General features: G+C 38.1%; 62 protein-coding genes and 5 pseudogenes (2 of these 67 running past the window's edge). 15 read left to right on the top strand and 52 right to left on the bottom strand.

Annotated elements, in window-relative coordinates; all coding sequences use genetic code 11:
* The 6 genes from ACIQXQ_RS11445 to ACIQXQ_RS11420 all read right to left on the bottom strand — a co-directional run.
* Positions 1-1,313, bottom strand: the 5' portion of a protein-coding gene (locus ACIQXQ_RS11445) for a hypothetical protein (RefSeq protein ID WP_402957497.1). It extends 601 nt beyond the left edge of the window; only the first 1,313 of its 1,914 coding nucleotides appear in the window; its start codon is at positions 1,311-1,313; the stop codon falls past the left edge of the window.
* Between the two features lie 46 nt (positions 1,314-1,359).
* Positions 1,360-1,863 (bottom strand): hypothetical protein, encoded by a 504-nt coding sequence (locus ACIQXQ_RS11440; protein WP_402957495.1) that lies wholly within the window; start codon positions 1,861-1,863, stop codon positions 1,360-1,362.
* 77 nt (positions 1,864-1,940) lie between these two features.
* Positions 1,941-2,168, bottom strand: coding sequence for a hypothetical protein (locus tag ACIQXQ_RS11435; protein WP_402957493.1), 228 nt, complete (start codon positions 2,166-2,168; stop codon positions 1,941-1,943).
* 312 nt (positions 2,169-2,480) lie between these two features.
* Entirely contained in the window at positions 2,481-4,895 is a 2,415-nt protein-coding gene (locus ACIQXQ_RS11430; RefSeq protein ID WP_402957491.1) for a DEAD/DEAH box helicase family protein, read from the bottom strand.
* A gap of 57 nt (positions 4,896-4,952) precedes the next feature.
* A complete protein-coding gene (locus ACIQXQ_RS11425; RefSeq protein ID WP_402957489.1) occupies positions 4,953-6,638 on the bottom strand; it encodes a DUF262 domain-containing protein in 1,686 nt (561 codons plus the stop codon).
* A 65-nt stretch (positions 6,639-6,703) separates the two neighbouring features.
* Positions 6,704-7,030: a phosphoribosyl-ATP pyrophosphohydrolase gene (locus ACIQXQ_RS11420; protein ID WP_402957487.1), complete on the bottom strand. Its 327-nt coding sequence runs from the start codon at positions 7,028-7,030 to the stop codon at positions 6,704-6,706.
* A gap of 875 nt (positions 7,031-7,905) precedes the next feature.
* Here ACIQXQ_RS11420 and ACIQXQ_RS11415 point away from each other — a divergent pair.
* From ACIQXQ_RS11415 to ACIQXQ_RS11385, 7 genes are all read left to right on the top strand, one after another.
* Positions 7,906-9,093 (top strand): DNA cytosine methyltransferase, encoded by a 1,188-nt coding sequence (locus ACIQXQ_RS11415; RefSeq protein ID WP_402957485.1) that lies wholly within the window; start codon positions 7,906-7,908, stop codon positions 9,091-9,093.
* A gap of 20 nt (positions 9,094-9,113) precedes the next feature.
* A complete protein-coding gene (locus ACIQXQ_RS11410; protein ID WP_402957483.1) occupies positions 9,114-10,049 on the top strand; it encodes an HNH endonuclease in 936 nt (311 codons plus the stop codon).
* Between the two features lie 744 nt (positions 10,050-10,793).
* Positions 10,794-11,342: a hypothetical protein gene (locus ACIQXQ_RS11405; RefSeq protein ID WP_402957481.1), complete on the top strand. Its 549-nt coding sequence runs from the start codon at positions 10,794-10,796 to the stop codon at positions 11,340-11,342.
* A complete protein-coding gene (locus ACIQXQ_RS11400; protein WP_402957479.1) occupies positions 11,339-12,925 on the top strand; it encodes an AlwI family type II restriction endonuclease in 1,587 nt (528 codons plus the stop codon). Before ACIQXQ_RS11405 ends, ACIQXQ_RS11400 begins: the two co-directional genes overlap by 4 nt.
* An 802-nt stretch (positions 12,926-13,727) precedes the next feature.
* A complete protein-coding gene (locus tag ACIQXQ_RS11395; RefSeq protein WP_402957478.1) occupies positions 13,728-13,961 on the top strand; it encodes a hypothetical protein in 234 nt (77 codons plus the stop codon).
* Between the two features lie 21 nt (positions 13,962-13,982).
* On the top strand, positions 13,983-16,295 hold the full coding sequence (locus ACIQXQ_RS11390; protein WP_402957476.1) for a hypothetical protein: 2,313 nt from the start codon (positions 13,983-13,985) through the stop codon (positions 16,293-16,295).
* 12 nt (positions 16,296-16,307) lie between these two features.
* On the top strand, positions 16,308-17,108 hold the full coding sequence (locus tag ACIQXQ_RS11385; RefSeq protein WP_402957474.1) for a hypothetical protein: 801 nt from the start codon (positions 16,308-16,310) through the stop codon (positions 17,106-17,108).
* A gap of 643 nt (positions 17,109-17,751) precedes the next feature.
* On the opposite strand, the pseudogene ACIQXQ_RS11380 reads toward ACIQXQ_RS11385, so the two are convergent.
* A pseudogene (locus tag ACIQXQ_RS11380) lies at positions 17,752-18,311 on the bottom strand (competence protein ComK).
* A 383-nt stretch (positions 18,312-18,694) separates the two neighbouring features.
* Here ACIQXQ_RS11380 and ACIQXQ_RS11375 point away from each other — a divergent pair.
* The 3 genes from ACIQXQ_RS11375 to ACIQXQ_RS11365 are packed head-to-tail and all read left to right on the top strand — an operon-like array spanning position 18,695 to position 20,713.
* Positions 18,695-19,069 carry a GntR family transcriptional regulator gene (locus ACIQXQ_RS11375; protein WP_402957472.1) on the top strand — a complete coding sequence of 125 codons (375 nt, stop codon included), beginning with the start codon at positions 18,695-18,697 and terminating at the stop codon, positions 19,067-19,069.
* On the top strand, positions 19,066-19,944 hold the full coding sequence (locus tag ACIQXQ_RS11370; RefSeq protein WP_402957470.1) for an ATP-binding cassette domain-containing protein: 879 nt from the start codon (positions 19,066-19,068) through the stop codon (positions 19,942-19,944). The genes ACIQXQ_RS11375 and ACIQXQ_RS11370 overlap by 4 nt, the downstream gene beginning before the upstream one ends.
* A 1-nt stretch (position 19,945) precedes the next feature.
* Positions 19,946-20,713 (top strand): hypothetical protein, encoded by a 768-nt coding sequence (locus ACIQXQ_RS11365; protein ID WP_402957468.1) that lies wholly within the window; start codon positions 19,946-19,948, stop codon positions 20,711-20,713.
* A gap of 93 nt (positions 20,714-20,806) precedes the next feature.
* Here ACIQXQ_RS11365 and ACIQXQ_RS11360 read toward each other — a convergent pair whose 3' ends face one another.
* The 3 genes from ACIQXQ_RS11360 to ACIQXQ_RS11350 all read right to left on the bottom strand — a co-directional run bounded on the left by ACIQXQ_RS11360 (position 20,807) and on the right by ACIQXQ_RS11350 (position 22,453).
* Complete coding sequence (locus ACIQXQ_RS11360; RefSeq protein WP_402957465.1) at positions 20,807-21,280, bottom strand: SMI1/KNR4 family protein; 474 nt, start codon at positions 21,278-21,280, stop codon at positions 20,807-20,809.
* A gap of 148 nt (positions 21,281-21,428) precedes the next feature.
* Positions 21,429-22,016: a hypothetical protein gene (locus tag ACIQXQ_RS11355; protein ID WP_402957463.1), complete on the bottom strand. Its 588-nt coding sequence runs from the start codon at positions 22,014-22,016 to the stop codon at positions 21,429-21,431.
* A gap of 23 nt (positions 22,017-22,039) precedes the next feature.
* Positions 22,040-22,453, bottom strand: coding sequence for a cytidine deaminase (locus ACIQXQ_RS11350; protein WP_402957461.1), 414 nt, complete (start codon positions 22,451-22,453; stop codon positions 22,040-22,042).
* Between the two features lie 207 nt (positions 22,454-22,660).
* On the opposite strand from ACIQXQ_RS11350, the gene ACIQXQ_RS11345 reads away from it, so the two are divergent.
* A complete protein-coding gene (locus tag ACIQXQ_RS11345; RefSeq protein WP_402957459.1) occupies positions 22,661-23,206 on the top strand; it encodes a GNAT family N-acetyltransferase in 546 nt (181 codons plus the stop codon).
* Positions 23,207-23,434: 228 nt separating this feature from the next.
* Here the strand turns inward: ACIQXQ_RS11345 and ACIQXQ_RS11340 are convergent, their stop codons facing one another.
* From ACIQXQ_RS11340 to ACIQXQ_RS11295, 10 genes are all read right to left on the bottom strand, one after another.
* Positions 23,435-23,647 carry a helix-turn-helix domain-containing protein gene (locus ACIQXQ_RS11340; protein WP_402957457.1) on the bottom strand — a complete coding sequence of 71 codons (213 nt, stop codon included), beginning with the start codon at positions 23,645-23,647 and terminating at the stop codon, positions 23,435-23,437.
* Positions 23,648-23,660: 13 nt separating this feature from the next.
* Positions 23,661-24,203 carry a DUF2975 domain-containing protein gene (locus ACIQXQ_RS11335; protein WP_402957455.1) on the bottom strand — a complete coding sequence of 181 codons (543 nt, stop codon included), beginning with the start codon at positions 24,201-24,203 and terminating at the stop codon, positions 23,661-23,663.
* A 152-nt stretch (positions 24,204-24,355) separates the two neighbouring features.
* Entirely contained in the window at positions 24,356-25,939 is a 1,584-nt protein-coding gene (locus tag ACIQXQ_RS11330; protein ID WP_402957453.1) for an amidohydrolase, read from the bottom strand.
* Positions 25,940-25,970: 31 nt separating this feature from the next.
* Entirely contained in the window at positions 25,971-26,120 is a 150-nt protein-coding gene (locus ACIQXQ_RS11325) for a hypothetical protein (protein WP_402957450.1), read from the bottom strand.
* Between the two features lie 53 nt (positions 26,121-26,173).
* Complete coding sequence (locus tag ACIQXQ_RS11320) at positions 26,174-27,289, bottom strand: muconate cycloisomerase family protein (protein WP_402957447.1); 1,116 nt, start codon at positions 27,287-27,289, stop codon at positions 26,174-26,176.
* Positions 27,290-27,310: 21 nt separating this feature from the next.
* Complete coding sequence (locus ACIQXQ_RS11315; RefSeq protein ID WP_402957445.1) at positions 27,311-27,952, bottom strand: 3-oxoacid CoA-transferase subunit B; 642 nt, start codon at positions 27,950-27,952, stop codon at positions 27,311-27,313.
* On the bottom strand, positions 27,949-28,635 hold the full coding sequence (locus tag ACIQXQ_RS11310; RefSeq protein WP_402957443.1) for a CoA transferase subunit A: 687 nt from the start codon (positions 28,633-28,635) through the stop codon (positions 27,949-27,951). The genes ACIQXQ_RS11315 and ACIQXQ_RS11310 overlap by 4 nt, the downstream gene beginning before the upstream one ends.
* Complete coding sequence (locus tag ACIQXQ_RS11305) at positions 28,632-29,363, bottom strand: carboxymuconolactone decarboxylase family protein (RefSeq protein WP_402957441.1); 732 nt, start codon at positions 29,361-29,363, stop codon at positions 28,632-28,634. The genes ACIQXQ_RS11310 and ACIQXQ_RS11305 overlap by 4 nt, the downstream gene beginning before the upstream one ends.
* 76 nt (positions 29,364-29,439) lie before the next feature.
* The gene (locus tag ACIQXQ_RS11300) at positions 29,440-30,303 is read right to left on the bottom strand and encodes an alpha/beta fold hydrolase (RefSeq protein WP_402957439.1); all 864 of its coding nucleotides are present in this window, start codon (positions 30,301-30,303) and stop codon (positions 29,440-29,442) included.
* 110 nt (positions 30,304-30,413) lie between these two features.
* On the bottom strand, positions 30,414-31,184 hold the full coding sequence (locus tag ACIQXQ_RS11295) for a dioxygenase family protein (protein WP_402873304.1): 771 nt from the start codon (positions 31,182-31,184) through the stop codon (positions 30,414-30,416).
* Between the two features lie 185 nt (positions 31,185-31,369).
* Between ACIQXQ_RS11295 and ACIQXQ_RS11290 the strand changes: the two genes are divergently transcribed.
* Complete coding sequence (locus ACIQXQ_RS11290; protein WP_402957437.1) at positions 31,370-32,170, top strand: IclR family transcriptional regulator domain-containing protein; 801 nt, start codon at positions 31,370-31,372, stop codon at positions 32,168-32,170.
* A gap of 147 nt (positions 32,171-32,317) precedes the next feature.
* Here ACIQXQ_RS11290 and ACIQXQ_RS11285 read toward each other — a convergent pair whose 3' ends face one another.
* Positions 32,318-33,076 carry a uracil-DNA glycosylase family protein gene (locus ACIQXQ_RS11285; protein WP_402957435.1) on the bottom strand — a complete coding sequence of 253 codons (759 nt, stop codon included), beginning with the start codon at positions 33,074-33,076 and terminating at the stop codon, positions 32,318-32,320.
* Between the two features lie 52 nt (positions 33,077-33,128).
* Positions 33,129-33,875, bottom strand: coding sequence for a hypothetical protein (locus ACIQXQ_RS11280; protein ID WP_402873297.1), 747 nt, complete (start codon positions 33,873-33,875; stop codon positions 33,129-33,131).
* A 283-nt stretch (positions 33,876-34,158) separates the two neighbouring features.
* Between ACIQXQ_RS11280 and ACIQXQ_RS11275 the strand changes: the two genes are divergently transcribed.
* Entirely contained in the window at positions 34,159-34,332 is a 174-nt protein-coding gene (locus tag ACIQXQ_RS11275) for a hypothetical protein (protein ID WP_402873295.1), read from the top strand.
* Positions 34,333-34,463: 131 nt separating this feature from the next.
* Here the strand turns inward: ACIQXQ_RS11275 and ACIQXQ_RS11270 are convergent, their stop codons facing one another.
* The 5 genes from ACIQXQ_RS11270 to ACIQXQ_RS11250 all read right to left on the bottom strand — a co-directional run bounded on the left by ACIQXQ_RS11270 (position 34,464) and on the right by ACIQXQ_RS11250 (position 40,371).
* Positions 34,464-35,381, bottom strand: coding sequence for a class I SAM-dependent methyltransferase (locus tag ACIQXQ_RS11270; RefSeq protein WP_402873292.1), 918 nt, complete (start codon positions 35,379-35,381; stop codon positions 34,464-34,466).
* 171 nt (positions 35,382-35,552) lie between these two features.
* Positions 35,553-37,004 carry a carbon starvation CstA family protein gene (locus ACIQXQ_RS11265; RefSeq protein ID WP_402873289.1) on the bottom strand — a complete coding sequence of 484 codons (1,452 nt, stop codon included), beginning with the start codon at positions 37,002-37,004 and terminating at the stop codon, positions 35,553-35,555.
* 206 nt (positions 37,005-37,210) lie between these two features.
* On the bottom strand, positions 37,211-37,942 hold the full coding sequence (locus tag ACIQXQ_RS11260; RefSeq protein WP_402957432.1) for a LytR/AlgR family response regulator transcription factor: 732 nt from the start codon (positions 37,940-37,942) through the stop codon (positions 37,211-37,213).
* 21 nt (positions 37,943-37,963) lie between these two features.
* Entirely contained in the window at positions 37,964-39,691 is a 1,728-nt protein-coding gene (locus ACIQXQ_RS11255; protein ID WP_402957683.1) for a LytS/YhcK type 5TM receptor domain-containing protein, read from the bottom strand.
* A 182-nt stretch (positions 39,692-39,873) separates the two neighbouring features.
* Positions 39,874-40,371 carry a hypothetical protein gene (locus ACIQXQ_RS11250; RefSeq protein ID WP_402957430.1) on the bottom strand — a complete coding sequence of 166 codons (498 nt, stop codon included), beginning with the start codon at positions 40,369-40,371 and terminating at the stop codon, positions 39,874-39,876.
* Between the two features lie 643 nt (positions 40,372-41,014).
* Here ACIQXQ_RS11250 and ACIQXQ_RS11245 point away from each other — a divergent pair.
* Positions 41,015-41,314: a hypothetical protein gene (locus tag ACIQXQ_RS11245; RefSeq protein WP_483878327.1), complete on the top strand. Its 300-nt coding sequence runs from the start codon at positions 41,015-41,017 to the stop codon at positions 41,312-41,314.
* Between the two features lie 170 nt (positions 41,315-41,484).
* Positions 41,485-41,679: pseudogene (gsiB, locus tag ACIQXQ_RS11240) on the top strand (glucose starvation-inducible protein GsiB); the annotation flags it as partial.
* A gap of 142 nt (positions 41,680-41,821) precedes the next feature.
* Here the strand turns inward: gsiB and ACIQXQ_RS11235 are convergent.
* From ACIQXQ_RS11235 to ACIQXQ_RS11115, 25 genes and pseudogenes are all read right to left on the bottom strand, one after another.
* On the bottom strand, positions 41,822-42,154 hold the full coding sequence (locus ACIQXQ_RS11235) for a DUF5658 family protein (protein WP_402957428.1): 333 nt from the start codon (positions 42,152-42,154) through the stop codon (positions 41,822-41,824).
* 133 nt (positions 42,155-42,287) lie between these two features.
* Positions 42,288-42,629, bottom strand: a complete 342-nt coding sequence (locus tag ACIQXQ_RS11230; RefSeq protein ID WP_402957426.1) for a hypothetical protein — start codon at positions 42,627-42,629, stop codon at positions 42,288-42,290.
* Between the two features lie 198 nt (positions 42,630-42,827).
* Positions 42,828-43,382 carry a hypothetical protein gene (locus ACIQXQ_RS11225; protein WP_402957424.1) on the bottom strand — a complete coding sequence of 185 codons (555 nt, stop codon included), beginning with the start codon at positions 43,380-43,382 and terminating at the stop codon, positions 42,828-42,830.
* Between the two features lie 687 nt (positions 43,383-44,069).
* On the bottom strand, positions 44,070-44,504 hold the full coding sequence (locus tag ACIQXQ_RS11220) for a hypothetical protein (RefSeq protein WP_402957422.1): 435 nt from the start codon (positions 44,502-44,504) through the stop codon (positions 44,070-44,072).
* A 120-nt stretch (positions 44,505-44,624) separates the two neighbouring features.
* Positions 44,625-45,353 carry an MOSC domain-containing protein gene (locus ACIQXQ_RS11215; RefSeq protein WP_402957420.1) on the bottom strand — a complete coding sequence of 243 codons (729 nt, stop codon included), beginning with the start codon at positions 45,351-45,353 and terminating at the stop codon, positions 44,625-44,627.
* Positions 45,354-45,681: 328 nt separating this feature from the next.
* Positions 45,682-45,834: an FbpB family small basic protein gene (locus ACIQXQ_RS11210; protein ID WP_402957418.1), complete on the bottom strand. Its 153-nt coding sequence runs from the start codon at positions 45,832-45,834 to the stop codon at positions 45,682-45,684.
* Positions 45,827-45,994 (bottom strand): Fur-regulated basic protein FbpA, encoded by a 168-nt coding sequence (locus ACIQXQ_RS11205; protein WP_402957416.1) that lies wholly within the window; start codon positions 45,992-45,994, stop codon positions 45,827-45,829. Before ACIQXQ_RS11205 ends, ACIQXQ_RS11210 begins: the two co-directional genes overlap by 8 nt.
* A gap of 910 nt (positions 45,995-46,904) precedes the next feature.
* Positions 46,905-47,393 carry an immunity protein YezG family protein gene (locus tag ACIQXQ_RS11200; RefSeq protein ID WP_402957414.1) on the bottom strand — a complete coding sequence of 163 codons (489 nt, stop codon included), beginning with the start codon at positions 47,391-47,393 and terminating at the stop codon, positions 46,905-46,907.
* 2 nt (positions 47,394-47,395) lie between these two features.
* Positions 47,396-47,692, bottom strand: a pseudogene (locus ACIQXQ_RS11195) (DNA/RNA non-specific endonuclease); the annotation flags it as partial.
* A 79-nt stretch (positions 47,693-47,771) separates the two neighbouring features.
* Positions 47,772-48,070 (bottom strand): annotated as a pseudogene (locus ACIQXQ_RS11190) (contact-dependent growth inhibition system immunity protein).
* Positions 48,071-48,232: 162 nt separating this feature from the next.
* Positions 48,233-48,447 (bottom strand): annotated as a pseudogene (locus tag ACIQXQ_RS11185) (SMI1/KNR4 family protein); the annotation flags it as partial.
* A 69-nt stretch (positions 48,448-48,516) separates the two neighbouring features.
* Positions 48,517-49,002, bottom strand: coding sequence for a DUF6985 domain-containing protein (locus ACIQXQ_RS11180; protein ID WP_402957412.1), 486 nt, complete (start codon positions 49,000-49,002; stop codon positions 48,517-48,519).
* A 5-nt stretch (positions 49,003-49,007) separates the two neighbouring features.
* Positions 49,008-49,751: an HNH endonuclease gene (locus ACIQXQ_RS11175; RefSeq protein ID WP_402957410.1), complete on the bottom strand. Its 744-nt coding sequence runs from the start codon at positions 49,749-49,751 to the stop codon at positions 49,008-49,010.
* Between the two features lie 274 nt (positions 49,752-50,025).
* The gene (locus tag ACIQXQ_RS11170) at positions 50,026-50,169 is read right to left on the bottom strand and encodes an SMI1/KNR4 family protein (protein WP_483878346.1); all 144 of its coding nucleotides are present in this window, start codon (positions 50,167-50,169) and stop codon (positions 50,026-50,028) included.
* Between the two features lie 79 nt (positions 50,170-50,248).
* Positions 50,249-50,605 carry an Imm3 family immunity protein gene (locus tag ACIQXQ_RS11165; RefSeq protein WP_402957408.1) on the bottom strand — a complete coding sequence of 119 codons (357 nt, stop codon included), beginning with the start codon at positions 50,603-50,605 and terminating at the stop codon, positions 50,249-50,251.
* 26 nt (positions 50,606-50,631) lie between these two features.
* Positions 50,632-51,369 (bottom strand): deaminase domain-containing protein, encoded by a 738-nt coding sequence (locus tag ACIQXQ_RS11160; RefSeq protein ID WP_402957406.1) that lies wholly within the window; start codon positions 51,367-51,369, stop codon positions 50,632-50,634.
* A 104-nt stretch (positions 51,370-51,473) separates the two neighbouring features.
* Positions 51,474-52,157 (bottom strand): endonuclease V, encoded by a 684-nt coding sequence (locus ACIQXQ_RS11155; protein ID WP_402957404.1) that lies wholly within the window; start codon positions 52,155-52,157, stop codon positions 51,474-51,476.
* 8 nt (positions 52,158-52,165) lie between these two features.
* Positions 52,166-52,609: a toxin-antitoxin system YwqK family antitoxin gene (locus ACIQXQ_RS11150; RefSeq protein ID WP_402957402.1), complete on the bottom strand. Its 444-nt coding sequence runs from the start codon at positions 52,607-52,609 to the stop codon at positions 52,166-52,168.
* A complete protein-coding gene (locus ACIQXQ_RS11145) occupies positions 52,599-52,844 on the bottom strand; it encodes a YwqJ-related putative deaminase (protein WP_402957400.1) in 246 nt (81 codons plus the stop codon). Before ACIQXQ_RS11145 ends, ACIQXQ_RS11150 begins: the two co-directional genes overlap by 11 nt.
* A gap of 52 nt (positions 52,845-52,896) precedes the next feature.
* Positions 52,897-53,376: a hypothetical protein gene (locus ACIQXQ_RS11140; protein ID WP_402957398.1), complete on the bottom strand. Its 480-nt coding sequence runs from the start codon at positions 53,374-53,376 to the stop codon at positions 52,897-52,899.
* A gap of 486 nt (positions 53,377-53,862) precedes the next feature.
* Positions 53,863-54,345 carry an antitoxin YezG family protein gene (locus tag ACIQXQ_RS11135; RefSeq protein WP_402957396.1) on the bottom strand — a complete coding sequence of 161 codons (483 nt, stop codon included), beginning with the start codon at positions 54,343-54,345 and terminating at the stop codon, positions 53,863-53,865.
* A gap of 5 nt (positions 54,346-54,350) precedes the next feature.
* Positions 54,351-54,926 (bottom strand): DNA/RNA non-specific endonuclease, encoded by a 576-nt coding sequence (locus ACIQXQ_RS11130; RefSeq protein WP_402957394.1) that lies wholly within the window; start codon positions 54,924-54,926, stop codon positions 54,351-54,353.
* Positions 54,927-55,125: 199 nt separating this feature from the next.
* Positions 55,126-55,614, bottom strand: a complete 489-nt coding sequence (locus ACIQXQ_RS11125; RefSeq protein ID WP_402876146.1) for an antitoxin YezG family protein — start codon at positions 55,612-55,614, stop codon at positions 55,126-55,128.
* Positions 55,615-55,620: 6 nt separating this feature from the next.
* Positions 55,621-57,606: a T7SS effector LXG polymorphic toxin gene (locus tag ACIQXQ_RS11120; RefSeq protein ID WP_402957391.1), complete on the bottom strand. Its 1,986-nt coding sequence runs from the start codon at positions 57,604-57,606 to the stop codon at positions 55,621-55,623.
* On the bottom strand, positions 57,603-57,671 hold the 3' end of the coding sequence (locus tag ACIQXQ_RS11115) for a YwqI/YxiC family protein (protein ID WP_402957389.1). Its footprint extends 219 nt past the window's final position; only the last 69 of its 288 coding nucleotides appear in the window; its start codon lies beyond the right edge, outside the window; its stop codon occupies positions 57,603-57,605. The genes ACIQXQ_RS11120 and ACIQXQ_RS11115 overlap by 4 nt, the downstream gene beginning before the upstream one ends.

Below are 57,671 nucleotides of genomic sequence, written 5' to 3'. Positions count from 1 at the left end.
TTCTTAATCGCTTCTTCGATAATGTTCGAAATTTCTCGAGATAGATTATTAATAAATTTCTTTGCGCGCTTTTGAAGGAGTGGATCTTTAATATGGTCATAGGACAGCTCTGTATGAGACTCGTTTTCTAATGATTTTAAGTACGCATCTTCTGCTGCTCCACCAATTAATACTGCGTTGAAAGGCTTATTAACGTTATTCTTAATTTTCTTGTCTTCGATTTTCATACCGATCGTTCGAACAATAGCCATCCTACCTTTAGGGATGGATTCATCATAGCGAAAATAAAGATTAAATTGGTACTCATTCACACCATCTGAAACAGTTAATGCTCTTGGCTTTTCATTTAAATAAGTCCCTACGTATAAAGGTGTAAAATCAGTTTTAATATCTGCCAGCTGTTGTATATAATAATCAGGATTCTCAACATAATCCTTAATTGTTCCCGCTGTGATTTTATTATCGTTAACAATTACTTCTAACTTATTTTGCAAAATCGATATAAAAAAGCTATCGCAGACACTCTTGATGATTTCCTTTTCATTGTCATACTCTTCACGTAAATACGGAATAATAATTTTCAAGCCACGGGTCTTCTTCTCGAATACCTCGTGGAATGTATTTTCAAATGGATAAAACTTAGTTTTGTAGGGTTCAGGTTCTACCATATCGGTGAAATAGCCAGAAGAGCGATAACTTTGGTTCTGATAAGTATGCTCGATCAATTGCACGGTGCCACCGAGATGCTGATTCCCTTCTGCATCACAATTGGCAAAGTACATGAGGTTTAAATCAGAGGCTGCATTTGAGGCAATCTTCCCAACACCGTGAGATCCGCCCCGTGAAGTTTCTACTGCTTCATCCTCTTCTTCTGAATGAACGCCTTTGTTATATGCATAAATAGCCCATGTATCTTCCTTTGAATCACTTTGACCATTGTTAGCCCCTTTTAGACCACGGGTATGGAAATCTTCAAATGAAATATATCCTACTTCATCTTGATTCATTTTGTTCCGCATATGTTCAATCGCTTCTTTTGTATAGTTGTTACGACCTTTCAGACATGATATGCGATCAATCACTTCTTCAATGCCGGGGATGTCATCTTTCTGGATGGTTCCAGTCTTAATTGTTAAAAGCACTGGTCCTTCATAATCAAGCAACCGTCCATCAAGAGCATTCTGTGTATTTTCACGTGTTAAGCCGGATATCCTTAGATTGAAAAATCGATCTAAAATTTTATTAAAGTTTGACTCCTCAATGTTCGGAATGGGTGAGAATTTCCAAAACTGTTTTGTATCTACCGAATTCATAACATACTCCCTTAATAATTTATTTCCTGAACTTCAGAAGTTTTATCTATAATTTTATTAATCTATCTCTTTCCACTCTAATTTTATTATTTTGTTCATTTACATAGTCGGCCCTTTTGATTCCATATGCATTTAACCCTCTATTCCCCTTCTTATACTTAATGTTAAGACGTTGAGAACCTTCGTATTCTTCATCTATATATAAGCATTCTTTCAGTTCCCCAGGGTACAGAAGAGCCAGCTCACTTTTAAAGCGATCTTCAAAATCATTTATACAAACAAAAGCCAATAACAGTTTGTCACTTTCCCCTTCTAGTTTCCTAATTTCCGCTATTTCAGCTTCACTAAAGGAAAATTGCCAGTTCAAACTATCCGAGTTTTCTTTCGACAACACCCGATACTTCGAGAAAATTTTATAATCTCCCTTATTGGTAGAAATCTTATAGATATTACGCTTTTCTCCTTGTTCTAATATGGCTGGAGTCAGCCCATTATTCACCAATAATGATAATAAAGATCCAAAATAGAGATCAGCCTTTTTCAATTCCATTTTCATTTCCGCCTTTTTGTTTTTTTATATAGATCGGAACTATATGTACGCTAAAGAGAGTGGGCTTCTTGATCACTTTACTCAAGACTGAATCTCTTGCCTTTTTTCTTGGGTTCTTTCTCAAATTTTTCTTTTAACAAAACCAATTCATTTTCCAATGTTAGAAAAATTTTCTCAACATCTTTATCTGTGTACTCATAATTATTTTTATTTGAACAATTTCCTAATAAATTCATGAGAGTAATAATTTTGTTCGTCCTTGTTTCCGCAACGCGTACGAATCGATCTCGCTTTGTCTCTAACACGAGTAAGTCATCCTCCCCATATTTTTCCTTATATTGATAATATATAGGTAAATATACACTAATACAATACTTCTTTTACTTTATTTCGAAAATGAAGTATAGATTTTTAAATAATATATGCATATTTTTATTCATATATATTAAGAATCAAGTAAATTCGTACACTCTTTATAAAGAAGAGACTGTTTCAAAAGATTCAGCCTAAATTCTCAATAAAATTAAAGAGGCATACATGTTGGTGAACAACATGTATGCCTCTTTAATTTTGTTATTACTTGAAAATAATTTTCTGCATAATATAATAATCAGTGATTATCTAGCCTTTCGCTCAAAATGATAATGCAGCCGATATTCACAAATATCCTTTGTCATATCAAATAAAAGCGGCTGATCCTCATGTGCAATATCGAAATTCAGCTTAAACGTATCATCTCCATACGAAAGGAGGCCCTTAGAACTTCCACTCCACTTGGTCATCGGCATCGTTGCTATCAACTTACTAACTCCAGCTTCATCATACTGCCATAGTTTCTTAGAAGAGTTGTCCGCAAAGTCGATTTGTTTACGATATTCGGTTTCAGTTAAGTAACCATGGAAGAAAGGAGCCGCTTGCCTAGATGTAATGGGTTTGAACCAATCATTCTGTCCCCGCTCCAACATCGCAAGTAGAACCACCATCTTATAACTCTTCGCCATACCGGTCTTTTCTACTTCCACCAACCATTGTTCATATTTATGAAAAATGGTTGATTCACTTTCTGAAAGCTCCCCCGCCCATTCTAAAAATCCATAATAAGAAGAGAATTCCTGCCGATACTGAGGAGAATCGGAGGCCCCTTTTAAATGCAATTCCAAATATGTTGGTCTTCTTCCTAACTCCTGCTTTAATACTTGATAATCGCTCAGTAGTTTGTCTTGTCTAGGCTGCTTCTTCCTCGCCATTTCATTTAAGAGATTGATAACCTGAACATCCAATTCCATATCACATAATTCAGGCAAGACCGGCTCAATGGCCTTGCCTTTCTTTTTGCTAAAATCTTTATCAAACAAACTCAACTTAACATCTGCATTACGATAGTTACCTATCAAATCAATGATCACGCAATAATCCTTGGTATCATGGAGCCGTAGCCCCCTCCCAATTTGTTGGGTAAAGACCGTTAAAGATTCAGTCGGTCTTACAAATAAAAGCGTATCTACGGCGGGAATATCGACTCCCTCATTGAATAGATTTACCGTAAAAATAATATCCAAAGTGCCCTCTGCAAGCCGACTTATGGCCTCGTCTCGATTTAAACCCACTTGCTTGGAATGAAGGCTAACCGTTCGAAATCCCTTCCTATTAAAATAGGTAGAAAGAAAATCTGCTTGCTTAATCGAAGAACAAAAGCCTATTGTCCGCGTTTGCTTTTTGTCCGTCCATGCCTGCAGTACCTTATCCGCCATCTCGTCCCGTAATTGAAGCTGAAGTAATTCGGTCTCATCATACCGATTCCCGAGCCATGTAATCTGACTATAATCTGTCTCATCATAAACCCCATAATATTTAAATGGTGAAAGCCAGTTCCGCTCAATTGCCTCCAAGAAATCCAATCGGAAAGCGACATTCCCACCACAAATTGCATGCACATCTTTGTTATCGTTTCGATCCGGTGTGGCTGTTATCCCCAGCATGAATTTCGGCTTAAAGTACTCCAGTACCCGTTGATAAGAATCCGCTGCCGCGTGATGAAATTCATCGACCACAATCAAATCAAACTCTTCAGGATCAAACACTTGGAGATGTCGTTGCATGCTTAATGTATAAATCGATGCAAAAGTGGTGTGTCCGTTCGTTTCCTTCACCTTGCCATTATAGATAGAAAACTCCTGATCAGGCATGACCGTCTGGAATGATTTCTTTGCCTGATGTAGAATTTCTTCAAGATGGGCAATAAACAGGACCCGTTTAAAGTTACGGGCAAAGAAACCAGCAAGATACGTTTTTCCTAACCCGGTCGCCATCACGACCAATGCCTTATCATAGTCTTCTTCCAGTGTTTTATTCAGTTCCTCGAGCGCTTCAATCTGTGCGAATCGTGGATAGATTTCTCCATACGGAGCCGGTGGATCATGAATGACTTCCGTTGTTGGAATAGGTTCTGTCTCATTTGGAAGCATTAAATCCATTTCTTCTGACTCTGTCCATTTTTGTGCAAGATTTGGCGTATGTATGTGAAACTTCTCATACCGATCTTCGTACTCCTTCAGCGTTTCTTGATTCAATGGAATCGTTTGACCGGCATAAAACGTTTCTAAAAAAAGGTGCAAGCCTTCGGAAAAGACATCCTCATCATCACTAACGGAAAGACTCCACTCCACCCCATGACTTAACGCAGACCTTGATAGATTGGAAGAACCAACAAACAAGCAATCCTGCTTCTCCGTTTGGAAAAGGTAGGCTTTTGGATGAAAGGACACACCATTACTCTTCCACAGCCTGACCTCAATCCTAGGATCAATCTCTAAAAACATTCTCAATGCTTCTGGCTGCGTCACGAATAAATAATCGCCTGTACACACCTTAATCTCTGCCCCACGTTCAGCTGCGACTTTCAAGGCATCTCCCAGATACTGAACACCGGACTTCATGACAAAGGAAGTCAAAATACATATCGAAGAAGCAGACTGAATCTGCTCCAATAAGTGTGTTCCAAGTTGACTCGTAATTAATTGGACCTTACTCATCTCAATCTCGCCAAGAATTTTTTATCTTTAAATTTATTTATTGTTTCCATGAACAGTTCAATCCTCAATCTTAAATTTATTTATCTTCCAAACTTTAAGAGCTAGTTCCGCTAGGTATTCCTGTCTTTCTATAATCTGTTTTATACCCCACTCTTTATATTTTTTCAGATTATTGGAAATCTCAATGCTACTCTTCTTATATACTTCTAATTTTATATTAAAAGTTTTATTTGAAATTTCTCTATTATATTCATCACCCAATAGAGTAAGATTTCCTAACCTCCATAAATATTCTTCTTTAGTATCCTCATCAATTTGCCAATCACCAATTTTATCCGGCATAATGTGTTCAATATGAATCCTATTATTATCTTCGATAATTGTTATTTCTTTATCAAAAAGTGAATTTATTTCTCTAAAGATATACCGAATAATCGGTTTTTTTGTAATTTTAGCTGTTTTAAAATCGTTTTCAAATTCAGAATTTGATATTTGTAACTTTTGAAGGCTGGTCAGGATAGGAGCTATATCTATTTCGGATTTGTTTGATATAGCATATGCAATTTCCGCAAATATCATTTCATACTTATTAGTAACTTTATTTGAGATTATAATATTCCTAAATACCAGCATTTCTATTTCCCTTACCACAATAGAAATATCTTCTTCACTATAATCTTTATTTTTCATAGCTAATACAATAGGAAAAAAAAGACTAGCATTAAAAGTTTTTAAATTATTTAAGCTAGTATTTAACTTTTTATTTTTAAAATAAACAGTATTTTCTTTGGTACTTATTGAATTATATAGTTGAGCTAAGTTTTCTAGTTCATTTATTAAAGTAATACATTTGCTTTCAGTGTTTATTTTCTTTTTTATTCTTTTATATAAAGAAACAGTTCGGACAAAATCCTCTTTTGAGTTCCAATAATGGCGAATATATCTAGTAGTATCTACATTCTCTAAACTACTTTGCATTTTTTCCCAACTTCTCTTAACATAATCAATCTGACCTCGAGCATTTTTAAATATATGATTCTTTAAAAGATCTGAAGTCTCTAGCCCTTTTCCTCTGGCATTAAGCGATTCAAAAATTATAAATGCTTCTTCTAATTGATTTGTCTCTACGTACATAACCTTGAATGAATTAATAAACTTATCATAATATTCATTGACAACTGCTAACTCTTGTTCCTTATTACCTGCTTTTTTTATTTCATTCATTATTTTTTCATATAAATAATTATATGCATCATAAATTCTTTTTTGAGACTTTGATTTAGGTTTTTCTAAATCATTATCTGAGTCTATTTGTATATTATGCATAAAATATCTATTGTCTTTGTTCGATAATTTTAATCTCAGACTATCTTTTTGAGGAGACCATCTTCCTATATATTTTATTCTAATATCTTCTGAATTTTCACGTGCTATATAATCTTTATAATTCGTATATAAAAAATCAAATAACCTATTAAGAACACTTAAAAAGATTACAGAAGTTGTAGTTCTTTGCTGTCCATCTATAATAAATCTTTTATTTTCCTCTTCATCATTATGGACTACAATTTGGCCAAAAAAATGATCCTGTTCTTCATTATTAACAACACTTTTTAAATCTAACCAAAAATCATCTATTTGTAACTCTTCCCATGAATATTCTCTTTGATAATCAGGTATGTGATAAATATTATCTTGTAAAAATGATCCAATAGTTTTAAAAGCTGAATTATTAATTGGCATAAGTATTCTCCTATCTATTAAGTTTAACCAAAAAGATTTTTCTAAGTTCATGAATAAATCAAGCCTTACTCATCTTCAACCTCAATCAAATAAATTTTCTCTTTAAATGCTCCACGCTTAATCAATTTACTCTTACGTAACTCCTCGACATCCTCAATAGAAGCACCTTGAGTTTTCGCTAAGGCATGAATAATTTCTAAAATATCCGCCAATTCTTCAATTGCATCTTCTTTGTTATCGGTCTCTACATATTCCTGAAGCTCTTCAAAGCTTTTATTTTTTAACTCTTCTATAAATTCTTTATCATTTAATACTCGGGTTATATATTTCTTACCGGTACCTTCAATTATTTCCGGGATACGATCACGGACTAGTTTGTTGTAGATTGTCATGTAACGGCCTCCTTCAAAGTTAATATCATGATTATATCAAAAGACCTTATCCTTAATTTTGTCATTTCCACACAGGCTCTCAATTATGATATTATTTAAACATAGCAAAATCATAGGAGGTTACCATGAAGTAGCTAGTTAAAGTAGTTTTAAGAAACGATCATTATTTTTAACATTTCATATTTGATAATATAGTTGTACATATCTAAATTATCAATTAACAATTCGTTATAACGTTGGCGTCTTGCTTCATCAGATACTGCATTGTAATATATTACACAGGATTTTCCATATATTTAATTTGAAACGTTACCATTATATCGTAAAATATTCTCTTTAAGCACATCTACTTTAAGTACGTTAACTCTTCTTAATTATTTTGATATTTAAATTTATACTTAAATTAAAGATATCTTTATGCTTAATTCTACCGTTATCCGTACTGAATTCATTATCGACAATACGTACAAACATCAGACGTCCGGCTAAATGACTTTACTCCCCAAAAGCACTTACAAAACCGATTAAAAGCCTTTTCAAATCCTCTCTGTCATCTACAAAAATAGTAATTTCATCGTTGTAATCGATAAAATCATAGCCTTGCATGTAAAATTTTCTTGTAAATCCTGATCTAGTATTACCAATATATCATTATGTAATTGTAGGACCTCCATGGATTTTCATGATTACTGAATCAAAATATAACAAATAAACTTATAACATTGAGCAACTCGTTCATATTATTTTAGTGAAATTTACTTATTTTAAACTTTACAGCAACTTTTTGATAAAAAAAGTAGTAATATAGATTATAGCATATCTATATGCAAGAACTTCTGTTCGTATTATTAGTTCTTAATCAAGGAGATGAAAACATGATTTTTAAAAAAGGGGAATTATTTAACGGCCCAGGTGGTTTGAGCTTAGCAGCAAAAAACGCTGTCGTTATCCACCCGGAGACAAAAGAAGTATTCCAAATTGAACATACATGGTCAAATGACTTCGATCAAAATGCTTGTCGTACATTTGCACTCAATATCTGTGGCGATGAAAATGATCCAAGTGTGATTTGCGGTCCTGTTGAAAACTTACCGATTGGTGATCGTTCTGTCTTAAAAGACATTGATTGCTTCGCCTTCGGTTTCCCATGTAATGATTATAGCAATGTTGGAGAAAAGAAAGGCTTAGGCGGTACATTTGGTCCACTATATAGCTATGGTGTCAAAGTATTAAACGAATACAAACCTAAATTCTTTGTTGCCGAAAATGTCGGAGGTTTACAAAGTGCGAATGAAGGTCGTGCATTTATTCAAATTTTGAATGAATTAGAGGCACCTGGCAAAGTCGAATATGTAGTCACACCACACCTTTATAAATTTGAAGAGTACGGTGTACCACAAGCAAGGCACCGCATCATTATTGTAGGAATTCGAAAAGATCTTGCTGAACAAGGTGTTGAGTTCAAAGTACCTGCACCAACGACACCAAATTCTGCTGAATATAAAACATGTAAAGAGGCCATTTTAAACCCACCGATACCAGAAGACGCACCCAACCATGAGATGCCACGTCATACCGCGAAAGTTCAAGAAATGCTAAGCTATATTCCACCAGGCGAAAATGCTTGGTACATTGGTATACCTGAAGATTTACAGTTAAATGTTAAAGGTGCCCGTTTAAGTTCTATTTATAAACGGCTTGACCCGTCACGTCCAGCATATACGGTAACAGGTAGCGGTGGTGGTGGTACACATATGTATCACTGGGACGAAACACGAGCTTTAACTAACCGTGAACGTGCACGTTTACAAACTTTCCCTGATGACTTCATCTTCACAGGAAGTAAAGAAGCTGCCCGTAAACAAATAGGCATGGCTGTCCCTCCAGCAGGTGCGGAAATTGTTTTTGTAGCAATTTTAAAATCATTTGCAAAAATACCTTATGAGTTCGTTGAACCAACAAAAAAGTTTCAGTTAGAACATTTACAAAAAGAGAAATTAAAAAAAGCTGAAAAGACTAATATCAATACTGATGAAAAACAATTAGCTTTTAATAATATCTAATTTGTAAAGGAGAATGAAACATGTTAAGTGGTCCTGTTCACCAAGGAATATTACGTAAGTTCGAGGGATTAAAAGGCCAAACTATAGTTGGTAAAGTACCGATTAAGGGCATTAACAAAGAACAACGCGTACCAGCAGATCAATTTGTAGAAGAAGATCACATTCTGCATGACTTAATCCGTGGTTTCTATAAACCGGCTGGGATGCCGTTTCTAATCTCTTATCAAGCAACCGAATCAGATGAAAATTACGGCCATCAAATTATCTGGAAAGATAAAACGCTTCACGAATTTGATACGATTGAAATGAGACCTCCTAGTAGCCCAAAAGATAATCGAAAAAAGAGTGACATTGCGGCAGCACGGTACAATTTAGAAAACCAGATTCCAATTGGCATCCTGCATAAAGTAGAAAAGGGTGTCAACTTGATACTGGGATTAGGTATGATTGTAGAAGAGAATGAAAAAGGGGCTTTTATTGTTAAACCTTATTCATTCAATACCGTAACCTCTACTTCGACAGTAGAAAAAATTGTGAAGCAGGGTCTTGATAATATTGATTTCGATGAAGAATTGATTACGGAAATTATAAAAGAAGTCAAGCAACGTAAGGGACAAGCGAAGTTCCGCAAATTGCTCCTGATGAAATACAAAACGTGTGTTCTTTGCAGTGTAGAAGCAAATCACACACGCGCGAGTCATATCAAGCCTTGGGCATTTAGTACCAATCAGGAACGTTTGGACATACATAATGGTATTTTATTATGTCCAAACCATGATCACTTGTTTGATAAAGGCCTAATAACATTTGAGAAAACGGGCAATATCCTGACTTCCAGTTTACTTTCATCGTCACAACAAATGAGTTTTAACATCAATTCTAGGTTACTCCTTCAAATGGCGGATGAAATGCAACAATATATGGCCTATCATCGTCAATATGTCTTCAAAAAATAAGCAACAGGCGTAGAAAAAAATTCTGCGCCTGTTGCTTATTTTATTTTATTTTATTGAACTACTACTTTAACAATACATCAAAGTTCTAATTCAATCGTTTGATTGGCAAACCAAAATTCATTGTAGCATCCGGGCCAATATGAATGTCTAGCCTGCTTCCTTTGCACCTTATTAATATAATTTCTAAAATACCAATACCCATTCGGATAACACACTCTGAACAATCGTTCACCTCTTTGAAAGCTAAATCGTGGTTTATTGTCTTACTAGAAATAAATTTTACGAGAATAGCACATTCAACTATCCCCGCTTACTTATTCCAGAGTCAAAATACGTTCAGAATTTGTATTTCACCACAATATATCGATCTGCCAAAGGGTACTTGTGTTTGTAGATCATTAACCTTATGTCGTTCAGCTAATAACTATTGTACTAATGAAAATCCTTTAAGCTAACTTCCCTAAAATTTGATCTGCTAAGAAAGTTACTCTTGTTGTTGCTCATAATGAATCAAGCTGTTGTACGCTTTGACTTCGATTCCATGATACTTTTCTTTAATTTTATTACGGCTAATACTTTGCAAGAAAAACCCCTCTTCATTTTGCTTAAAAATAAAATTCAGGCAACTTTAACTGTAGTTTTAATAAAAATAATTTTTATTGCACAGATTAATCCTTATAAGGATTAATCTGTGCAACTTTAATTTGCAATGATATTTTATAAGAGGCTTAAGGGGGTGATCAAATGGAAAAGCAGGAAGACTTTAATAAAGGAGCTCTCAGAAAACTAACTGAACAATATTTAACTGCCATGATCCTTGAACAAGATATACTTGGCTTCCTAGTAAATAATGTAAAGACAAAAAAAAGTAGGAGTACCGAATTAGCTGAAAAAGCAGGCAAATCATTGAATACAATTTATAAAAATATAAATGAATTAAGTATTTACAATGCCATAAGCCTATTAAGATATTGGCAAGCAATGATTGACATTTGCAAAGAATACAAAATTGAAAATTCAAGAATCCCAAGTTTGGACCAACTACTATTAACTTATAAAGATATCTTAACTCTCCTTAATCATATTACTACAGAAGATCAAATTGAAATACTTATCCAGAATAACCTTAATGCACTTTCTCAAATAGTTATATTTTACAAAAATAAATCAACTACTGAAAAGGAAAAAGAATTACTTAAACAGTTGCTCAGTAATTCATTAATCAATTCTGAACTAAAGAACCAACAGCAACAACAAAAAGTAGCCCAACTAGAAAGGATGAAGAGAAAATGAGTGAGCGTAAAGTATGGTTTATTACACGTCCAGAGAGAGATCCTGAATTTCACAAAGATGCAATAAGTGCATTAAAAGAGGCGACGAATAACTTTACAACAAAGTGGCAAGGAAATCGCGAGGCACATAAACAATTCGAAAAAGTATTGGTTGCAAGAGGGTTAAAACGAAATAACATCAGTACCGATGGCTCTGGTGGCCGTACATGGTGTGCTATGCTGAAAACATTCGCTTACTGCTATATTGATCATGAAGGATATGTAAAACCGACAAAAGTAGGTCAATCTCTAATTAATGACTATAAACAATATGAGAATGTAAAAAAACAAATTCTGACACTACAGATTCCAAATGCTTACTTTTTAGAAAAGGGTTTTCGTCCAAAATTCGCACCAACCTTTCGGATTAGACCTGCTCGTTTTTTAATTCAATTAGTCCAAAGTACTAAATTAGATTACTTTATCACTAAAGAGGAAATCACATACTTCGCTATGACAGCACAGCGTGATAATGAACTTCAACATGTGATACAGAGTATTTTAAAGTTCCGTTCGAGTGATGATAAAAAACAAGAAGAAATGAAGCAAGAAATCGCTGTTGAATATGATCACCGAGCTCGAAATGATCATGCTGCACGTGACTATTTCCAAGCGCATTCAGATGTAGCCCATACATTCATGATGCTTTGTGAATATACAGGCCTAGTAGAATATCTTAGAGGCGAATCTATATTAAAAATCGAACCTAGTTTAATTAATGATTCACAAGAAATAATAGCCTACTACGATGAGCGTTATCCGTTTAACACACGCTATTTAATTTCATCTGAGCGTATGGCACAAAACAATGGTCTAGACATAGATAGTTATAAAGCGAGTGGTTACAATGATATTAAGCCTGCAAACAACCAAGATAAATTCAAAAATAAGGTTGCCGCTATTCTGAATGGACTTCCGAATGCAAGCGAATTGTCAAAAGATGAATTGCTTCCACATTTCATATCAGTTTTTGGTCCAAAAAAAGCAGAAAAAATCATTAATGATCTAATCATCAAAAAACCGGAATTAATAACTATTCCTGCAGAATTTGTTGAAAACTACTTAGGCGACCTCACACCAAGTGAATTTGAAAAAGAAACTGTAAAAATCTTAAAAGCAATTGGATTTGAAGTCACTTATCAACCGAAAATAAACGGGACTTCAACAGAAATTGAAATTTTTGTGCAGTATAAAAATTACTGTGGCATTATCGATACCAAATATTATCAGTCAGGCTTCCCTTTATCACAAAATCTAGCTAATTATATGGGTAGCGAATATATTCCTAATTACCTAAATTACGGTAATACCCCACTTTCATTTTTCGGATACATTACCTCTGCAAAATATACAGGTGATAAAAAGTTACACTCTATTACTAAACTAGCTGACAAATTAACTGGTCATCACATTGAAGGTTTTATGTTGCAACGCGATGTGTTAATCGGGTTCCTTGACTACTGCTTAGAAAACGATTTAACACTTGAGATGCGTATTCAATTATTTGTCGAAGCAATACAAAATAAGGGGATTACACATTTTTAAAACAAGGGAGATATAGATTTTACATTTATATTTTCAAAGAAGAAATAGGTACCGATAACGTTGTAGACAGTGAAGGTTATAGTAGCCTAATAACTGCTATAACAAATTACTGCTCACAAAACTAAATCATCTCAAATCTGTATATTTTAAAATGTATTATTATCTTCAAGTCAACAAAAGTGTATGTTTTCGACTGAGCATACACTTTTGTTGACTTGAAGATTATTTCTAGAAATCATTAGGTTCAATTACTCTATATTCTGCTCTTGCATCGATATTAAGTCCAATTTATTAGCCATTTTTCTTTAAATTTCTTCATTTATTATGTGATAAGCTGGGATACACATCTCGCCTATACCTATATTCGATCGTATCTTTTACCTCAGTTCCTATTTAATGAAAATCTTCGATCAAACCATCTTTCTAATTCTAAATAGCGACGTTCCTCCTTTATCGTTGAATATGAATAATACACCACCATCGTATCTCGATAAACTTCCTCACTTCATATACTTTTTAAGAATTCGCTATGCTGAAATCGTTTTTACAACCTAATAACGTGTAGCCAACTATATTAACCTCTAAGAACTTTTTTCACCTATTACGCTCCTTCTGGTATATTTATTTCTTTTATTCATAAATTCCCTCCTTAAAAATACATATATTTTCGATTAAAAATCACAAAATACAGTACATATTATCACTACATTTTTAAAATAGATACATATTTTAATTTTGCAGTTTATTATATGTTATATTTATATTATATTTTTAAATAATTATTAATTTGGAGGTATATATATTGAATGCTAATAAAAAAATGGACAAATTCGAAGAGCTAGCTGAAAAAAGAGTTAGTGATACATTAAAAAAACTACAACTTATAGGTAATCTAGCGAACAAAAACAACTACGAATATACTGATGCACACGTTAAACAAATAATAGATACGCTAGAATCAGAAATTAAAACTTTAAAAAATAGATTTATAGAAGAAAATAAGGAAAGAAAAACCGAATTCAAATTTCACAAATAAACATTATTGGAGGTCATTATAATGGCTGTAGCAGTACCACAAAATTGGAAATCAAACATAGCACAAGTTGTAAAAGGATATGAAACTGAACCTGCTAAAGGATTAATTCATGGATTACAAAAAGATTTTGTTCAAAATTCATGGGGGCAGAGAGTTGATTTAGTACGTGGAAAAGGTTGGGGAATGCAGTTTAAAGTTATAAACAATCTCACTGGCCAATTCCTTACTATTCATGATTTTGGAACTCATGGGTTGACTGGTGCAAATCTAACAATGGATGATATTAGTAACCTAACAGATAATCTAGATCCTTCTTACCGTTTAGCTCGCTTTTCAGCCATGAACTATTCTGGTGGGAATGAAGGAGCCGGATTATTCGGACGAGGGAAATTAATATTTTCTGCTGCTTCAAAACGCAATTACTATATATATGAAAGTCTCTCAAAGGACGGTTATAGAGTAAACTTTAAAATATTAGAGGGGAATACACTTAATCTAGCGCCTAAAGCATATGAAGGAGAAAACGCAAAAAGATTCTTAAAAAAAGAAACTGGTTTGAAACCTATTAAAAAAAATGGTACTAGAATTATTATCATTGATCCAATTGATAAACTTGTCGACGCTATTAATTCAGGACTGTTTATGAAACATATTGAGGAAACTTGGTGGCCCATTATAGGAAAATATCAAGCCAAGATCGAGGTAATAGATTCTGCCAGCAAAAATAAGAAAGCCAAAGTCCCACAAGAATATTCAACTGAAAACCTAATATCCCATAAAACTATTGATAATGTCCAATTGCCTGGTTTTTCAAAAATAAGAAAATTACATTTTGGCATATCAAAAAGTACTATTTCAGAAGACCTTCTTGGAGTATATTTATATCGAAAAAATATGAAAATGGGTGAAGTCCCCTTAAATATTCCTGAAGAAATTAAAGATAGGCTATTTGGTTATATTGAAGTAGACGAAGATTTTGAGAAACACATTGAAACAATTGAAAACCTTGAACATTACGGTTTTACTAATAAACGAACAAATGTGTTCCAATCATTAAAGCTAGCTGTATCAAATGAATATGAGATCTTCATGGAAGAAGAGGGTTACATTAATAAGAAAGTTGCAGAGGATGACCTAATGCAAAACGAATTAATTGAGGTAGCTGGTGAATTAGATAGCTTACTAAATGATATAGATCTTTCAAATGGGGATTCAGGTAAAAAATCCGAGTCTAAGTTCTCATTAAAGTGGCATGGGATGAGCTTTCCCATTGATAAAGCTAACTATTTAAATTTTGGGGATGAAGTTACAGATATAACTTTTGGTATTACCAATAAATACTCTACTCCCAAAAAATTCAAAGTTAACTTAACAATTAAATGTGAAAAAAATACAATTGTATCCATATTTAGTGATGAGGTAAGAATAGAAAATGGGGAGAATTTTCTCTCACCACCATTCAACTTTAAAATTTCAAATGACTTTATACCTGAAAAAAAACATTCTATCGTTTTAACAGTTTCTCCCCCAGGTTCACTTAAAGAGGAACAAATAGAAGCGACTTTTTATTATGATATGGAAAGACGTGTTTCTGAAACTAGAGATTTTTCTTTAAAGCTTGAAACAATTGACCTTCCTAATAACCAAAGTAGACGTGTTAATACAGGAGAAATTATAAAAAATATCTCTTATAAGATTTCAAATAATTCTCCTCATATGGCTTCTTTGGGATTGAACGTTTCAACTTACATGGCCCAACGACCAAAAACATTTTTAGAAACAAGCTGTCACCATAAATTCGTCCTTCCACCACACACTGAAATCATTATTCCTTGTAGTGATATCGAACTCACTAAAGATCTTTATGAAAATATTATGTTAAAAGGCCCTATTGAGATACAAGCTATTTTAAGCGCTACTGATAAACTTGATAAATATGAAGTTTCGGAAATCATCTGTAAGAATCCACCACTTCTTGTTTACTTAAATCAAGAAGATGGTTTTATTAATCAAACTTTTAGCACTGTCCAAATGCTCGAAGGAGATGACTATCGTTCGTGGGTTAGCGGAACACAAGGAAATTGGTCCTTCTCACTATATAAAGATCACCCTTTATATGCAAAAATCGCTAATAATGAAGAACAGCGTAAAGAATACATTATCGAAGAAATGCTAAAACAAACTATTTATGTACATTTAGCTGAAGGAAACACCACTATTTTAGCCATGTTTAGTGATGATATGTCTGAGATAGAAGAACTTTCCGAAGCAGCGTTATTACAACACGCTAACGCTGTAGTAGATAAAATCCAACTAAAAAGAAACTTAAACTAGGAGGACCAACACATGGCAAAGCTAATAAAGCAAGTTGAAGGTAAAAAAGCCTATATTGGCATACTTTCAGAACAGGAAATAAAGGAAGCCGAACAATTAATGGATTCACTACTAGAAGCAATTCCTACTTTAGAGGATGAGTTAGAAACACGCTACCATGGAATCATTCAAAAAAACCGATTAGAATTCGCTCATGAGTACGGTAGTAAATTACGTGAATTACTTAAATTTCACAACGTAAAGGAGTACCAAAAAACAATATTTTTCCAACAAATAAGACATTTTGCTTCACAGGATGACACCCTACCAAAAGATCGTTCAGAGTCTAGAGAAATTCTTGACTACTATTATCGATTGGCCAATTACCCGTTAGAAGAAGCCAAATTAATCAATTGGTCAGAGTGGTCTCAAATCTTCGATATACCTGCTCTTTCAAAAGATGAGCGAATCATCCATTGGCTACTGACCGTGTCAAAAGAAAAAAAGATTTCTCGTGAAATATTTCGGGAGTTAACAACTGGACTCCGTTTATATACCAAAAATAAAGATTTATCTTTTTTAACTGAGGATCAATTAAATCAAAAGTTATCCAATGTTCTTTTTATGAGTAAAGAGAAAATCAATTTATATGCTAAATTTTTCACGGATCGAGGGATTAAACCAACTAAAGCACGTTTAACACAGAAAAAAAAATATCGTGAAAAATACTTTTCTGAAGCATTTCATGATTTAAAATATAAATCTGAAAATACTTCTCTGAAAGAATTATGTAATAGTGTATTTATAAATGTCTATAAACCACAAAATTTATAGAATCTATTTTCTATTAAAATACCGGTTTTTAGACAAAGTAAAAATATACCTGTTTAAATTAACGATCTAACAGGTATATTTTTACTTTGTCATAAGTCAGTCGATTATAAAAAATTATATCTCCACAACCTAAATAATATTGAAACCGAATGAGAGTTGTCTTTTAAAGAAAAGAGAAAATTGCAATGAAAAATACAAAGTTTTATCACCCGATATTGTTACAAATTCTTTGAAAGTACGTTGGCAAAACGATAGCATGTCCCCGTGTAAGAGGATGATGTGTTCGTAATAATGCCTTCCATCAAAGCTACCATTAAACGTGAGTCAGCGAATATTCACAAACGATAAGAACCTTAACACGATCCTTTCTTTCATTAGCTTCATAAAGTACCTTTGAAACATAGGGGTTGTATTTGGCTTTTGCGAATTTGTTTTTAACAGAAGAAAAATGAGCTACTCCTCCTTTATAAACCTTTTTCAGCTAAGTGCAATTTTTATACTTTTTAACTTTAGCTATTGCATCTACAATTTCATTAGTACTTAGAAAAAACCCGCTACTTGAGTTAATGAGATAAAACTATACTTTTTTCATAAGTATAGTTTTATCTAAATACATTAAGGTAAGCAGAATTTTGTATAAATATTAATCCACTCTTTCTTTATCATTCACTAAGAAGTTTATTTCCCCTTTTCTTTTATAAAGTTTGATACCACTTCCCTTTTCATATAGAAAAAGCATTTTCTTTGTAGAACGTTCAACTAGCTTAGTTTGAAGAAGTGCTGCCCTTCCCATCCTGTCTTCAATTTGTTTTTTTCTCATAGATATATTTAAACTATGCCCATGACTCATATGTACTATGGTTTCAATAGAATTTAGTTTCTCTAAATTTTCAATGTGAGAATGGCTAACCAAATGCTTTCCTTTGGTCTAAAGGAGTTACATGGAAACCAAGTGATACCTTGTTTTGCAGAAATGGAAATAGGCACTCTGTATTTATTTCCCAGTATGGACTTGGAACCTATAATGGCCCCTTCTAAACTTGATCCTAGGTAGTTAAGAGTATCATTGATTATTTTCTCTGGAGATTTATTTACCAAGAACATATTCTCTCCCTCTATTGCTCTAGTATTCTCCTTACCGAAATTATCAAACTCCGATATTAAACTAATTGTTTCTTTGTTAATTATGTATTCTCTTTTCATATTAATCACCCCTGCGACCATTATCCTATTTTATGTATTTTTTGTAAAATCAACCTAATTATTTAGACCTATAAAACTCGTTCTTTTTGATTCATATTCCTGTTAAATGAACTTACTCTTTACAATACAGACCCACAAGGGCATAACTTTTACATTTTCTTAATGGAGATTCTTTCATTTTCACTGATTTTCCAGTCATTTTGTGAAGTTTAATAGAACTTTTAGGTCCGGTCTCTTTGAAAATGACAATTTCATGAAATTTACAGACATGGAGCTCCCTTCACTTAATTATTGACAAATATTGGTTAACCCTTTATGGTTATACACATAAGTATATAACCATATAAGTTTGATTATGGTGATTCTGAAAAGTGGTGAGGGAAATGAAACCGTTCAATCAGGATAAACCGATTTATTTACAGATACGCGAGAAAATCGAGGATCAGATTGTGAATGATCAGTTAAAAGAAGGCGACCAGGCTCCTTCCACGAACCAACTCGTCAGCTTTTATAAGATCAATCATGCTACGGTGTCCAAAGGGGTTAATCAGTTAGTGGAGGAAGGGATTCTTTTAAAAAAAAGGGGGATTGGCATGTTTGTAGCGGAAGGTGCTAAAAGCAAGCTTGTTCAAAAACGGAAAAAGGCGTTCGTCGATCAGTATGTCATCGGCTTGGTCCAGGAAGCAGATAATCTAGGCATCAGTGAACATGAAATAATGGAGTTCATTAAACAGGTGAAAGGACGTGGGTTGCATTGACGGTAGAGGTTGTTGTGAATAATCTTGGTTTACGCTACGGGGAGCACCATGCCCTGCAGCATATTGATTTCAAGCTGTCTGGACCGAAGATTTACGGTCTTCTCGGCAGAAATGGGGCAGGAAAAACGTCCTTATTGTCCATTCTCTCCTCATTCCGCTCTCAAACGGAAGGTATGCTTACAATCAATGGTGAAGAGCCTTTTGAGAATGCAAAGGTCATGTCATTGGTTAATTTCATTTACAGTAAAGATTATAAGGAAGAATCCGAAAACGCTAAAAACCTTCTCCGGGATGTCGAAAGGTATCGAGCGAATTTTGACCGTGACTATGCGGAGAGTCTCCTCAGGAAATTCAATTTACCGGCAAATAAACCATTGAAGAAATTCTCAAAAGGGATGCAATCTGCCTTTGATGTGGTTGCCGGCTTGGCTAGTAGGGCACCAATCACGATTTTTGATGAAGCCTATCAAGGGATGGATGCGCCGACACGTGAGATATTTTACCGGGAAGTGTTAGAGGATCAAGCTCACCATCCGAGGATTATCATCCTTTCCACTCATTTAGTTTCGGAAATGGACTATTTGTTTGATGAAGTATTGATTCTGCATGAAGGAAAGCTGTTACTTCAGGAAGAGTATGAATCGTTCATCACGAAAGGTGCTTCGATCACCGGAGAAACTGATGAGGTAGATGATTTTGTGCGTGGCCTTGAATTGAAGCAGTTAAGTGTACAGCAATTGGGCGGCACCAAGTCTGTAATGGTTTTCGGGGAACTAAGTGAAGCCAAACGAAAAGAGGCGCAGCAACGTGGACTCGAAGTTGGACCCGTTTCGCTTCAAGATTTATTCATTCACTTGACTGGAGAGGATGTCTGAAATGAATCAAAAGCCTTACTTACAAGTAACGAGGGATATGTTTTGGATGCAGTTTGTTTGGACACTCAGCTTCTTTGGCGTCATGTTGCTTATCCATGTAATTAAAATAACCACTTCTCAGTTTAGCGAGGATGAAGTAAGTACATTTTTCGCCTCGTCTTCCATTACTTCCAATATATTTATGCTTGTCATCGGGATTATCTCCTCATCTAGTTTCATCAAACACTATGTAGGCCATGGAATCACAAGGAAAGATTTCTTTTATGGTGCCACTATCGCTTCCGTCACCTTGTCGATCATCATTCCCTTAATGTCAGCACTCATTAATCATGTGATTTCGTTTATCATCAAGCTTGCTGATTTACCAATCGTTTTTCAAGGGTATAAGTCGGAGCGTATAGATGATGGCGGAAACCTTAGTGATATGATCCAATCCGTTATTTTAACACCGATTGTAGAACTTCACAGTGACCCGCTATTAGCCCTATTGATCTTCTCATTAAATATCCTCACCTATTATATAGTAGGATGGCTCATCGGGGCGGCCTTCTACCGGTTTGGAACCATTGCCGGCCTAGGCAGTATTGCATTGGGGGGCTTAGTTCTTTATATAGAAGACGTTCTCATTCATGCCGGACTCGGAATTGGGATGTATAACTACACCTTCACGATGCCTTTGTATGTTTCGGTCTTCGTAGTGCTGGTGATAGTAGGAATAATCCTTTGTATCATTCGGCAATTTACTAAAAGGGTGGCCATTAAGGTTTAATAGGTATGAGGATGCTGTTAATAATTATAAACGTAAAGCCTCACTACATGTCACATGTAGTGAGGCTTTGTTTTGCAGTTCAGCTGGTGGCTGTCACTCATCTTCATCCTCTTCATCTTCCCACACGGTTAATCCGCTTAAGAACGTTTCGAAGTCAGGAGCTAATTTAATGATCTTCTCATCTTCCACATCAACGAATATAACAGGTGGGTTTTCTTTCGTCTTTCTGTAATCGAGGGCCGTCCATGTATGTCCATCGCCGGAGATAAGGACAATATTTTTCGGCAAGTCCCATTCTTCGATTAAATAGTCGCTATCCAGGATGCCATCTTCTTCGGCAATTCCGCTGATATAGTCCACGTTCACATGGTCATCCGCCCATGATGTCGGAACATCAGTTGGATAGGCGTTGCATTCGATATAGCCACCGTTCTGTTCTTTAAGGAGCGTTATATAAGCTTGCGGTAATTTTACTTTCAGCTGTTTTTCCGCCATTTTGACCATTTCATCTGTTAATGGTGCTAACTTCTCTATTTCTACATCTTCTAACCAGATGCTTTTCCCCATTGTTTGCACTTCCTATACGTTCATATTTTCATTCAAGACACATGTTACATGGTTCATTATTACTTGTATAGGATTTTTATCCTTTTCCTGTTCAATATTCATGTTACGAATGTTTGGACTCCCAAAACTTAAGCTATATGTAAAAAATCTACGAACCGAAATACTCAATGATCTCAAAACCTACATAATCTGTTTTGGCTGGATATTCCCTTCTATAATAACAATCCCAATAACTTACTACTCGACTTTTGATTGTCTGATAAAATCTTGGATTCTCTGTTATGAATTCTTTTATTGTATCCTTATCAATATGACCTACATTTTCTTTTATCACGTGTAAGATTTCTATTACATACTCCCCCGTCAGCCGAATGATATAGGGAAGGATCCACCCATTGACGTCACTGCATTGATGAATGATCTTTTTTAAATACTTTTCTCTAATAAACCCATCGTGATGCCTTGTAAATAAACAATCTACCACTAGTTGTTGTCGATCTGTTAAGGATTGATAGTGCGATAGGGAAAATTCATTATTGTACATGCGTTCAGGAATCCTCAACCTACTTCCCTTAAAGTGAACCTCAAAACAAGAAGAGACGTCTATCTTGTTTGTTTGGGTCATCATACTCAACACCCTCAGCACATCTTCCTCTAATTCAGATGGAAATGCTTTTGCTAACTCATATTTTCTACCTACCATGTATTCACCAACTTTAATGTGCTTACTGTTCATTTTTTTTCAAAGACTCCGTTGGTTCAAGAAGGATCTTGATTATCATAGGCTTTTGACCAATGAAATGGTTGGATTTCCTCCAGTGTTTTATATACAAGTCTTTGATCTGGGTTCGTAATGGCTGCTTTTACATGAGGCCCCCAATACCAAAGTCTTTCTTGGCATACCCCGCAAGGAGTTAAGACTTTAAATTCAGCCTGTTCGTTATCTCTTGCCACACAAATAGAATGTGTAATCTTTGTGTTCAGCTTATGTGCTTCAAGAATCGCACCCGTTTCCATACACAATTCCGTCGATGCATTTATGACCTCTGGCGCAACGCTTGTCAAGACCTTGCCATCCTCCGTATACATTGCTGCGGCACCGCCCCATCCAGAAGGGTATCTCCTTGTGATCAATTCGATTGCTGCTTGATACAATCTTTGTTCAATCTTCATGTTTCTCCCCCCCATTACCTTGCAAAAATACTTTAACGTATTAGTTTACGTGTAAACTTTAACAATCCTATACCACTTTAGCATAAATTCAATTACCTAGTTTACTATTTTTGGTAATATATTAAAAGAGGCTTATTCAGCTAACAGTGCAATGGCTTAATGATCCTTAAATCTTTTCAAAAACATCATAAAAGGAAGTGTTTGAGATTGGGTAGTGAAGATAAACTCATAATTTATCCATTAAATAATGACTTGATAGAGGATATCAATCTGACAAATGATTATTTTACGTTATTTGGTAGGGTTGTCCCCCGTTTACAAGCAGGAAAGTGGTCTTATGAAGAGGTTCTTTTTGATAAAGCTAGAGAAACACGTTTTCCAGATGACGAACTGGATTGGAGTCACTATATAAACCAAGAGGATAAAGCGTTGTTTTTAGCTTATCTGAATGATACGTGCATAGGGCAAATTAGAATCATTCAGGATTGGAATCGCTTCTGTTATATTGAAAACATTGCGACCAAGAAAGAGTATAGAGGCAGTGGCGTCGGAACGTTGCTCTTACATCAGGCAGAAGAGTGGGCCAAACAAAGGAACCTGATAGGCATGTCCTTGGAAACCCAAGATGATAATCTTGGTGCCTGCAGATTCTATGTGAAACAAGGATTCATACTAGGTGGAGTGGACACACTCAAGCAGTCCTATAATCCTGATATTGAAACCACTTTATACTGGTATAAGGTATTCAAGTAACGGGGATTTAGCGGAATCAGCCATACAGTCATCGTACACTTAGCATCTTTCCCCAATACTGATCAAAAACTTAAAGGGAAATTTCATCAGGTGAAAGATCAGGTGAAAGCGGTTCTTGAAGATAGATTTCAAGGAGAAGGTGTCCTATCCGAATATTTTAAAGACGTGTGGCGTAGTTAACTTTCAGTCCATATTAATGAATAGTTGTAAACTGGCATATAACCATTGTTATATGCCAGTTTTTTCTTCATATTCGAGTATGTCACCAGGTTGACACTGTAATGTCTGGCAGATTTTTTCTAATGTGTCAAAGCGAATACCACGCGCTTTACCTGTTTTTAGTATGGATAAGTTAGCTTGGGTAATTCCAACTTTTTCCGCTAATACTTTTGAAGAAATTTTTCTTTCTAGCATGACTCGATCTAGATTAATTTTTATCATGAGGAGCTCCCACTTAAATCACGTTGTTAGAATCGTCTTGCAAGGATATTCCGTATTTAAAAACCACATAAAGCGTATATACGATAGCTAATAGAAGAATGTTGCCTAATAAACCTGGACTGGAATTTGAAAAAACATTACTGACATTGTAAGCGTGTAGTTTTGCAAAGAACAGCTGACTGATGAACTGCAAAATGGTGAAGCTTGTGATTGCGATCAGGATTTGTTTGAGGCACGTAAGATTTTGGTAAACAAAGAAGTCTTGTATATAAATATTACCAATCATTTTACGTAACGCATGCATAATGATAAACAAACAAGCAATGATTGCTAGCGCCACTAAGCAAGAAAGTACTAAAAACCATACTGATGGGTTTGTGTTTAAGTTTGAGTTAACATCTACATACTGTAGTAATTGTTTTTTAACTCCATTCGGAACTAACAATACAGCTCCAGTCCCAAATAGTAGCATTAATCCGGCAAACGCACATAAAAATTGAGCAATCAGAGACATAATTGATAAGAATTTCAAAACAGACTTGGTAAAAAGACTCATTAGATATAGCCCTCCTTTATCACTTTACATTTATTTCCTTTTTATTATAAAACAATAAAGGATTATTGTAAAACAATAATTATAAGTTTTGAAAATCGCTCGCAATCTTGTAAAAAGGAGATGCTCCTTAATCGAAGTATCTCCCTCTCGTCTCATTTTCCCCTTTCAAATACGACCCTTCCCGCCACGACCGTTTTCAACGCTTTGGCTGTCAGCATCTCGTCTGTCGTGCCATCGAATAGGTCCCGGTCGAATATCGTGAAGTCCGCGACGTAGCCTGGTTTGATGTAGCCACGCTCATGCTCTTTGTTGATCGCCTGGCTACTGCCGATCGTGTACAGTTGAATGGCTTCGAAACGGGATAGCTTTTGTTCCGGTATGTAGCCATCATTCTCGGCGCTTGGTCTTTTCCGTTCGACTGCTGCATAGATGGTTACGAGCGGATCGATGTCCTCTACTGGTGCATCCGTTCCCGCTGCACACATGATGCCCCGGTCCAGTAGCGTTTTCCATGGATAGGCTAAGGAAAGACGTTCTTCCCCGAGGCGGTCGATGACCCACGGGAAGTCGGATGGGACGAATGCCGGTTGGATGTCCACGACAAGCGGTAGGTTCGCCATTCTTTCGACTAGGTCCTCTCGCAATATACAGCAGTGGATGAAGCGGTCCCGCTTGCCGCTTGGTGCCGGATATTTTTCAATGACCCGAAGGACTTGTTCCGTCGCCGCGTCCCCAATCATATGGACGGCCACGACTTCGTTATGCTTGCGTGCCAATTTCACCAACGTCTCCAACTCTTCATCGGTTTGGATGAAGAGCCCTTTGTTGTCCGGTTGATCGGCATATGGCTGGGATAGGGCCGCCGTCGACCCGCCAAGGGCCCCGTCGGCAAAGATCTTCATCGCGCCCGGTTCTACATAGGGCTGGTCAAACTCTGCGTTGGCTTCGATCATTTTTTCAAAAACGGCGTTATGCCGCAATATATTCACGCGGAAATGCTTCTTCTTGCCAACGACGCGGTGAAACGCCGTGAGTGGGTTTCTGAAGTCTCCGAAATAGTTCATTTCCTCTGTATGCCCACCCGTCAGGCCATAAGAAAGCATGTTATCCACAGCAAGGTTCAGTGTGTTCGTCAATGAATCGATGTACGCTTCCCCTTCTTTTGGCACAGCTTCTGTAACAGGGTTCATCGCTTGGTCGAACAACAGGCCATTCAACCTGCCATCCGCATCTCTCCCGATTTCCCCGCCTGCTGGAGGTTGGCTGTCTGATGTGATGCCGCCTGCTGCAAGGGCCGCTGAATTGCCCAACACGACGTGATGGCAAACCCGCGTCAACAGGATCGGTTCTTTCCGAATCGCATCAAGTTCCCCGATTGTTGGAATGCGCTGGTCGGCGAAGTTATTCTCGTTCCAGCCTTCCCCATACAACCAGCTATCATTTGGGGCTGCCTTCGCTGCCTCGCTCACCATCTCCAGCATCTCGGTTGCCGAACGGGCTTTTGTTAAATCAAGACGAATTAACTTTTCTCCTTGGAAGAGCATATGAAGATGGCTGTCAACGAACCCCGGATACATGACGGCCCCTTTCAAATCCATTCGCTCATCTGCCTCGACGTTCAGTTCATTGAATGATCCCGTAGCGAGTATGTTGTCACCCTCGACAAGGACGGCTTCTACCGTTTCATGTTCTTTCTCCATTGTGTAAATTGTGCCGCCATACCAAAGTTTCTTCATAGGAAGGATCCCTTTCTCTGCGAGTTTTCGTTTACCTTAACGCGTCGACATCGATACGTCCTGTTTTACTTTCTCCATGGTTGCCAGTTTTCCCTTTATTCAAAAGCAATAGCCCCTCTAAAAATATGACCATCCATCTATACAATCGGCATTTTCCTACAACTATGAATTGTTTAGTCAAAAATAAGGCCCCCCTTCATCAAGGTGGGCCTCAGTCAAAGTCACATTTATCTATCAAATTTCTCTCGAATAGTGCTGTACTTTCTCTTTATCGATTTCCACCCCGAATCCAACTCCATCTGGAATGATGATTTCAAAGTTTTCATATTGGATGTCATTCACCGTGATCGTATCTTTGAACAATAATGGGCCAAATAATTCCGTACCGAATTTCATTTCCGGTATCGTTGAATATAATTGTGCACATATGGCCGTCCCTAGGCTGGATTCGATCATCGTCCCCCCGTATAAACCGATTCCAGCCGCTTCGGCAATGGCTGCGACTTTTTTCGTTTGTGTCATTCCGCCCGCTTTGCACACTTTTAGGGCGATGGAATTGCCTGCTCTGTGTTTCGCGATTTGGAAGCAATCTTGGATGGAGTTCGCCGATTCATCCGCCATGATTGGCACCTTGAATCGGCTCGTCAAGCGTGCCATTCCTTCGTTGTTCCAAGTTGGGAGTGGCTGTTCGATCATGGAAATGCCACCGTCTTCTAAACGTGCAATGCAGGCATTCGCCGTATCTTCATCCCACGCCTGATTCACATCTACAGTAAGGCGCGCTTCGTCCCCGACGGCTTTTTTAATCTCCAATACATGTTCAACATTTTTAATCGGATCGCCTTTACCGATTTTCAATTTGAAGATATTATGACGTTTCTGGTGTAAGAGTTCCTTCGCTTCTTCAATATCTCTATCCGTATCTCCGCTCGCCAAAGTCCAGGCGACTGGCAGCGATTTATGAATCTGGCCGCCAAATAGCTCAAAGGCAGGCACCTCTTTACTTCTAGCCGTTAAATCGATCATCGCCGTCTCTATCAAGGATTTGGCAAAGTAGTTGCCTCTTACGTGTTTCGAGATGTCATACATGATTTTGTCAAAGTGTACGGGTTCCTTACCGATGATCAAAGGGGATATATACCGGTCAATATTGACCTTTATGGCTTCCGGAGTGGATTCCCCGTATGAAGCACCGCCTATCGTCGCGACTTCCGACCATCCTTCATTTCCCGCTTCGTCCGTTAGGCAGGCCACAACAAGGGTCTGTTCAACAATGGTATGCATCGCCAATTGATGCGGACGAATTGTCGGTAAATCTAGTATATATATATCTACTGAACGTATTTTCATAGTTACCTCACTCTCACCTTTTTACACAATAAAATCGGCTTCTGTTTTTTCCTTCACTTCTGCAAGCGTTACACCTGGCATCAGTTCAACCAGCTTTAATTGTTGATTGACCACTTCGAATACCGCTAACTCTGTCACGATCATATCCACGCTTCTGGTCGATGTAATCGGGTAGGTGCATGCTTTCAGAATTTTGCTTTGGCCGTCTTTCGAAATATGGCTCATCGTTATAATGACTTTTTTCGCACCGACCAATAGATCCATGGCACCGCCTACCCCCAAGATATTCTTACCTGGAACTGCCCAATTCGCAATGATTCCTGATTGTGCAACCTGTAAGGCACCAAGTATCGCCACATCGACATGACCGCCGCGGATCATCGCGAATGAATCGGAACTATCGAAGAAGGAGGTCCCCACGGCTTCACCGACTGGTAGTTTGCCTGCATTGACAAGGTTCGGGTCGATATCTTCCTCTTCAACATCCGTTACACCCAACATGCCATTCTCGGTGTGCAGGAATACGTTCTCATCCTCGAGATATTCGGCTACTAGTGTGGGGATGCCGATTCCTAAATTGACGGTACAAGGACCGTGCAATTCTTTGGCCACACGCTTCGCAATCAGATGCTGCACCTCATGTTTGCTCATTTGTTTATTCATTTGCTCACTACCCCTACCTTTGTCAAGATTTGCTGTGCTTGGATAATGGTATCGATATAAAGATGGGGTGTGACGATTTCCTCTGGATCCAATTCACCAGATTCGACGATCTCATCCACTTCTACGATGACTCGTTTCGCAGCGGTTGCCATCAATGGGTTGAAATTACGAGCCGTTTTGTAGTAAACGAGATTCCCTAGGGTATCAGCTTTATGCGCCCGGATAATGGCAACATCCGCGCGGATCGCTTTTTCCAGAATATAATTCACGCCATCAATATTGCGCTCTTCTTTTCCGATTGCCAGCTCGGTGCCGACGCCTGTGGTCGTGTAATACCCGCCGAGGCCCGCCCCACCCGCACGCAAGGATTCTGCCAATGTCCCTTGCGGCAGAATTTCCAGTTCAATTTCCCCTCTTTGATATTTGGCACCCACATCACGGTTGCTTGTAAAATAAGAGCCAATCCCCTTTCTGATTTTGTTTTGGTTGAGCAGGATTCCCAAACCCTTACCTGCTTCCCCGAGATTATTACTGACAATCGTCAAATCCTTCACGTCTTTTTTAGTCAATCCTTCAATTAGCGTAAGTGGTGCACCCACTAATCCAAAGCCGCCCACCAAAATCGTTTGACCGCTTTCCACGCATGATAAGGCTTCTTGCAGATCTTGTGTCACCTTCGTCATGCCTGTCCCTCCCTTGCCCGTTTCAGGGAATCGCTGATTTCAAACCATGAGGGAATGCCGGCCGTTAGAATGCATATGTATCCCACATCAGCTAGATCCGCCTCTGAAGCTCCGGCCTGTCTCGCTCTTTCTATCCAGGCAATCGCCTCCTCACCCCTCAATTCAGCAATGTAATTGCCCACCATGTTCAGGTGTTTCAATCTAGAAGAAACGGTTCCCTCACTAAGGATTTTCTCCTCGATCCTCTCGGCTTCATTCGTTTGAATGACGTACCATGTATCTACTAAAAAACGTGTATCCAGCTCTCCCATCCAGGCAATCATCGTAGAAATCACGTCTTCAATCGTTTCAGGATCATTTGCTGGCTGTTCAACTGGTGTACCCGATAATTCCAGGGCATATGCCAAAGACTCAAGCGACACTTTAAGTGACGGAAACCCCTTATATAAATAGGAAACTAGTAGGTATTCGACAAGTTCCGGAATCGTTGAACCGAAATCCATGGCGCCTTTGGTGTGATACACCATGCTACGTGAATATAGTCTTGCTGCGTTCATGCTGGCCACGAGTACATCCTTCTCTTTACGTGATAACGCGCCATCCTGCATAATTTCACCGCGCAACCCCGTATAGTGGTCTAAGACAACTGGACTGTAATCATGCATTTTTTGCACCCAGCCCGGCACCTCATCATAAACTTCCTTAAAATAATCCAACCCTTTACTCATTCATCATTCTCCCTTCTTATGTAGATTGCCATTTTTATAGTTTGATGGTTTTCAGGATGTAGGTCTCCTCACTTCTTTACTGCTTCAAAAACGTAAAAGGTGTTTGTTCGACCCTCTTCAAAAAGGATTGAATATCCCGATTGATGTCATCACGCTTTTCAAAAACCATGGTGTAGTGATTGCAGTCCGAAACGACCGTTTCGATTCGTTCCGTATACTTCTGCGTTTCCTCATAGTCGGACAGAAGGAATAACGGAGGCATGGACCCGATGTCGCCCTCAGCATACACAAGCAATACGGGGCATTGAATCTGTGAACAAATCTCTTTTGAACTAAAGGTATAAAAGCTTTCAAAGTCAGCGAGGATGCTTGATTCGGTTGATTTATTCTCCCAATGGTCAGCTACAGGAGCCACTTCGTACTCGACGGCATCCTCCAGTGTTTCTGTCCACGGGATTCCTAGGTTTCCGTAAATCCTTTTGATTTCTTCGACATAATGTTCTTGAGATTCGTATTCTTTACTCAATCGTCCCAAAGAAGGCTGAACGATCCTTCTCTGGTGCTCGGACATTGTAGCAGCACCATCCAGTAGAATGACGGCTTTTACTGTATTTAATTTACTGGCCACAATGGCCGATATAAAAGCTCCCATGGAGTGACCCAAGAGGATAGGGTTTTCGATATTCATTTCTTCTATTAATGCCAGGATATCTTCGGCATGACGAAAGATGGAAGGCTCGGGATCTGTATCCGCACTATTTCCCCGTCCCCGCAGGTCGACCGAAATGAATCTGTATTCCCCTTTATAGGCATCCGCGTAATGGTGCATGTTTTTATGTGTACCAGTTAGTCCATGAATCGCGATAATCGGACCTTTTTCCCCCGGGTAATCCACCACTTGCATTTCGTTCCCGTTGATCATTTTTTTATAAGAGTTCATGTATTGGCACCTCACCTTTATCCGTTATACGTATGGAAGGAATCTTTAGTGTTATGAAATAAAGGCTGCCGAAATGCTCTCGACAGCCTAGGAATTCGATTCATCAAGTATTAGAGGGTTCTCAATACAAAATTCAAGGATGCCTCTTTATGGTCCCCCACTTGTTCAAGTTTCGTTAACAAGGAAGTTCGAACGCCTTTGGCTACATCCGTTTCTAACCACTCATCCCCTTCAAAAAAGACTTGAGTGATCAGTGTTTCATGACCTTCATGCTCGAGTTTCATATGGATGTGGGCAGGACGGTATGCATGGTACCCAGCCGCTCTTACAAATTCACCTGTTGGACCACTCGTAGGGATTTGGTAAGGAATAGGAACTCTCGCATGCACCTCGAAGTCTCCGTTCTCGTCCGTATAGAAATGACCTCTTAGGTTAAAGTCAGGTGCTTTTGAATCAAAGTTCGAGTATAGGCCGTCGCTGTCATCCTGCCACCACTCCACTTTTGTATTGGCCAATGGTTGTCCGTTAACGGAACTTGCATTTCCATAAAACACTAACTTATCTCCTGCTTCATCCGGTCTTTCCGGTATAATGAACGGTTGCTTTTCTAGTAACGGAGAGCCTTCCACAAAGTAAGGTCCAAGAAGGGAAGGCTCTGTACCAGGCAACCCCTTATATTTAGCTTCCAATACATAGGTCTCGATGAAGACATCCAAAAACAGCGGGATTTCTCCACTTTTCCCCAGACGATCTGCCCAATTCACGAAATTCGTATACTCTTCATGATTAAATTGTTGTTCATCTAAAAAATTCTTCAAATGCTTAGCAAAGCTTTCATACGCTTCTAATACACGCTTATTTTGTACAATCGTTTCTGACATCATTGTTTCCCCCTCAGATTTTAAATGGCCAACTATATTTACACTTTGTAACCGCATACATTTGCAAGTGAATCGTATAGGTAATCTTTTCTTGGAGGACTTGCAAAATGAATGAACAAATTGTACGATAACCGTACATAAATTTTCTATTCGTACAACTTTATTTTACACAGGGGGTATCATTCATGTCAACTGAATATTCAGAAAATATAAAAAGTGGCGACTATATCCAATCCCTAGAACGTGGGCTGCTTGTTATTCAGGCATTTTCACAGGAAACTCCGACACTGACCATAAGTGAAGCGGCGAAAATAACCGGTTTAAGCAGACCGACTGTGCGCAGAATCTTACTTACTTTGGTTCACCTAGGGTTTGCAGAGTCGAAAAATGGATCCTTTTCATTAACCGCCCGAACCCTGACATTAGGCTATGCCTATATTTCTTCGAAGAACATTTGGAATATGGCCTATCCCATCATGCGGGAATTTGTTGCCCAAATAGGTGAGTCCAGTTCCATTTCTGTATTGGACGGCACGGAAATCATCTATGTTGCCCGTGTTCCTACGAAAAGAATCATGTCGATTAATCTGGATGTCGGATCCCGCCTCCCTGCTTATGCGACGTCCATGGGACACGTGCTTCTAGCTAATCTTCAGAAAGATGAACTAGAGAAACGGTTGGATCAAATTACGCTACAGTCGTTTACAGAAAAAACGATTGCGGACAAGCAGCAATTACTGAGCACCTTGGATGAAGTCCGTGAAATGGGTTGGGGAGGGGTTGATCAGCAATTCGAAGAAGGACTCCGATCCATCGCTGTTCCCATAAAAAATTCTGAAGGACAAGTCATTGCCGCCATCAATTGTTCCGCACATGCTGGAAGAATCAGTGAAGAAGTTCTTCAAGAAGAATTTCTTCCATTGCTATTAGACACGGCAGCCAAAATTAGTAGGGCCATCGCAACATCGAACTCCTCACATTTTTAATAAATCTGTGTAAAATGCAAACCAACAAAAGCCGCCTGTTTGAAGGGACTCCCTCCTCAGGTGGCTTTTATCATGATTCTACAAATTCTCTGGCTGCCCTTGAATCTCTCATTCCATTGATCACGGAACAATCACAAACTTACAGCTTCACTGGATTGGATGATTCGAGAAGTAATCCCGGATCATCTCTTGCATCTGTTCTTTGTTTTCCGCGAATTGCCTATGCCTATGTCCATTGCCCCCGGAAGGATGCGGGAATCCTAGTAGCAGATTGCTAGCATCGAGGTGATTCTGTTCCGCCAAGTAGGTGAGTACCTTGGAGACGTTGATGCCTAGCGGAATGATGAGGGGCTGGTCCATGTTGCTGATTTCGGTCGCAAACCCTTCCATGATATGCTTCCTTAGGAGCTCCGTCTTTAAGATGTCCGGCGTCGTCCCGCTGTAGTTTTTTCCCTTATAAAACACCGGATAGTTCAGGACGGATCCTGTATGGACCAAGGAATTGGCCTCGGCGAAAAGCTCGATCGTGGAGGATAGCCCCAAGTATTCATGTAAACCCAGCTCATCCAGCATCTTGACGAGGTTCTTTCGCATCGGCCCTTCAAAGCTGGATTGTTTCTTTACTTCGTGGAGGATTTCTTCCTCACTTTCTATGTAATCCTTGACTTCAATGACGGTTGAAAAGGATTTCTTCATCTGATGTAATCCTGGTGTGATTCCGGCGATCACGACCTTGGCATGTTCATTCACATATTCAAAAGGAGCATAATAGATTTCGAGGTTTTTCTTCTCATCCCGATCCAGCAGAAATTGCTTGTTTCGGATCATGTCCACTGTATACGAGGCCGGCAAGCTATACAGCAGATCCTTGTATTGCTCGAATTTCGAAAATTGTACGATACTCATGAGTGTTGATCCCTTCTTTTATAAGCTTGGTGTCGTGTAAAATAATGCTTGATCAAAGAATAGCACCAAATTCATTGCAACTGAATTCAATCGTGAAGGCTTTCTTTGTGGCTATACGATGTAAAGTATACACCCCTTCAATCAAAAGGCTATATGTACGGCCATTATCCACAAGTTTGGCCTCCGAGAAGGTTTGCTTCCATTCTCCATTAGAAGAACTGGCTATATGTGATGTAATCTGATCTACCTTTGAAAACATTTGGCCTTCCCGATTTTCATTATATTGTGTCTCAAACATACCTGAAACCTCTACTGAAAAAATCTTATCGCTAACATAAAGGTGGGCCGTTTTTTTCCTTTCTCCATTCGAACCCATAACGACTTCACTAGTTTGTGAAGGTAGATTACTTAATGCCTCACGTTCACTTGCCAAGAAGAAATCCATATGTTCTTGGATCCTCTGCTTATAGTCTTTTGGCTCAGCCCAATCTTGGGGTTCAAACTCCTCAATCGAAGGTACGCCCAGATTAATCCCTATTTTGGTCTCATTCGCCTGATGGACAATTTCCTCATACTGCTTGTGGTACTCTTCCTTTTGTTCCTGCGTCAATTGAAGGGGACCCGTTGTTTCCACAACATCAATTGGAGGATTGGATAAAGGTGCACCCTCTATAGTTTGTTCACCCCCTAACACTTTAGACGCCTCTTCACTCTTTGTCTGATTCGCTTCCTGATTTGTACTACATCCCGTTAAAAGCACCGTTCCTAGTATTGCCCCTAGGTATAAAACTTGTTTCATCATCATTCCCCCATCCCCATTCACTTGCCATTCATCGTTATAACGATTGTAAACTTTATCCAAATTAAAATGAATAGTTTTTAATTTGCTAAACAATTTTTAAGGCTAGGTTCAAGGAAAAGATTGATTTAAATAGGCTTAGCAACGAATGGATATTTATGTTAAATTAATGACAAGGAAAGAAATACACGTTAACTGGAATTTCAGTAACTTGTCACACTGTGAAATGAATTTTAGACTAAAGATAAATATAAGTATGAACAGTCTTTAGGAGGTGAGTGTTTTGTCCATCGGAATTCTTGCCCTTGTCACTATGGCGTTATGGATTGTACAAATTCATGAATTCTTTAAACCTGAAGAAAAGCAAAACAATAGAAAAATTATAATCTTAACTTCCTTCGGGTGCTTGTTTACCACGATTTTGACCATCCATCAAATTCAAAACTTCCTTGGGTAAAAGTAAATACCATCAGGAACCGCAGAAGATTATGACATTCAAAAAAAGGAATGTTCAAAGGAATATCAGATATAAATGCTAAGAACCTCCCCATCATAGAGAGATTGGGAGGTTCTAGTTCTTGCGACATACTATTTTTTCACAGCATGGATGTAATGAATGGTTTCGAATGCAGACAAATAATCTGTTCGACCACCAAAGAATTTATTTTGAATGGCAACAGGTGATAAATGTTCATAAATGAGTAAACCTGAGTTTTCTAACATTTTCTCCATTTCTTCATAAGTAAAACATGATTTCATGGGCTCACCACTAGCTGATGCCATTTGAACCATATTTTGCACGCGATTGGACAGCCCTTTTTCTTCAAAAAGGTTGTCATCTGCATAATCAAATACGATCGAACTCCCTGAAGGTAGATTGGCAAACCATTCATTAATCAAATTGGCATGTTCTTCTTTTGTTAAATAATATGAAACACCTAAAAGACTAAGAAAGGTTTTTTTGTTAGGCATGAAACCTTTTCCAATAAGATCTTGAATGGCAAATGGTCGGGTGAAATCCATTGGAACAAAATGAAGGGTATCCGGGATTTGATAATTTGCATTTTCTAACCTGATCTTTTTAAAGTCTTGTGTAGCTGGATAATCCACTTCAAATATATCGATGCTTTCGTTTAATTCCGGGTGTCGGAAACAAAAGGTATCTAATCCCGCTCCTAAGATGACATACTGTTGAACGCCCAGCACGATTTCATGGAGTACTACATTTTCGCAATAGGCAGCACGTGCTAAAGGAGTTGGAGAAAGTTGGACTTGTGTAATCCATTTTAACATTTCATCTGGGTCATCTCGAAATTTCTTTGCTATGCTATCATTAAAGAATGGAATGCCTTTAATCATGTTCTCTTGAATATCCGTAAATTCTTTTTGGCTAATTAAATCTTTTACAATAAAATCATCAAAAATTTTGGGTGTGTCGTATTGACTATGGTAAGCCCGACCAAAGGCTGATATTAAGGAAGTCATACTTGATTCGTTCTTCTTCATACATTCATCCCCCGTATAACAAAAATAAGATTCCCCTGGCCAGGAGAATCTCATTATACACACAAAAATTTTAACTGTAAATTATAGCATAAATAAATATTTTTGTCAATCCACTCTATCTCGAAAATCTAACCTGAATATAAAAAAAAACGCCAAAATGGCGTTTTTTCTTTAAGCAGTTTTCTTATAATACGAAAGATCTTCTTCGAGCGGGATGTTGGCGGCTCGTTGTTTTTTCGCTGCGACGAAGAAGGTGATGACCAAAATGACGCTGACGATGGCTCCGATGATGTAGGAGGTATCCATCGATAATCGGAAACCGATTTGGGCGTTTAGGATATAGACCAACACCGTATATAGCATGAAGGTTCCTGGCAGTAAGGACACCCAGTAATTCTTCTTCGCGATGTACAGGTACATGGCTCCTACGAATAGGGCGATGACGGCTGTTGCTTGGTTGGCCCATGAGAAGTAGCGCCATAGGATGTTGAAGTCGATTTGCGTCAAAGCAATGGAAATGACGAACAGCGGAACCGCGATGACTAAGCGGCTGCTCATTTTCAGTTGCGGGAATTTCACATAATCGGCAATGATCATCCGTGCACTTCGGAAAGCCGTATCTCCGGACGTGATCGGCAAGACGATGACACCCAGTACGGCGATGGTGCCGAATAACGCTCCAAGCGTTACTTTTGCCGCTTCACTTACGATCAATCCTGTTCCACCTGTTGCAAGAAGTTCGTTCAAGCCAACTGGTCCATCGAACAAGCTCATGGCAGCAGCGGCCCAGATCATGGCGATGATTCCTTCTGCAATCATCATTCCATAGAAGATTTTCCGGCCTTGTTTTTCATTTTGGGTCGTACGTGAAATGATTGGTGATTGTGTGGCATGGAAGCCTGATAGTGCCCCACATGAAATCGTTAGGAACAACAACGGGAAGATTGGCAGGTTATCCGGATGTAAATTGGATAACGTCAGTTCCGGTATCGGCGCTTGTTGGATGATCAAGGCTCCACCCACTCCGACGGAACTGATTAATAATAACGCCCCGAATATCGGATAAAACCGTCCGATGATTTTATCGATGGGCAGAAGTGTCGCCAGAATATAATAAATAAAAATGGCTACCGTGATGAGCGTCAGGCTCACCGTCCCATTCATTAAGTTATGAAGCAAGGATGCTGGGGACGTGACAAATACCGTACCCACCAAAATTAATAACAGGATGGCGAATGCGTTGACAACATGCTTCATCACTCTGCCCAGGAATTTACCTGCAAGTTCCGGTAAATGGGCTCCACGGTTCCGAATTGAAATCATGCCAGTTAGGTAATCATGAACCGCCCCTGCAAAGATACAGCCAAGTACGATCCAGATAAACGCAACAGGTCCATATAAAGCTCCCATAATCGGACCGAAAATGGGTCCGACCCCTGCGATGTTCAATAATTGGATCAAAGAATTCTTACTCGTGCTCATCGGCAAGTAATCGACGCCGTCCTGATTCGCATATGCCGGTGTCGGTCGGTCCGCTTTGACACCAAACATTCTCTCTATGAATTTACCATATGTAAAATATCCGATTAGTAATAGAATGACTCCACCTAAAAATGTATACATCTGTTTATGCCCTCCTTGGAATCGCTTACATATAGTATAAACGATGAATTGACAGAAAAGATTGAATTCTTATTATCATGTCGAATTCGGAGGGTAAGAGGTTCATATGTCGAATTAACGTGTAAAATGTTCAAAATTTTGTCACATGTATACGAGAAAGAATCTGAGAGTCTCGCTTGGATTCATATCAGATTCTTCCTACCCTATCATAACTCCAAGGCCGCTCGAAAAGCTTTGGCATACGTCCGGCTGACGGACAGCATTTCATCCCGTCCTTTCAATTCAAGCTGGTACGCCCCATTGAACCAGGGGGTAAGACGCAATACATAATTCATATGCACCAGATAACTTTTATGAATTCTGAAAAACGGGAATTCATGTAACCGTTCTTCTAATTCCTTCATCGTCGTTTTCACTTCATATTCATGGTCGACCGTGACGATCTTCGATACCTTTTCTTCCCGTGAAATGTATAGGATGTCATGAGGATGAACATAGAGGATTTCCCCCTCCACTTCGACAGCCAGTCTTCCGGCGCTTTTGACCGGCCTATTCTCCTCTTTCTTTAAGAATAGTTTTTCAAGGCGGCTAACCGTCTCTGCCAATTGTTCTTCATCATACGGTTTCAATAGATAATCCACCGCATCCACACGAAAGGCTTCCACACCGAACTGAGGATAGGCAGTCGCAAAGACGATTCTCGGGACGTTCTTCAATTCCTGGAGGGCCTTCGCTGCCTCCATCCCATTCATGAGCGGCATCTCCACATCGAGGAAAATCACATCAGGCTGCAGCTGCATCGCCAAGACGATGGCCTGTTCCCCAGATTCACCCTCGCCGATTATATCGATGGAGGGATGCTGCTTCAACAGATGAATCAATTCCTCGCGGCTATAACGTTCATCATCTATGACAAGTGTCCGAATGACCGATTTCATGTTCTTCCCCACTTTCTTCATTTACTTTGGAATGCGAAAGGATATTTCCGTGCCTTTTCCTGGTTCACTCCGAATCTTCAAGGCCGATTGTTGCCCCAGCATCATCGTGAGCCGTTTGTTCACATTATAAAGGGCAAGGCCTGTCCCGCTTTTGGATTCAACGATTTCTTGGCCAAGCTTTTGTAACTGACCTGGCTCGATACCAGCCCCATTATCCCTTATGACGATTCTAATCGAGGCTTCCGTTTCTTTTTCAAGAAGAATATGTATCGAACAGTTTTCCGTTTTGTTTTTAAACCCATGATGGATGCTGTTCTCGATTAATGGCTGGAGGATGAGCGGCGGGATCTTCGCATGGAGAACATCTTCACCCACTTCATAATGAATGTGCAGCTTATCGACAAACCGCATTTTTTCGATATTCGCATACGCTTGAAGATGTGAAAGTTCCTCCGATAAGGTCGTCCACTCCACCGTCGTACTGGCTAGGTTCTTTCTGAAATACTGGGATAAGTGAAGCAGCATTTTCCTTGCCTTGTTAGGATCAATCCTTATTAACGAGTTGATCGTATTTAAAGCATTGAATAGGAAGTGCGGATTGATTTGGGCCTGAAGGGCTCTAATCTCCGCTTCTTGTGCCAATTTCTGTGCATCGTCGAGCTGTGACACTTCCAGTTGATAGCTGAGGAGCATACTCAACCCTGACATCAACTCGACATCCACATTGTTGATTTCTTTTTCATGGCGAAAATATAACTTTAACGTCCCGACTGTCTGATTTCCTTTCTTTAAAGGACCAATGATGACCGCGCCTAACGGACAATCGGAAACCTGGCAATGAATATCCCGTTTTCCCACTACGATCAGCTCCCCACCTTCGATCACCTGGCGTGTGATTTCTGTCTGGAGCGGCCGTCCCGGCGAGTGATGGTCATCCCCCAAACCGATATGGGCGAGGATTTTCGTTTCATTGGTTATCGCGATGGCACTTGCCTTCACTTCATCAAACAAAATCCGGCATACCGCAGCAGCCGACTTTTCGTTCATACCTTGGCGCATATACCCGAGGGTTTGCCTTGCAATCCTCAATGACTTCTGTGCCTGCAAGGCAGCAGCCTTCTCCTCTTCATTCAGAACACTTCGGATGATTAATAGAAACAAGGCACTGCCTAGGCCATTGGCGATAATCATCGGAATACCAATATGCCCGACAAGGGAAAAGGCCTGTTCGGTCGGTTTCGACAGAAGAAGAATGATGAACATCTGCATCGCTTCAGCGAGGGCCCCGATCATTAAAGCCTTGGAAAGTTTAACATGTTTGTTTTTCTTATAAAAAAGACCCGCAAGCAGACCCGCAAGTATCGTGGCGACCCCACAGGAAAGCGCCGTGAATCCTCCCAATGCAAAACGATGAATCCCCGCGACGATCCCAGCACCAAGTCCGATGCGCCATCCCCCGAATAAACCGGCAAGTACAACGCCGATCACGCGGGAGTTGGCAATGGCCTCATCTTCCCCGACAGACCCGACCCATCGGTTGAACTCAAGCGATTCGGGACTCAATGTCAGTCCGGTATAGGTGCCAATGATGCCGAACACCCCAAAGAACAAAATGGCTTTGACCTGTTGCTTCCGGTTAAAATGATCCTCATTCAACATTTGTCGAAAGAAACGAAAACGGGTCACGATAAAGGCAATCGTCACGATGATCCCGAGCCGTTCCGTCATGGTAATCAACAATTCCATGATGATCTGCCTCCCCCAATCCCTCTTGCAATCCCTGTATGGATAGCTTGTACTCTACACAATACCTTCTATTATTATACGCTCGATGGATGGGTTCTCCATACCTTTTCTAAAGACCCAATCAAAAAAGCCGACTGATTTTATAATAAAATCAATCGGCTTATATGAGTGGTACTGTATGGGATTTAAGCATTTACGGTTTTACGTGCTTGACTTTCATGCAATTTCTTCATGGCAAACCTGGCTACTGGTTGAGCGATCAACGTTTCAACCCAGAATGCGATAAAGAAGTTACGTGGCCAGTCATAAAAGAACGTATGAATCGGCTTCCAGCTAATTTCCCCCATGCCAACCCAAGAACCGATAACTGTCAGTAAAACGGACAAGATGCTCACGCTAAATAATATTGTGAACAACACCCGTGCATTAAAGCCGTCCGTAGGTCCAGCAAACTTTTGTACAAGCTTAGTAACAAGTGGATTTACCACAAATGGTACCAATATAATGACACAAACCCAAACAAACGGAATCACTTTTAACGTATCAACATACACGTCCTTCGTGAATCCAAATTTAAATGCCATAATAAGTGGTGCGATAATGTTGACAGAAAGAATGGAAATGATGACTAAAAACAATATAAATTCTTTTCCGCCTCTTGGTAATCTTGTTTCCCCGTGCATATCGATCCATCTCCCATATAAAAAAATATTTCAGATGGCAGACGTATCATGAGACATATATTTTTGGCCCCCCAAAAAGAAAAGACCAATATCTCTACACACTGATATAGCTAGTTTATCATTTTCCCCAAATTAATTCCAAGTCCTTTTTTCCATGAAAAACACAGGCATCAAAAATACCATCCATTCGCACCATAACAGATATAAATGGAGTGATGAACATACAGAAAATATATTTTTTATTGTAACCTAGAGGAAGGGGTGTTTATCTTCCGATTCAAAAGGAGTATAATGGAAAAAGAGTCAGGTATTTACCTGCTCACGATCCCTTAGGTGACCGCCTTTTTAGGCCCCCTCTCCTAAGGTTTTTTGTTTTTTTAAATTGAACAAGGTTGCCGTATGGTCCCTTTATTTTTTTGATTGGGAGATTTACATCATACTTCGTCCCTTCCCCCGTGCTAAAATAGGAGAGTGGTCCGCTACATTCCACTTTTAAGTAAGACGCCGGGAAGTTTATTATTTTGAAACGGAGATGAGGGAGATTAAACAGCAGCGGTTAGTAGTTAAACGCAAAAGAACGCTAATAGAAATGATATTAGATATCATTTCGCTCTTATTTCTTATTTCAAGTGTTGTATACATAATGACGGAATGGTCTTCTCTACCAAGTCAAATACCCTTTCAATTTAATTCGTTCGGGAAAGTGAGTATTTTGGGTTCAAAGGAAAGCGTACTTGCCCTTCCACTATTTGGTCTGATCATCTGGATTGGCTTGACGGTCCTTGAAAGATTCCCACATCGCATTACCTTACCTTTTTTTCTTCAAGAGAATAAGGAAATGGAGTTCAGGAATAATCGGATTCTGATCAACATGACCAAGAATGTACTGGTCATCTTTTTCACTTATACGAACTGGACTAGCATACAATTAGTTTTAATCTGACAAATGACAATGGCGCTCAAATGAGCGCCATTTAAACGTTTCTATTTAAAAAATCGACTCTCCTTTCAATATAATATGTATTTTTTTCAAAATACTAGTTTACTAGAGTGTGGATTAGGATATACATGATACTGTAAGCAACACAAAAAACTTTTATAGGAGTGATTAACATAGCTGACAATAACAAAATGAGTCGGGAAGAAGCAGGTCGCAAAGGTGGAGAAGCAACTTCAAAAAATCACGACAAAGAGTTTTATCAAGAGATTGGTGAAAAAGGCGGAGAAGCGACCTCCGAGAATCATGACAAAGAGTTTTACCAAGAAATCGGTGAAAAGGGCGGAAAAGCTCGCAGCGATAACAATAACAATTAAACCATTCCATAAAACGAGTAATTGTCTTAACGGGCAATTATTCGTTTTTTTTGTTTGTTTTGTTTTTATCGGTCGATTCTTGGTATTTATCGGTCAATTCACATGATATATCGGTCAATTCCGGCTTTTTATCAGTCTAACTGCCTTTCATCACCAGTAACATCCAGAAGAAATGGTATACCGTGACGGCGGCATACGCGGCCAAACAAAGCAAGATTCCGCCATTCACCACTTTTCTACGTTTTAACTGCGGATAGATCCACAAAAGAAGCAAAGGAAGGAACAGTTTGCATCCGTAGAAGAAGGAGCGATTCCAATGATACACTTCTTTCATGAGGGGGTTCAGTTCTCTTATGTATCCTGCCTGGATGCCAAAATCGGTTACCACAGCATCGAACAGACATAGCACGAAAATCCATACGAGCATATTCTTCATCTTCTCTTTCGAAATCCTTGCTTCATCCACCATGATCTCCTCCTACCACTATCTTTTCAAAAGTACGAATGGAACATACCTTATCAAGAAGGAACAGTAAAGATGCCAGACAAATTGTTCTTAGTAAAGAACAGTCAATCCACACTCCCTTAAAGGAGCATGTTGATCAGGGAGTATCCATACAGGTCGTTTTGGATGGAAAAAATACAATTCTATAGTTTCCATCCAGCTCTTCTTTGATTTTTTCCGTTAATCGTAATCCCTTTTCATTATGTTCTTTTTCAAGAGTCATTCCGTCTGGAAGCATGATATCCGTTTCCCAATCTATCCAGTCTCCATACTCTCTCACCCAATCTGATAGCTCCTTTTTCAGTTCATCTGAAATGGGGACTTCATCTAAATCCAGGTTACATCCACAGAGATGGCACCATATCGGATCTGCGCCGGTATCTGCTTCCAATTTCAGAATGGACGGTTTCCGTCGTGCACATAAGCAATCCAGCTTCACTTATCCCCCTTTGGTTCTAAATTGGACGGGTTATCCACATAAGAACCAAGGATGAACCCGCAATTCGAACAATAATGAGAGGTGATCTTGGACGGCTTATTCTTTAAATGATCATAGGAGAACATTTGAACAAATTTGAACCCTGTCCCAAGTATCCCTTTCTTAATCGAGTATGAGTTACATTTCGGGCATTGATCCTCACTCAACTTTTTTCACTCTCCCTTCATCTATTTCTTCCACATTTTCTTCGGTTCCGTCTTCTTTGACCGCTTTCACTTTTACGTCCTGCACATCGCTAATGGCGTACCAGAATCTTTTCCCCTTCTCCACTTCGATGATTTCAGCAGGTTCATCTCCTGCAAACATATGTGAAATGGAGTCATCGGTAAGCGTCCCTGAGTATATGTAGGGTTCTTCGTTCATCGCAGACCATTGGACTGGATCGTTAAATTCTGCGCCTCTTGTTTGCTTCCACTCCCACTTCCCATTTTCTTTTTCTAAATAGGCAATAAAGATTTGGTCTCCATTTGGATTATGCTCCGTAAAAATGGCGATAGCATCATCATGTTGGTTCATTGTATGGACTTTTGTATATACGAGAGAATAGGCATAATCAAATTCATCCCCATACTCATCCTTCGTTTTTTCCATTTCGGCGTGAAAAAAATCCTCGAATGAAGGTTCTTCCGACTTTGAACAGCCAATTAGAAAGAGTAAGCACAGCATGCCCACAACTAGAATTCTGCTTTTCAATTTTGTTCCTCCTCTATGTAAGTAAAAAAGTCGGTTATTTAATAATTTTACCATTAATGGGATTTTTGTGGCTCATTTTTACAAACCGAGCAAACATACTATTAACGAACCTACAGAAGCTGAGGAAGAAGATGAGAAGAACATGTTAATCAATAGAATTAGATACAAAAAAATAAGCTTGGTTCTCTAGCTCCAAGCTCATTTTTCACATGGCATATAGGTGTACCTTTTTCGTAAGCGTTATTACATTTAATTCATTAAAAAATTTTCCATATAATAAACTCCTTGGGCACATACAAAGCCTAAAATTATATGTCTAGATTTAGGACCATCTTCCTCCAAGACCCTCAATCTACTCATTAAAATAAGCAAGATCGACACCATGATAATCATTAGTGAAAAAAGATGCGTATTATGAAATGTAATGGCTTTAGCATTTAAAAGTATCAACAAGATTAAAAAGTAATAAAAAGCTGGTTTAAACTTCATCTTTTTCCTTCTTTCCAATTCCCCTTAAGCTACTGGTTAGATAACTAGCCAACCGTGCTAATTATAGCTGAGAAATCGTTCCAAAGGGTAGGAATTCAACCACGCTAGGCGATAATTCGACCACACAACGTAAATATTCAACCACAGATTCCATTTATTCAACCGCCCAACGCGATAATTCAACCACTCACCCAAACATCATTTATAAAACATGGAATCTCGCTTCACTCCGAACAGGCTGGTGAATAGTGTCAAACCAGCTACGACCGGTATGATCCTGAAGCTATCTCTTGTAAGCAGCCAATATGGGTCGGGAAAATAGGCTGCGTTTGGAAAAAAGGTATACACGATTGGTACGTATAAGGATAGAATCAGACATGGAAGGGTGACGCAGATAAAAAGAGGCATTTGGAGCTTGAATGTCCATCCCTTCACGAAAAGCAGGGACACGTATAGACCAAATACAAGGGGTACCACGCTATCGAACCAGAATAAGGGCTCGATGATAAATGTGGCTTCGACTTTCTTCTGAATGGTCAATCCAAGGGTATAACTGACAACAAGCAGGACAAATAACCCCGCCAACCAAAGTACTTTCACCACATAAGTAAACCAAGTAGGATAAGGACGCATCTAAACAACTCCCTGCATAATTAACCTTTATTTTACCATTTTTACCAACATTATAATGGATTAATTGGAGATAAAAACAAATAACACTGCCATTTATCATTAGTAGGCAGTGTTCCTATTTCAGTCTAGAAGGAATACTTCATCTCCGACCCCTATTTCCCCTGTTCGAGTGACAGAGGCATACACGCCAAAATGGTTATCACAATTCTTTTGGACCGTTTTTTGCAAAGTTGGGTCTCGCTCGGCATCGTCAGGACTGACCGTGATGATCATGCACCTTTCACAGGGCCTTCTTAATTCGATTTCCACATCCCGGCCTATCCTCATCCGTTTTCCGAACCAGGTTTGTTCAATGAATGGGATTTTATCGGTTAACGAGATGACGAAATTGGGCCGAAACCGTCGGTGGTCGAGATGGTCTTTCCCCCATATCGTTTGTAATTCGTTCAGGGACGCGTCCGTCACCAGTTGAATAGGCTCCGCTTCTATCGCTCCCAATGGTACATGGGTAGGTGAATACTCAATGAAAGAAATCTTCCGTTTCGATTCCATTTCCATGGTCCTAAGTAAATCCTCATCACCCCAAGCCATGACCTTTCCTTCCGGTGAGGTAATTTCCACTGTGGGATAAGCAAACATCGACTCTTCCCCGACAAATCGCGCTTGATATTGAACCATTTTCTGGTGTTGAGTGATGGTCAAAAATTTACCTGACCTGGTTTCATCCAAAAACGCATGACTGCGATCCCCATATACCCCGTACTGCATGACATTCGTTTTTTGGACGCTCTCCCCACGAAACGATTTAACAGGGTGCCGCACGATTTCCTTGATATGACCGACTAACATGGTATCCCTCCTACGTACTGTCCATTGATATTCTGCCATAATGCCTGGATGTGATGGGAGCACGCGACAAAAAAGAACGGACTCTACACATGAGTAGAACCCGTTCCTTTTTTATATGCTTTCATTATTCCTTTTAGAACCATTACTATGTCCCTATCGTAAATACAAGGGGTGAACCGGATGCAGCTGCTACAGAAGCGCCATTTTTCATGACACTGTTTGTTTTGATTTGGACATCAACTATCAAAATCAGAAATATGGTGTCTAGCATATGAAAAACCGAAACATAGACTGTTATCGGTTTCCTTATATATGTGAGCAAAGGATATCATGATGAGTGTACTTGTCGATTGCTTTTAACCTCACCCGTTGCCTTTTGATCGATTTTGATAAAGATTCGTTCCAATTCACGTTTATCTTGAAGCAAAGTATTTCGGTTTTCTTTAAGCAGTTGATTAAATGATTTTGTTCTTCTAGGCATTCTTCCATTCACCTCTTAGCTGATTGAATTCTTTTTGGAGTACAATAACTGGTAACTCATATAATTGTTTATCGTTTTTCTTGAAAATGCCGAATTTCAATAGTTCTTGGATAAGCTGATCTTTGATGGCTTCTCCCTTTTTATCTATTTGGGTTCTCATGAAAACCCTCCTTCATAAATAAACAGACTCTCTCCTAGGTTGGGATACATCATATTCGATTGAACGGAAAAATCTCCACTTTCTCTTCCCCATATAAGAGCATGATCTGCAAAATCTTCGCATTTCTTTACTGAATTATATGCAGTAGGTACATGATGGGCTTATAGAATCCAATCACCATTTATGACCACAGCATTCTTTCATTTTTTCTAAAAAAATCTGTATCGCGTCACAAGGATTTCTATAACCCAAATCGCCCGAACTCAAACATATAATCTTCATTTCGCGCAAGATTTACTTGTTCAATTTCCTCATGAAATTCCATTGCTTCATAAGGTCATTCCTCTTTATTCCATGTATATAAACCGATAAAGGTCAAATCAAACCACTTTAAAGTGTCTACTTCTCCGGTATCCAATCTTTCCATATATACTTTCAGCCTACAGTTGTGAGGCTACTCTTCATAATTACGGCCATTTTCTCGGTAGTACCGGATAAAAAAACGATAAGTACCTTCTTCCTCTCACCTGCCTAATTGAGAACTTTTTTCACTATACCCTCACTATAAATGAAAATGATTATCAATGTCAATTATATATATTCGACTGATTCGATAGAGGGCGAAGTTCATCTAATAAGTCATATGGTGAAAGCCTCTGGTGACCACTTAGGTTTTGTATGTTAACCCGTTTCCAAACATGTCCTTGTCGGTCACGGCTTCGCCGAAGCAAGTTTACAAGAAAACCCGACTACTAGACACTTATGAGTGTCTAGTAGTCGGGTTACAATTCGAAATAGCTATGAAACTATATCCCCCATTTACTGGGGCCAAATATGAGCATTTTTACAAAATGCATCTTGTTAAGAGAATAATTAACCAATTAATTTATAAAATTGCAGAAGAATTGATTTACTTACTCCTTTCTTCAAATTCTTTCATTCTCTCTATTAAACCTAAATCTAATTTTTCTTTGTTCTTACTTACAAATTTATACTCAAAATATTTAATTCTTGCTGATGGACCATATTCACTTTCATGCCAATTTGTATAATCAAAATGTACATTTAATTTTCCTGTATCATTTAATAATAATGACACTGAAAACCAAGCTTCTTGATTATTTTCTGTAAAAACCTTTTGAAGTTCAACAGTTAGTTGAAATAATTTATGTAGTTCTTTATTATAAGCCCTCTTATCTACACCATATAATTTGGGGATATGATGTGAAAAAACGTGTTCCTCCTCACCTTTGGGTGTGAAAAAGAAGAAAACTCCCCCTTCTCCCTCCTTAACTTCACCATTAAAACAGATATTTTCCCATTCAGTTGGGATCATCTCATTAACCTGTTGCGCAATATCTTTATATAACTTATTTAATTCTATTTCAAAACTCATCATTATCAGCCTCCAGATTCATTTAAAGAAGTTTGGTTAAATACTAACAGAGACTCTCCATATCGCATCAAACTTCTCCTATTAATTTGACTGTTTTGTGGTACAAGATTATCAATATCAGCAGGACCATTAAATTGGGGTCCTATTAAATGTCCACCATCATCATCTGGTAATCTGTCTTTGCCCCCTACATTTGCCTGAGCATATTTATTTCTATCAGCCTTTTTTAATACAAGTGTAGAGGCATCTACATTTACTATACGTCCAAGTTCATCAGTAGTGTATTTATAGTTATCTTTCGTTTCTTCACTAGGTAACTATTAAAAAAATAACCTTGAAAGGGAATTAGCCAATCAAGGTTATCTTTACATTATTGTATTTTTATTTTGTTTTCACTCCTTCTTTCATTTGCTCTACTAAATTAATTAGCCACTGTAGAGGGGTTAATTTAATAGCTGGAAAATGAATCTCGGCATTATTTTGAATAATATTTTCTTTCTCCTGTTTTGTTAAATTATTATTCAAAAACTTTTCACAATCCTTTATTGTGGACAACAAACATTCTTTGCTGACTTCGTTTATAAACTCATTTAATGCTTGTTCTGGAGACTGATATCTTGATGAAATGTTCCTCCTAAAAAATCTTCCAACTCCTCTAAATAATCATAAGTTTTTTCCATAACCTACCCCTTCTTTCTATTTAACTGGATATCCTGTTAAAATAAAACTACCATTATTATCTGACAATTACGTTATTGTAATACTTCTCTTATTTCGTGTGTCACTATATACCATATCGTATATTTCTTAATCCCTTAAGTGCAATACTCAGAAGTTAGTGATTAAGGATTTTTCAATCTATTAATAAAATTTTTAAAGCTATCAGCTATTTAGTATTTTCTTCTTCACTAGATTGTGGAAAATAAAAAGAGTGATCCCAATAATATACACCATGGTTTTCAGCCTCTGTAATGAGTACAATTAAACCTGAACCCGGATCATCTCCTATTATTAAACTGTTTGGAAACATATCTTCCCCAAACTCTTCATAACATTCCCTAAAAAAAACCTTGAATGAGCTGTTCGCCATTCAAGGTCAATCTTAACATCAATTATATTTGGTAAGTTATAGTACAATATCTTGATAACCTACTTCTTCTACAATTTCATCTTCAATTTTTATTCCCAATCCATTTTCACTATCCCAAGAGACATCGCAAAGCAAACCTAGTCTTCTTTTCCCATTCTTCCTTTCTCTTCTTACAATTAATTCAGTTGGCTTCACTAATCTTTTTAAACCTGAGATAGAATCAATTCTCGGAGCAAAATTGTCTGCTTCTGATTTATTACCTAACATCTCTCTATACTCTTCATAGTTCTCACTATAGTAATCATATACTTGCTCTTCTGCCTCATTTATTATGTTTTTCATATCTTGAATAAAGTTAAGAAATGCTTCTCGCTGTACATTTAAAAAATCAGCATTTTCATGTGCATCAACACTTAAAAGTATTTCTTTTTCCAAATCAAACATTCTAATAGTTGTTTTTCCTCTCCAAAAGTTGTTTTTATATTCAAGCTTTCCAAATAAATCATCATTAATCATTGTCATTCTAATTACTCTCCTAACTTAACTTTTATATTATATTCGCCAACTCCACCCAAATGTTTAAAAACACTATTGATTTTACTTGGTACCAATTGTATTGTTTCCAAGTCATTAAGTTCATGCCAAGTATATTTATTATCTTCTCGCCAATCAGCTATATCTTCTGCTGTCCATTTTTGATCTGGTGTACTCCACTTTTTAGCCAATTCTTCGTCAGCAGTCGAAAAGTTTGATTTTCTATCATTAGTCATGTTTTCTAATTTAATTTCACCTTTGGAAAATGGAGAAAAGTCTGGCATTCCGTTTTTGTAATCAACTCCATCGACACCAGCTTCATCAAGATATTTTTTAATTTCACCGGTCTTATCAGAGATAAATAATGATTCTGCTCGTTCGTTACTCCATTCACCTTTATTAATGGGGGTAGTTTTTACCCTTTGTTCATAAGAGCTATATTTAGGCTCTACGTCAAAACCTCTTGTATAGTCTATCTGCCTATTATTACCAGTACCCTTACTACCTTCACCCTTCGCCGTTATCTTCTGCGCAAGATCCTTTATCGTCGTCTTATCCACACCAATAGATTTGTAAGTATTTCCAGTCGTATCCGCTACTGTCCTAACCTTAACTCCTGTTGGCACTTCCACTTTCCCGAGGGCCTTGCCCATATCCTTGATTGATCCTTGGGCTTTCTGGACTTGGTTTTGCACAAATTCCTTGCTGTAGGGGATGAGTTTTGTTCCGCTGGCCATTTTGTCTGCGACCTTAGCTGCCCCCGCAACTCCGGCTATACCAAGGGCGTTCATCAGGCTGTTTTGGCGCTGATTTTAAGAAAGCTACATTCAAGTTTTTCTTCTATAAAAATTTCTCATAAAACAAAAAACACCTGTTGTCTACATGACCATCAAGTGTTTTATAGTAAACTATATAATGTAAATTCATTTCTAATATTGCTCTTATTCTTCAGGGTCCTGTATAAGTTATCCAAGAATGCATCGATATCATCTGCTAAAAAATACATATTACTCATATCATCAGGTTTTTCTGATCATGCTCATGATCCCAAAAATAAATCCTATCATAGTAAGGATCCTTTGTCCCTAAACATATAACATTTCCTGATGGATCATCTCCAATTGGAATAAATCCTAATGGTAACCTTTCATCCATTATATCTATAAAATCTGCCCAATTATCATACATATCGTCAATACCATAAAAAATGTTTAAAACACTTGGTCCTTGTTCACTATTCTGCGGATGAATTATAGTCAACTTCTACATTTCTAAGACCATCTATTACTTTTTTTATTCGGTTCGATAAATCATTAAGTTCTTCTTTAGTTAATTCATCGTCTACGTTTAAATGATTAAAAGTACTCAACCTTCTAGTTATTCCCTCAATTCGTCCAACAAAGACCTTATCATGTTTAATTGCAATTTCTCCAATAGCAGTATCCACAATAACATCTTCAATCATACCTAAATTATCAAATTCTTCTGCTAGTTTTGCGATAGCATACCTATATCCTCTATCTTCTTCTAGTAATTCTTCATATGTTTCCTGAATTGCCTCAAACAATTCATTATACTCCCAATCTTTCATTTTTCTAACTCCTCCGTTCCAACATTTTAATTTATAATCCGGTTACCGTCATTGTGCACAATTTCCAAACTGATATTTTTATATTTAGCAGAAAAATCTGCTATAACTCTACAGCAACTGTCACAGGTATCTAATTCTGTGAATAATTTAATTTTTCCAGTAGCTTGAGTATTTTCTCCAAGCCTAGAAGCAATATCATTTAGTATCTTATACTCCGTATCAGTATCCCTTAAATAACTTTCCCCATCTTTCCCCACTGCTTTTGTAGCTTTAAACATCGGATTTTCAGGTTGTAAAGATATATCAGGTACCTTATCCTCAAGATTTCCTTTTAGATTATTTATCCTACTCTGAGCATAAAATTCAGATTTATTTATTCCACTAACATTCACTTCTGCTAATGCAAAATTACCTGATTTCTTATATTTACTTGGTAAATTCCCTCTTAACTCTTTCACTCTATCAACTATGTGTGCTTCTGCTACTGAATCGATTTGTCTCGTTGGATACACTTTCCCCGTACCCTTACTACCGTCACCCTTCGCAGTAACCTTCTGCGCAAGATCCTTTATCGTCGTCTTATCAACCGAGATATTTTTGTAAGTATTTCCAGTCGTATCGGCTACTGTCCTAACCTTAACTCCAGTTGGCACTTCCACTTTCCCGAGGGCCTTGCCCATATCCTTGATCGAGTCTTGGGCTTTCTGGACTTGGTTTTGCACAAATTCCTTGCTGTAGGGGATGAACTTTGTCCCGTTTGCCATTTTGTCTGCGACCTTGGCTGCCCCGGCCACTCCGGCGATACCAAGGGCGTTCATCAGGCGCAAAAGAACCTTGAAAGGTATTCCAATCAAGGTTTCATTTTTATTTACTTTTGGTAGTTTCTTCTTGCTTCATGTGTGGCTAAATCTGCATATCTGATAGTAATAGGTAGACGGCTGTCTTTTTTAACAAAATTCATGGTAATTTTAGTAGCTGTATCTATATCTATCCAATTCCCACATGAGACAAAGATTGGCTTAACATCCACTCTGGTTCTCAAAGTACGTCCGTACACTTCATCATTAATGATAATATCTGTATATGCCCCCGCTACATTTTCTGGCATCGTATAATCGACATTTCCTATTTTCAAATACGTCTTTGCAATCCCTATCGTTGGCTTTCCTAAATCAAATGATGCTTGTGTAGCAATCCCCATATGACGACTATGCAAATAACCGTTCCCATCAAACATATACATATCCGGACTATTTTTTAATTTTTTAACAGCCTTTAAAATTAAAGGTAATTCTCTAAAAGCTAAATAACCTGAGATATAAGGAAATTCAACTTCCCCTACATACTCAACTTGCTCAATGATTTCTTTCGAAGAATAATCTAATACACAAATACAACATACACCATAATCTACATTATTATTTGACCAATAGGCTATATCTACTCCTGCCACTTGGTTTATTTCATCTAATTGAAATTTATTTTCCAAACAGATATTTGTTTTTAAATTATTTTGGATCGTATTTAATTTTTCTTCGAGTCGATTATTCATTTGACACCCTACTTGAATTTTGTAGCATACAATATATCCGATTCGTTCGGTTTCATTTTTTGCGCTATGATATTACCATTTTCATCGTACTTTGTAAAAGTCATTTCACGCCCAGCAAAACATTCAGATTCATATTTTTTTACATTATTCTCAAAATATTCAACTTGGTATCCTTCTGTAGCACCTTTATTCATATTTCCTATTCTTTTCACATTCCCACTTGGGTAAAACGAAACATTCATTCCTTGTTTTACTCCTTCTTTCACAAAAAGATAACTTTCTATATTTCCATTTTCATATAAGTCATAAGCCAATCCAGTATATAACTTTTCTTCCCCTTCTTGAGAATACTCTACTATTCCCAAATCATAGGGTCCTCCATATCCTAAATATTCTTCAAACTCAACTCCATTTTTTATTATATATTCTTTCGATAAGATTTCATTTGACATTTTTAGGTACCTCCGTAATAAATTCAAATCCATCTGTAAGATAAGCACAGTGAGGACACCTTGGAAACATTGTTCCAGCCGGCTTTATTTTACTTTGACCAGTACGTATTACATTAACCGTAAAATTATTTAAATTAGCATTAGGGTTTGCTTTTAACGCAGCGTTCAAAGCAATTACTTCAGCATGTGAGCCCGCACCTGTAAAGTTATACGAATCCATAACCTCTTTTGGCATGGAATCATATCTTAACTGAATTACAGGGTGTAAATTGGGGATTAATCCATCTTTATTCCTTTGTTAGTGGTGTAATATAACAATTCTCTAATGAAACTTTTTTCTTTAAAAAATCCATTGCTTCTTGAGTAACAACTAACTCACCTTTTGGTGATAAACAGAAAGAATTTCCTGACCAATTTTTGAAGTTCTCTCCTTCTACTTCAATTTTGCCTAGCGGAATAAATCTACTGAATGTAGGCAGTTCTTTATTTGGATACATTTCTTTAAATTCGTCAGACTTTGTAATTAAACACTTTTCTAATTTGTAATCTCTCAAATCACTATTTTCTAATTCTTTTTCTAGTTTACTTGAAACAATAAATGCTGGTGTTGACTCTAACAGGTCATCGCCTAGCCATCCTTCAAACTCATAGTGTAAATATTTTACCTTTCCTGATATACCCTCTGACGCAATATCCGCTTGTGATCCATAAATGGTATGTTCACCATGACCACCTGATACTTCTGGTTCTAAAAAATATAATATCATTAATTTTCTCTCCCCACTCCATTCTCACCTTGTCACTGGTGAATTAAAACTATCACCATATTTCTTATCTAATTCAATCATATAATTTATTACTTCCTCTTTTTTAGGGTTTGGATTATTTCCATGTCTTTGCCGTTGGCGGCGGTTAGTCCGTATAGACGGTATTCGGTTTGCTTGAGGATGTCCATGACTTTTGTCGATTTATAGACAACCAGCGCATGGTCCGCAGCGTTGAGCCCCTTTAGTCGACTGATGCCGGTAGCGGCCAGCATTCTTCTTTTGCTTTAAAAAATATTTAAATTCATATATTTCATTTCCATTTAAAAAGGTGCTGTCTCATAAGTACTTATCAAAGTAAATTAACCCCAAAATTAAAGGGCAGAAATGCTGTTAAAAAAACAACGTTTCTGCCCTTCATTATTTATTCAATTCCTACTTAATTTCCCCTTGGAACAGTCTCATATATAACCTAATTATTGAAAAGCATTACTCTACATCTTCACTTTTCTTTCTTAGATATTCTTCTAAAATACTCTTATCATATTCAGACTCAGGTAAAAGATTCAAACGATTATATTCCCAAATGATTCTTCTTTCATGATCATCTGCTTCAGATAAATCTTCATAATCATAGTCAATCTTAAACTTCCCTGTACTATCTAAAGTAAATGTTAAATTGGTCCATAGATCTTGATTATTTTTTTTAAACTCTGCAAGTAATTCTTTTAATTCATCTAATAATTGATACCAAAGTTTATCATATTCCTCTTCAGAAACATTATATATTTCCGGTATATCATGACTATAACAAGGATTTTCATTATTAATAGGATAATAAAAAAAGAAAGCCGTGCCCGTTCCTTCGCCTATTTCACCATACATTAATACTTTTGACCATTTCTCTGGTATAGTCTCATTAATAGTTTGGGCAATTTTTTGATAAATACTATTAAGATTTAATTCATTCATTCTTTTTAACCTCCTGGTCTATTCTCAAATGCCCTTCTCTCCCAACGACTATTATCAATTCTATAATTTATTTTAAAGCTTATTGGACGCATCGAGTCGTCTTTATAAACAGGGCTTATTTTTACCTCAACTGTTTTCGGAGGATTACTATCTAAAGCTTTAGCCCAAGAACTTTCAAGCTTCTTCCATTCTCCCATATTTAGATTTGCATTCATAGGGACAAGGTTATCTAGTTGTCCTGATCCTTTGAATATACTAGCTATCAAGTGTCCCCCTTGATCATCAGGTAAACGATCTTCTCTTCCAGCAATGCGTTGCGCATACTTATTACGTTTACCACTGCCTAAGTCAAGCGAACCTTCGACACTTGATATCCGTCCTTTTTCGTCCGTTTTATATACGTGACCTCCAGGTGATGTATATTCAACATTCGGTTTTAGTACTTTCTTCATTTTATCTCTTGTATAATGCTGTCCATATTTCACTTTTATAATTTCTTGGGGTCCTTTAACAGGTACTAACGACCCCTTACTACCTTCACCCTTCGCCGTAATCTTCTGCGCAAGATCCTTTATCGGCATCTTATCAACCGAGATATGTTTGTAAGTATTTCGTATCCGGTACTTCCCTAACTCTAAACAGGCATACAATTTCAATTAATTGTATGCCTGTTTGAATCGATAGTATAAGCATTTATCATCTCAAGCTAATTTTCTTGCAATTAATTTCTTTTTTGAATTCCGCCATTTCTCTTCCTGATGTATTACTATCCTTCTCTAATTAAATCGGATTATCTGGAAATTCATTATGGTACTTCTCGATTAATGCTTTATAATTTTCATCATTTGGCACCTCATCTAAGTATTTATTTTTCCAAATAATCATTTGGTCACTAAAACTATATTCAGTATCGAACCAATTTGTATAATCATAATGCATTTTAAATTTCCCACTATTCTCAAGAGACATTGTAAAAGAGTACCAAAGCTCTTGCTGATTATTTTTAAAGATATTCCTTAGTTCATCGCACAACTCAAACAGCTTTCGTTTATTCTTTTTGAATTCTTCTTTATCAATAGAATAGTTAAATGGAATTTCCACACTATAATTAAAAAATTCTTTATTTTCAGGAGTATTATAAAAAAAATAAGTTCCTCCACCGGTTTCTGATATCTGTGAATAAAAATAAAATTTATCCCATTCTTCTGGAATCATTTCATTAACTGTTTCTGCTATTTCTCTATATAATTTATTCATTTCTTTTTCCACTTTCAATCAACTCCCAGCACTATTTCTAATCGTTTTCTCAAATATCCCTTTTCCTTCAATTTCATATAATATCTCAAAGTAACTTGGTCTTAGTGACTCTCCTGAATAAATTGGCTCAATTTTTACAGATACTTTTTTCGGTGGAATTTCTTTCAAAGCAGTTGCCCACTCATTCTCCATTTTATACCACTCTCCACCCGAGCGATTAATTTGTCTATTTTGAGCTACTAAATTGTCAATATCCCCAGAGCCATGAAATTGGGTTCCAATCAAGTGCCCACCATCATCATCCATTAACCTATCTTCCCGGCCTGCTGCCACTTGCATTCCCGGATTTCGTGTACCTTTTTGAAGTATCAATCCTTCTGCCTCAACATCTACTATTCTACCAATTTCATCTGTTGTATATTTATAACCATCCTCTGTAACATAGCGTACGTTGGGCGCAAGTTCTTTCCTTCCATTTTTCCCTTTGATAATTTGCTTCCCAAGATCCTTCTCTTTTATTTCAGTTATCTTACCAATATTACCCGCACCCTTACTACCTTCACTCTTCGCAGTAATCTTCTGCGCAAGATCCTTTATCGGCATCTTATCCACATCAATAGATTTATAAGTATTTCCAGTCGTATCTGCTACTGTCCTAACCTTAACTCCTGTTGGCACTTCCACTTTCCCGAGGGCCTTGCCCATATCCTTGATTGATCCTTGGGCTTTCTGGACTTGGTTTTGCACAAATTCCTTGCTGTAGGGGATGAACTTTGTCCCGTTTGCCATTTTGTCCACGACCTTGGCTGCCCCCGCAACTCCGGCGATACCAAGGGCGTTCATCAGGCTGTTTTGGCGCTGTTCATCCGTGAGTTCGTTTCCAAACATGTCCTTGCCGGTCACGGCTTCGCCGAGGCCGTTGGCGGCGGTTAATCCATACAATCCGTATTCGGTTTGCTTGAGGACATCCAGCCCTTTACTTGATTTATAGGCATCCAATGCATGGTCTGCAGCGTTGAGTCCCTTCACGGTTTTGTAGACGGCACTTCCACCCTTGATCGCACGCCCAGCCCAGCCGACAATGGGGATGAATCCGGCCGCGGCCATCGCGCCCGCGGCGATTCGTTCAGCTTCGGAAAGTTTACGGCCTGTTACGGGATCGACTCCCGTTGTCGCTCTTACTGAATCATAATACCCCGTGATTTCCCCTGTAAAGGTTTTTGTCGTGTCCCAGGCTTTTTCATACCATGGGCGGTTCTCGAGTTCTTCCATTTCCTGTTCGAGTTTCCGCGCTTCCTCTTCTTGCTTCTTGAAGTCCCGGTATCCTTGCATATTCTCGGCCACTTCATCCTTCACTTGATAAGCTTGACTCGCTTGAAAGGCACTTTGGTTGAAGTTCATCGGGGAAACGGTGCCATCCTGACTGGTGGCTTCAAGTAAGGCTTGGAAAAGGCTAATGGCCACACTTTCCTGGGCTTCGGTCACTTGGTATTCTTCTACTAATTTATTATCTACTTCGTGCACCTTCTTGATGGTATCGTTCTTTTCTTTTTCGGCCTTTTCCATCTTCTCATGGAAATCGCCTTGGTCGAACACCTGTAGTGAGAGGATATCATCAATGTTCTGGAAAATCTTTTGGAGATCGGTGGACTGCTGGTTCACCATCGATTTGGCGTTGGAGAGACCGTGGGTCACTTCCCCCTCTAAAAACGGCACCTCGACCACGGTTTCACCGGATAGGTCGGCGTCTTCCAATATGGCCGGAATGCCTTTCAGAAAGCTGATTTGGGTCGTGAATAATTCGATCCAGGCATTGGCCACCTCTACTTGTGCTCGATAAAAGTTCTTGATAGCCGTCGCCCCGGCTCCGGCCAGCTCTTCATCCAAATCGACGATTCCCTGAAATTCCTTTTTCAGTGTCTCTACTTGCCCCAATAGGTCTTCATATTGCTTGGCCCGTGACTTGACTGCTGACTTCAGAGGTTTGGCTTCGAATATTGTCATAATGGCTGATACCCCTGTGCAGCATGGGTGATGGCTTCATCCTGCTCTTTCAGTAAATCCACGTT

Origin of the sequence: Peribacillus sp. NPDC097198 (assembly GCF_044762055.1) — a bacterium.
In the GTDB taxonomy this organism is placed as follows: Bacteria; Bacillota; Bacilli; order Bacillales; family DSM-1321; genus Peribacillus.
Note: the sequence above shows the minus strand (reverse complement) of the source record. Positions and strands in the feature narration are given on the sequence as shown.

Coding starts and splice junctions, on each gene's coding strand:
- ACIQXQ_RS11440 (WP_402957495.1), bottom strand. CDS start 1,863: ATGGAATTGAAAAAGGCTGATCTCTATTTTGGATCTTTATTATCATTA.
- ACIQXQ_RS11430 (WP_402957491.1), bottom strand. CDS start 4,895: ATGAGTAAGGTCCAATTAATTACGAGTCAACTTGGAACACACTTATTG.
- ACIQXQ_RS11425 (WP_402957489.1), bottom strand. CDS start 6,638: ATGCCAATTAATAATTCAGCTTTTAAAACTATTGGATCATTTTTACAA.
- ACIQXQ_RS11420 (WP_402957487.1), bottom strand. CDS start 7,030: ATGACAATCTACAACAAACTAGTCCGTGATCGTATCCCGGAAATAATT.
- ACIQXQ_RS11415 (WP_402957485.1), top strand. CDS start 7,906: ATGATTTTTAAAAAAGGGGAATTATTTAACGGCCCAGGTGGTTTGAGC.
- ACIQXQ_RS11410 (WP_402957483.1), top strand. CDS start 9,114: ATGTTAAGTGGTCCTGTTCACCAAGGAATATTACGTAAGTTCGAGGGA.
- ACIQXQ_RS11405 (WP_402957481.1), top strand. CDS start 10,794: ATGGAAAAGCAGGAAGACTTTAATAAAGGAGCTCTCAGAAAACTAACT.
- ACIQXQ_RS11400 (WP_402957479.1), top strand. CDS start 11,339: ATGAGTGAGCGTAAAGTATGGTTTATTACACGTCCAGAGAGAGATCCT.
- ACIQXQ_RS11390 (WP_402957476.1), top strand. CDS start 13,983: ATGGCTGTAGCAGTACCACAAAATTGGAAATCAAACATAGCACAAGTT.
- ACIQXQ_RS11385 (WP_402957474.1), top strand. CDS start 16,308: ATGGCAAAGCTAATAAAGCAAGTTGAAGGTAAAAAAGCCTATATTGGC.
- ACIQXQ_RS11375 (WP_402957472.1), top strand. CDS start 18,695: ATGAAACCGTTCAATCAGGATAAACCGATTTATTTACAGATACGCGAG.
- ACIQXQ_RS11365 (WP_402957468.1), top strand. CDS start 19,946: ATGAATCAAAAGCCTTACTTACAAGTAACGAGGGATATGTTTTGGATG.
- ACIQXQ_RS11360 (WP_402957465.1), bottom strand. CDS start 21,280: ATGGGGAAAAGCATCTGGTTAGAAGATGTAGAAATAGAGAAGTTAGCA.
- ACIQXQ_RS11355 (WP_402957463.1), bottom strand. CDS start 22,016: ATGAACAGTAAGCACATTAAAGTTGGTGAATACATGGTAGGTAGAAAA.
- ACIQXQ_RS11350 (WP_402957461.1), bottom strand. CDS start 22,453: ATGAAGATTGAACAAAGATTGTATCAAGCAGCAATCGAATTGATCACA.
- ACIQXQ_RS11340 (WP_402957457.1), bottom strand. CDS start 23,647: ATGATAAAAATTAATCTAGATCGAGTCATGCTAGAAAGAAAAATTTCT.
- ACIQXQ_RS11335 (WP_402957455.1), bottom strand. CDS start 24,203: ATGAGTCTTTTTACCAAGTCTGTTTTGAAATTCTTATCAATTATGTCT.
- ACIQXQ_RS11330 (WP_402957453.1), bottom strand. CDS start 25,939: ATGAAGAAACTTTGGTATGGCGGCACAATTTACACAATGGAGAAAGAA.
- ACIQXQ_RS11320 (WP_402957447.1), bottom strand. CDS start 27,289: ATGAAAATACGTTCAGTAGATATATATATACTAGATTTACCGACAATT.
- ACIQXQ_RS11315 (WP_402957445.1), bottom strand. CDS start 27,952: ATGAATAAACAAATGAGCAAACATGAGGTGCAGCATCTGATTGCGAAG.
- ACIQXQ_RS11310 (WP_402957443.1), bottom strand. CDS start 28,635: ATGACGAAGGTGACACAAGATCTGCAAGAAGCCTTATCATGCGTGGAA.
- ACIQXQ_RS11305 (WP_402957441.1), bottom strand. CDS start 29,363: ATGAGTAAAGGGTTGGATTATTTTAAGGAAGTTTATGATGAGGTGCCG.
- ACIQXQ_RS11300 (WP_402957439.1), bottom strand. CDS start 30,303: ATGAACTCTTATAAAAAAATGATCAACGGGAACGAAATGCAAGTGGTG.
- ACIQXQ_RS11295 (WP_402873304.1), bottom strand. CDS start 31,184: ATGTCAGAAACGATTGTACAAAATAAGCGTGTATTAGAAGCGTATGAA.
- ACIQXQ_RS11290 (WP_402957437.1), top strand. CDS start 31,370: ATGTCAACTGAATATTCAGAAAATATAAAAAGTGGCGACTATATCCAA.
- ACIQXQ_RS11285 (WP_402957435.1), bottom strand. CDS start 33,076: ATGAGTATCGTACAATTTTCGAAATTCGAGCAATACAAGGATCTGCTG.
- ACIQXQ_RS11280 (WP_402873297.1), bottom strand. CDS start 33,875: ATGAAACAAGTTTTATACCTAGGGGCAATACTAGGAACGGTGCTTTTA.
- ACIQXQ_RS11270 (WP_402873292.1), bottom strand. CDS start 35,381: ATGAAGAAGAACGAATCAAGTATGACTTCCTTAATATCAGCCTTTGGT.
- ACIQXQ_RS11265 (WP_402873289.1), bottom strand. CDS start 37,004: ATGTATACATTTTTAGGTGGAGTCATTCTATTACTAATCGGATATTTT.
- ACIQXQ_RS11260 (WP_402957432.1), bottom strand. CDS start 37,942: ATGAAATCGGTCATTCGGACACTTGTCATAGATGATGAACGTTATAGC.
- ACIQXQ_RS11250 (WP_402957430.1), bottom strand. CDS start 40,371: ATGCACGGGGAAACAAGATTACCAAGAGGCGGAAAAGAATTTATATTG.
- ACIQXQ_RS11245 (WP_483878327.1), top strand. CDS start 41,015: ATGACGGAATGGTCTTCTCTACCAAGTCAAATACCCTTTCAATTTAAT.
- ACIQXQ_RS11235 (WP_402957428.1), bottom strand. CDS start 42,154: ATGGTGGATGAAGCAAGGATTTCGAAAGAGAAGATGAAGAATATGCTC.
- ACIQXQ_RS11220 (WP_402957422.1), bottom strand. CDS start 44,504: ATGCGTCCTTATCCTACTTGGTTTACTTATGTGGTGAAAGTACTTTGG.
- ACIQXQ_RS11215 (WP_402957420.1), bottom strand. CDS start 45,353: ATGTTAGTCGGTCATATCAAGGAAATCGTGCGGCACCCTGTTAAATCG.
- ACIQXQ_RS11210 (WP_402957418.1), bottom strand. CDS start 45,834: ATGCCTAGAAGAACAAAATCATTTAATCAACTGCTTAAAGAAAACCGA.
- ACIQXQ_RS11205 (WP_402957416.1), bottom strand. CDS start 45,994: ATGAGAACCCAAATAGATAAAAAGGGAGAAGCCATCAAAGATCAGCTT.
- ACIQXQ_RS11200 (WP_402957414.1), bottom strand. CDS start 47,393: ATGATGAGTTTTGAAATAGAATTAAATAAGTTATATAAAGATATTGCG.
- ACIQXQ_RS11180 (WP_402957412.1), bottom strand. CDS start 49,002: ATGACAATGATTAATGATGATTTATTTGGAAAGCTTGAATATAAAAAC.
- ACIQXQ_RS11175 (WP_402957410.1), bottom strand. CDS start 49,751: ATGGCCAGCGGAACAAAACTCATCCCCTACAGCAAGGAATTTGTGCAA.
- ACIQXQ_RS11170 (WP_483878346.1), bottom strand. CDS start 50,169: ATGGATGAAAGGTTACCATTAGGATTTATTCCAATTGGAGATGATCCA.
- ACIQXQ_RS11165 (WP_402957408.1), bottom strand. CDS start 50,605: ATGAAAGATTGGGAGTATAATGAATTGTTTGAGGCAATTCAGGAAACA.
- ACIQXQ_RS11160 (WP_402957406.1), bottom strand. CDS start 51,369: ATGGCAAACGGGACAAAGTTCATCCCCTACAGCAAGGAATTTGTGCAA.
- ACIQXQ_RS11155 (WP_402957404.1), bottom strand. CDS start 52,157: ATGAATAATCGACTCGAAGAAAAATTAAATACGATCCAAAATAATTTA.
- ACIQXQ_RS11150 (WP_402957402.1), bottom strand. CDS start 52,609: ATGTCAAATGAAATCTTATCGAAAGAATATATAATAAAAAATGGAGTT.
- ACIQXQ_RS11145 (WP_402957400.1), bottom strand. CDS start 52,844: ATGCCAAAAGAGGTTATGGATTCGTATAACTTTACAGGTGCGGGCTCA.
- ACIQXQ_RS11140 (WP_402957398.1), bottom strand. CDS start 53,376: ATGATATTATATTTTTTAGAACCAGAAGTATCAGGTGGTCATGGTGAA.
- ACIQXQ_RS11135 (WP_402957396.1), bottom strand. CDS start 54,345: ATGAATGAATTAAATCTTAATAGTATTTATCAAAAAATTGCCCAAACT.
- ACIQXQ_RS11130 (WP_402957394.1), bottom strand. CDS start 54,926: ATGCCGATAAAGGATCTTGCGCAGAAGATTACGGCGAAGGGTGAAGGT.
- ACIQXQ_RS11120 (WP_402957391.1), bottom strand. CDS start 57,606: ATGACAATATTCGAAGCCAAACCTCTGAAGTCAGCAGTCAAGTCACGG.